30 protein-coding genes and 1 riboswitch (2 of these 31 only partly in view) are annotated in these 57,671 nt (G+C 54.7%); of the genes, 6 read left to right on the top strand and 24 right to left on the bottom strand.

Annotation, left to right across the window (positions count from 1 at the left end):
• The 7 genes from AC58P5_RS17850 to ectB all read right to left on the bottom strand — a co-directional run.
• A protein-coding gene (locus AC58P5_RS17850) for an amino acid adenylation domain-containing protein (RefSeq protein WP_497388795.1) crosses the window boundary here: on the bottom strand, window positions 1-1,084 show its start. 7,028 nt of this gene lie to the left of the window's left edge; the window shows 1,084 of its 8,112 coding nt (coding positions 1-1,084); it begins with the start codon at window positions 1,082-1,084; its stop codon lies beyond the left edge, outside the window.
• 41 nt (window positions 1,085-1,125) lie between these two features.
• Window positions 1,126-7,692 (bottom strand): amino acid adenylation domain-containing protein, encoded by a 6,567-nt coding sequence (locus tag AC58P5_RS17845; RefSeq protein WP_497388793.1) that lies wholly within the window; start codon window positions 7,690-7,692, stop codon window positions 1,126-1,128.
• A 95-nt stretch (window positions 7,693-7,787) separates the two neighbouring features.
• Entirely contained in the window at window positions 7,788-15,746 is a 7,959-nt protein-coding gene (locus AC58P5_RS17840) for an amino acid adenylation domain-containing protein (RefSeq protein WP_497388791.1), read from the bottom strand.
• Window positions 15,747-15,770: 24 nt separating this feature from the next.
• Window positions 15,771-28,499 carry an amino acid adenylation domain-containing protein gene (locus AC58P5_RS17835; RefSeq protein ID WP_497388789.1) on the bottom strand — a complete coding sequence of 4,243 codons (12,729 nt, stop codon included), beginning with the start codon at window positions 28,497-28,499 and terminating at the stop codon, window positions 15,771-15,773.
• Window positions 28,500-28,515: 16 nt separating this feature from the next.
• On the bottom strand, window positions 28,516-29,745 hold the full coding sequence (gene fabD / locus AC58P5_RS17830; RefSeq protein WP_497388787.1) for an ACP S-malonyltransferase: 1,230 nt from the start codon (window positions 29,743-29,745) through the stop codon (window positions 28,516-28,518).
• Window positions 29,746-29,759: 14 nt separating this feature from the next.
• The gene (locus tag AC58P5_RS17825; protein ID WP_497388785.1) at window positions 29,760-30,482 is read right to left on the bottom strand and encodes a thioesterase II family protein; all 723 of its coding nucleotides are present in this window, start codon (window positions 30,480-30,482) and stop codon (window positions 29,760-29,762) included.
• A gap of 59 nt (window positions 30,483-30,541) precedes the next feature.
• Window positions 30,542-31,843 carry a diaminobutyrate--2-oxoglutarate transaminase gene (gene ectB, locus AC58P5_RS17820; RefSeq protein ID WP_497389111.1) on the bottom strand — a complete coding sequence of 434 codons (1,302 nt, stop codon included), beginning with the start codon at window positions 31,841-31,843 and terminating at the stop codon, window positions 30,542-30,544.
• Between the two features lie 498 nt (window positions 31,844-32,341).
• Between ectB and AC58P5_RS17815 the strand changes: the two genes are divergently transcribed.
• The 3 genes from AC58P5_RS17815 to AC58P5_RS17805 all read left to right on the top strand — a co-directional run bounded on the left by AC58P5_RS17815 (window position 32,342) and on the right by AC58P5_RS17805 (window position 35,187).
• On the top strand, window positions 32,342-33,193 hold the full coding sequence (locus tag AC58P5_RS17815) for an ABC transporter ATP-binding protein (protein ID WP_497388783.1): 852 nt from the start codon (window positions 32,342-32,344) through the stop codon (window positions 33,191-33,193).
• Between the two features lie 16 nt (window positions 33,194-33,209).
• Entirely contained in the window at window positions 33,210-34,850 is a 1,641-nt protein-coding gene (locus AC58P5_RS17810) for a Tat pathway signal protein (RefSeq protein WP_497388781.1), read from the top strand.
• Between the two features lie 97 nt (window positions 34,851-34,947).
• A complete protein-coding gene (locus tag AC58P5_RS17805) occupies window positions 34,948-35,187 on the top strand; it encodes a hypothetical protein (protein ID WP_377591045.1) in 240 nt (79 codons plus the stop codon).
• 65 nt (window positions 35,188-35,252) lie between these two features.
• On the opposite strand, the gene AC58P5_RS17800 is transcribed toward AC58P5_RS17805, so the two are convergent.
• The 3 genes from AC58P5_RS17800 to AC58P5_RS17790 all read right to left on the bottom strand — a co-directional run bounded on the left by AC58P5_RS17800 (window position 35,253) and on the right by AC58P5_RS17790 (window position 38,978).
• Window positions 35,253-36,899, bottom strand: coding sequence for an alpha/beta hydrolase family protein (locus AC58P5_RS17800; RefSeq protein ID WP_497388779.1), 1,647 nt, complete (start codon window positions 36,897-36,899; stop codon window positions 35,253-35,255).
• A 178-nt stretch (window positions 36,900-37,077) separates the two neighbouring features.
• Complete coding sequence (locus AC58P5_RS17795) at window positions 37,078-38,055, bottom strand: GNAT family N-acetyltransferase (RefSeq protein WP_497388777.1); 978 nt, start codon at window positions 38,053-38,055, stop codon at window positions 37,078-37,080.
• Window positions 38,056-38,225: 170 nt separating this feature from the next.
• Window positions 38,226-38,978 carry an SDR family NAD(P)-dependent oxidoreductase gene (locus AC58P5_RS17790; RefSeq protein ID WP_497388775.1) on the bottom strand — a complete coding sequence of 251 codons (753 nt, stop codon included), beginning with the start codon at window positions 38,976-38,978 and terminating at the stop codon, window positions 38,226-38,228.
• 162 nt (window positions 38,979-39,140) lie between these two features.
• Between AC58P5_RS17790 and AC58P5_RS17785 the strand changes: the two genes are divergently transcribed.
• Entirely contained in the window at window positions 39,141-40,037 is an 897-nt protein-coding gene (locus tag AC58P5_RS17785; RefSeq protein WP_497388773.1) for a LysR family transcriptional regulator, read from the top strand.
• A gap of 143 nt (window positions 40,038-40,180) precedes the next feature.
• On the opposite strand, the gene AC58P5_RS17780 is transcribed toward AC58P5_RS17785, so the two are convergent.
• The 13 genes from AC58P5_RS17780 to pyk all read right to left on the bottom strand — a co-directional run bounded on the left by AC58P5_RS17780 (window position 40,181) and on the right by pyk (window position 55,738).
• A complete protein-coding gene (locus AC58P5_RS17780; RefSeq protein ID WP_497388771.1) occupies window positions 40,181-41,422 on the bottom strand; it encodes an MFS transporter in 1,242 nt (413 codons plus the stop codon).
• A 314-nt stretch (window positions 41,423-41,736) separates the two neighbouring features.
• The gene (locus tag AC58P5_RS17775; protein WP_497388769.1) at window positions 41,737-42,048 is read right to left on the bottom strand and encodes a KGG domain-containing protein; all 312 of its coding nucleotides are present in this window, start codon (window positions 42,046-42,048) and stop codon (window positions 41,737-41,739) included.
• Between the two features lie 149 nt (window positions 42,049-42,197).
• Window positions 42,198-42,884 carry a response regulator transcription factor gene (locus tag AC58P5_RS17770; protein ID WP_497388767.1) on the bottom strand — a complete coding sequence of 229 codons (687 nt, stop codon included), beginning with the start codon at window positions 42,882-42,884 and terminating at the stop codon, window positions 42,198-42,200.
• Window positions 42,881-44,353: a sensor histidine kinase gene (locus AC58P5_RS17765; RefSeq protein WP_497388765.1), complete on the bottom strand. Its 1,473-nt coding sequence runs from the start codon at window positions 44,351-44,353 to the stop codon at window positions 42,881-42,883. Before AC58P5_RS17765 ends, AC58P5_RS17770 begins: the two co-directional genes overlap by 4 nt.
• Before the next feature lie 14 nt (window positions 44,354-44,367).
• The gene (locus AC58P5_RS17760) at window positions 44,368-45,114 is read right to left on the bottom strand and encodes an ABC transporter permease subunit (RefSeq protein ID WP_497388763.1); all 747 of its coding nucleotides are present in this window, start codon (window positions 45,112-45,114) and stop codon (window positions 44,368-44,370) included.
• Window positions 45,107-45,844 carry an ABC transporter ATP-binding protein gene (locus AC58P5_RS17755; RefSeq protein ID WP_497388761.1) on the bottom strand — a complete coding sequence of 246 codons (738 nt, stop codon included), beginning with the start codon at window positions 45,842-45,844 and terminating at the stop codon, window positions 45,107-45,109. Before AC58P5_RS17755 ends, AC58P5_RS17760 begins: the two co-directional genes overlap by 8 nt.
• 90 nt (window positions 45,845-45,934) lie before the next feature.
• Window positions 45,935-46,849 (bottom strand): hypothetical protein, encoded by a 915-nt coding sequence (locus AC58P5_RS17750; RefSeq protein ID WP_497388759.1) that lies wholly within the window; start codon window positions 46,847-46,849, stop codon window positions 45,935-45,937.
• Between the two features lie 226 nt (window positions 46,850-47,075).
• Window positions 47,076-48,083 (bottom strand): ABC transporter substrate-binding protein, encoded by a 1,008-nt coding sequence (locus tag AC58P5_RS17745; RefSeq protein WP_497389109.1) that lies wholly within the window; start codon window positions 48,081-48,083, stop codon window positions 47,076-47,078.
• Window positions 48,084-48,106: 23 nt separating this feature from the next.
• Complete coding sequence (locus AC58P5_RS17740; protein ID WP_497388757.1) at window positions 48,107-48,895, bottom strand: ABC transporter ATP-binding protein; 789 nt, start codon at window positions 48,893-48,895, stop codon at window positions 48,107-48,109.
• Entirely contained in the window at window positions 48,892-50,073 is a 1,182-nt protein-coding gene (locus AC58P5_RS17735) for a FecCD family ABC transporter permease (protein WP_497388755.1), read from the bottom strand. Before AC58P5_RS17735 ends, AC58P5_RS17740 begins: the two co-directional genes overlap by 4 nt.
• Window positions 50,074-50,172: 99 nt before the next feature.
• Window positions 50,173-50,374, bottom strand: a riboswitch (cobalamin riboswitch).
• Between the two features lie 87 nt (window positions 50,375-50,461).
• Complete coding sequence (locus AC58P5_RS17730; RefSeq protein ID WP_497388753.1) at window positions 50,462-52,378, bottom strand: ATP-dependent DNA helicase; 1,917 nt, start codon at window positions 52,376-52,378, stop codon at window positions 50,462-50,464.
• Between the two features lie 141 nt (window positions 52,379-52,519).
• Complete coding sequence (locus AC58P5_RS17725; RefSeq protein WP_497388751.1) at window positions 52,520-54,154, bottom strand: TolB family protein; 1,635 nt, start codon at window positions 54,152-54,154, stop codon at window positions 52,520-52,522.
• A 168-nt stretch (window positions 54,155-54,322) separates the two neighbouring features.
• A complete protein-coding gene (gene pyk / locus AC58P5_RS17720) occupies window positions 54,323-55,738 on the bottom strand; it encodes a pyruvate kinase (protein ID WP_497388749.1) in 1,416 nt (471 codons plus the stop codon).
• A 113-nt stretch (window positions 55,739-55,851) separates the two neighbouring features.
• On the opposite strand from pyk, the gene AC58P5_RS17715 reads away from it, so the two are divergent.
• Window positions 55,852-56,634 carry a helix-turn-helix domain-containing protein gene (locus AC58P5_RS17715; protein ID WP_497388747.1) on the top strand — a complete coding sequence of 261 codons (783 nt, stop codon included), beginning with the start codon at window positions 55,852-55,854 and terminating at the stop codon, window positions 56,632-56,634.
• A 132-nt stretch (window positions 56,635-56,766) separates the two neighbouring features.
• Here the strand turns inward: AC58P5_RS17715 and AC58P5_RS17710 are convergent, their stop codons facing one another.
• On the bottom strand, window positions 56,767-57,216 hold the full coding sequence (locus tag AC58P5_RS17710) for a DUF6376 family protein (protein ID WP_497388745.1): 450 nt from the start codon (window positions 57,214-57,216) through the stop codon (window positions 56,767-56,769).
• Window positions 57,217-57,655: 439 nt separating this feature from the next.
• Here AC58P5_RS17710 and AC58P5_RS17705 point away from each other — a divergent pair, with 439 nt between their 5' ends.
• A protein-coding gene (locus tag AC58P5_RS17705; protein ID WP_497388743.1) for a hypothetical protein crosses the window boundary here: on the top strand, window positions 57,656-57,671 show its 5' portion. It continues 167 nt past the right edge of the window; only the first 16 of its 183 coding nucleotides appear in the window; it begins with the start codon at window positions 57,656-57,658; its stop codon lies beyond the right edge, outside the window.

Below are 57,671 nucleotides of genomic sequence, written 5' to 3'. Positions count from 1 at the left end.
TCCCTTCCTTGACTTCGTTCAAGAAAGAGAGGAATGTTTTGGATCCAGCGGGTGCCTGACGGATGGCCAACGTATTCACAAACATCCCGATAAGCGGCTGAAGCTGCGTATGAGTCCGCCCCCCGACGGGGGTTCCGATGACGATGTCTTCCTGATCGGTATATTTATGAAGCAAAACATAATAAGCCGCAAGCAGCACCATGTACAGCGTGGAACCGGTCTCCGAGGCCAGACGACGGAGTTTATCCCCAAGCCCCCGGTCGGTTACGAACTCGCAGCGTCCGCCTTCGAAGCTTTGCAGCTGAGGTCTTGGGTAATCGGCGGGCATGTTCAGAACGGGAATTTCTGCCTCAAACACGTCCAGCCAGTATTTTTCCAGTTTGAGGAACACACCGTCGCGCATTCGCTCCTGCTGCCAATACGCGTATTCTTTATAATGCACAGGCAGTTCAGGTAGGTTTTCTCCACGATATATCCGATTGAATTCCTCCGCCAAAATTTGCAGCGACAGGCCGTCCGAGACAGCGTGATGCATATCCGTCATCAACAGATGCCGCTCCGGCGTCAACCGAATCAAGGCGGCTCTGAACAGCGGTGCCCGGCTTACATCAAACGGTCGGACAAAAGAGGAAACGCATCTTTCGATGACGCTTCTCTCTTCCTCCATGCTTGAAACCGTTTCTTCCGAGTAGTCCAGCTTAAACGCGATCTCGTCCGGTTCATGGATGATCTGTTCGTACTCTCCGTCCCTTTTCCGGAAAGAGGTGCGCAGCGTTTCGTGCCTAGCAATCAAGGCACTAAAAGCTCCTTCAATCTTTCCGACTTGTACCGGCCCTGTCGCAAGCAGGACGAAAGGCATGTTGTAGGCGGCTGCCGTATCTCCGATCTCCTGAATCAGGAGCAATCTTTTCTGGCTGGCCGATACCGGATAAGCGTCCATCTTCTCCAGGGGCCGCAGCCCGGCTGGCGATCCTGCGCCGCCCCCTGCCGGGCGGGACGCGGACAACCCTTCCTGAGCGAGTCTCGCTTCCAGAAGTTTACGTTTTTCAGGCGAAAGACTGGCTATTCGCTTCGATAAATCCACTTGGCGCACTCCCCTCTCCTGGTCTGTACCGTCTGCACCGTTTATACCTGCTCCAGCGCTTCGATTTCCCGCAAAATTTCCTCCAGCCTGCGCATTTCGTCAAGTTCCTGCCGAAGATGCTCCGCAATTTCCGCGATAGTCGGCTGCCGGAACAGCTGACGAAGTTCCAGCTCGATTCCCCATTGTTCACGGACCTGGGCCACGAACAGTGACGCTTTGAGTGAATGTCCGCCGAGCTCGAAGAAATTATCGTGTACTCCCACTCTGGAAGCACCCAGAATGCCCGCCCACATGGCGACCAGTTGCTGTTCGATCTCATCTCTCGGAGCTTCGTAAACGGCTGCGGAAGTCTGCACGGCATCCATGCCGAGCAGTGCTTTGCGATCCGTTTTTCCGTTCGGCGTCAAAGGAAACTTTTCAAGCTGGGCGAAGGCGGCCGGAATCATGTAATCCGGTAGGCTTTGCCCAAGGAAGGTACGAATTTCCGCTGCCGGAATCTCCGTTTTCACCACGAGATATCCCGTTAATGTGTGTCCGCCGGAAGAATCCTCTTTGGCAAGGACGACAGCTTCTTCCACGGCTTCATGGCGGACGAGAGCACTCTCGATCTCGCCCAGCTCAATACGATACCCTCTGACCTTGACCTGGTGGTCTAAACGTCCGAGGAACTCGAGGCTGCCGTCCGGAAGCCATCGGGCAAGGTCGCCAGTCTTGTACATACGCCCTTCGCCTTTGCCGAACGGGCAAGGAACGAATTTCTCCGCCGTAAGATCCGGTCTCTTCCAGTACCCGCGCGCAAGCCCTTCGCCTGCAATGCAGAGCTCGCCCGGCACTCCGGCCGGCTGCAGCTTGCCTCCGGCGTCGACAATGTAAATCTGCGTGTTGGCGATTGGCCTGCCGATATCGATGGAACCGGCGTTCGTCAGGTTCTGCACGGCAGACCAAACCGTCGTTTCCGTCGGTCCGTACATGTTGAAAATGTTCAATTCCGGAAACTCCTGCAGCGAGCGCAGAAGCGCGTACGGCATAGCCTCACCGCCGACAAGAATATTGCGAACGTTCAGCAAACTTTGAGCACCTTCCGGACTGCCGAGCAGCATTTGAAGACGCGAAGGCGTAATCTGCAGCGTATCAATCCCCTGTCCGGAAATCAGACCGCTAAGTGCTCCCGGCTCCGTCTGGTGCAGCGTTTCCGCAAGGACGATGCTCATCCCGCAGGTAAGCGGAAGCAGTGTCTCCAGCACGAAGATATCGAAAGATACGGTAGTTAAAGCCAATATTTTCCGGCCGGGGACAAATTCGACTTTTTCCCGCATCCCGATAAAGAAGTTCGATACGGAGCGGTGCTGGAGCATGACCCCTTTCGGATTACCCGTCGAGCCTGACGTGTAGATTACGTAAGCAAGATGATGGGGTTCGCTGGCAGGCTCCAGATTGCCGGTCTCGCCGCCGTAAATTCCTTCCTCGTCAAGGGGGATAACGGTATCTACAGCCTGCAGACCTTCCGCCAGTTTTCCGTCGGTCAGAAGAACACGGGCTTCACTGTCTTCCAGCATGTAGGCAACACGTGCCGCCGGGTAATCCGGGTCGATCGGCACATAGGCACCGCCCGCTTTCAGAATGGCCAGAAGGCCGATAATCATTGACGGAGAGCGCTCCGTCAGCAGCCCGACGAGACGGTCGGGTCCGACTCCGTGACTTTGCAGCGTACGGGCCAGCGAGTTCGCTTTTTCGTTCAGCTCCCGATAAGTAAAGACCTGTTCGCCGAACAACAGAGCAGGGACGTCCGGAGTCAAGGCTGCCTGCTCTTCAAACTGGCGGTGGATCGTTTTGTCATGGGCGAATGCCACGGCCGTGTCGTTAAAAGACTCTACAAGCATGCGATGTTCTTGCTCTTCCAGCATTTCAATCGCCGACAGTTTAACGTCCGGATTGCGAACGGCCGCCTCCAATATGCGAAGATAATGACCGGCAAGCCGCTGAACCGTTTCTTTTCTGAACAAGCCAGTTGCAAATTCGATTTGGAATTCTATGCCGCCGGTCTCGTTTTCTTCCGCTTGGAGAGTGAGATCCAGCTTCGATACGGCATGTCCGAACTCATAAGACTGGAACAGTTCCCCCTGTTGGCCGATCTCTTCGATACCGAGGTTTTGAAAAATAAGCATCGTGTCAAACAATGGATTGCGGCTTAAATCCCGCTTGAGAGACAGCTTGTCCAGAATTATCTCCAGGGGTATCTCCTGGTTTTGGAATCCTCCAAGCGCGGTTTGCTTGACCTCTTCAAGCAGCTGACGGAAAGTTTTATCCCCGGCCGGAAAGCTTCTCATCGGCAGCGTATTGACGAACATCCCGATAAGCGGCTGCAAATCCGCATGCATCCTGCCGGCGACGGGTGTTCCGACAATAATGTCTTCTTGTCCCGTATAACGATGCAGCAGCGTGTTGAATGAAGCGAGCAGAACCATATATAACGTCGCGCCGGCGCGGGATGCCGTTTGCTTGAGCGCCTCTGCTTCACTTGATCCGAGTGCGAAGACATATCGGTCTCCCTCGAATCTCTGGAGCGGGGGACGCGTAAAGTCGGTCGGGAAATTCAGAACCGGCAGCTCGCCGCTCAGCTTCTCCGCCCAATAAGCTTCCTGGACGTCCAAAGCGCCACTGGCGCTTCGTTTTTGCTGCCAGACCGCGTAATCCTTGTATTGGATTTTGAGAGGGGCCAGCTCTTCTCCGGCATACAGCCGGTTAAATTCATTCGCAATGACCGCCATGGAAACACCGTCGGCTACCATATGGTGCATATCGATAAGAAGCGCCGTTCCCCCGCAGCCCAGATCCGCTGCCCCAACCCGGATGAGCGGAGCCTCCGCAAGGTTAAAGGGACGGATAAATCCTTCGATAACCCGATCAAGAGCCTCTTTCTCGGCCGGTGTAAGGAGAGCCTGTACCGTAGCCGGCTCATTCGAATGATCGCTTACTCCAGCACCATCCGTCCTTTCAAGCGTGATCTCTTCAGCGGCTTTCAAAATCTCCGATAGCCCTGAAATCGCCGGAATCTCCTCAACCCCGCTCTTCTCCTTCATTTCAGCGCTTCCGCCAAGTTCCGTTAAGAATTGTCCGTCCGTTCCCGACAAAATGAGTTCTTCTACTTCAAAAGCCACCTCCGGATGAATTCTCTGAACGACATCGGTTTCAATCCGCTCAAAGGAAGTACGGAGAGGCTCATGGCGGGCGATCAACTTTTCAAAAACGGCTTGGAGGCGTCTGCGGTCCAATGGAACCCGGCTGATCAGCACATGCGGAATATGGTATGCCGTGCTCTCTTGTTCGAGCTGATCCAGCACCATTAATCTCTTCTGAGCCGAAGTGACAGGATAAACGTCTCGTGGTTCGGCATGTTCGATAGCTTGGTGAGCCGAGTAAGCTTCTTTGCGGATCGCCTCAGCCATCGAACGGATCGTCGGGGACTCGAACACTTGACGCAGCGGTAAATCGATCTGCAACCGCTGATGTATTTTGGAAACCAGCAGCGCCGCTTTCAGGGAGTGCCCGCCCCGGTCAAAAAACGAATCGCCCGCGCCGAGGTGTTCCACCCCAAGCACTTCCTGCCAGATGGCGGCAAGCACTTCTTCCGTCTCGCCTTCGGGCGGAATATACCCGCTTTCATCCCAGGCCGTGTCCGGCGCAGGGAGTGCTTTGCGGTTCACTTTGCCATTGGATGTGAGCGGCATTTCCGGTAGGAATACGAAATAAGAAGGAATCATATACCCCGGAAGCTTAGCGGCAAGAGTCTCCCGCAGAAGCCCCGTTTCAGGAGCAGGGTCCGGACCGCAGACGAGATAGGCACACAGCACCTTCTGTCCCTGCACGTCGGTCCGGTCCATAACAAGCGCTTCCTTTACCATCGGATGCCCGAGCAAAGCCGCTTCGATCTCGCCCAGCTCGATCCGGTAGCCCCGGATTTTGACCTGGTGATCCAGCCGTCCGATATACTCGATGTTGCCGTCCGGCAGCCAGCGGGCCAGATCACCCGTTTTGTATATGCGGCCGGAAGGATCGAAATCCGCTGCCGCGAACTTTTCGGCCGTCAGCTTGGGCCGGTTCAAATACCCTCTGGCCAAACCCGTACCTGCGATACAGAGCTCGCCCGCAACTCCGATAGGCTGAAGACGGCCCGCGTTATCCGTAATGTAGAGCCGGATGTTATCGATCGGTTTGCCGATCGGCACGAGATCCAGCGGTTTTTCTCCGAAGGAGCAGTCAAAATAGGAAACATCGATGGTCGCTTCCGTCGGTCCGTAAAGATTGATAAGCCGAGAGCCGTTGGTCCTGTAAAACAGTGAATTAAACCGGTTGGTTTGCTGTGGATTGAGCGCTTCTCCGCTGGCGAATACGTAGCGCAAACTAGCCAGAGCGCCCGGCTCCATCCGACTCTCCGAATGATCGAGAAAAACGGATAGCATGGAAGGCACAAAATGCATTGTGGTCACTTTGTACCTGTCGATAGCCCTTGCGATCTGCGCCGGATCTTTTTCCGCGCCCGGTTCCAGAAACACGACTTTAGCCCCGTACGCTCCCCACCAGAACAGCTCCCAGACGGATACGTCGAAGCTGTAAGGCGTTTTCTGCAAAATGACGTCTTTTTCGTCCAACGGGTAGCGTTTCTGCATCCAGTGAAGGCGGTTGATCAGGGCGCGATGCTCGATCATGACCCCTTTCGGATTTCCTGTCGTCCCGGACGTATAAATCACATAAGCTAGCTGCTCCGGTCCCGATCCGCGAGAAAGATTACTTCCGTCACCCGTCAAAAGGTTTTCCACATCGAGCTCGACAGTCTCTGCACCGGCCGGAGCACGTTCCAACAAATCCTGCTGCGCGAGCACAAGAACAGCCCCACTGTCGGCGAGCATATAATCGATTCTCTCCTGCGGATGCCCGGGATCAATCGGCAGATAGGCGCCGCCCGCTTTTAAAATTGCCAGCAGCCCGACCATCATCTCGATAGACCGCTCGCAAAGAATACCGACCACCGTGTCCGGCTTCACGCCCTTTAAACGCAGCTGCCTGGCAAGACGGTTGGCGCGCACGTTCAGTTCACGGTACGTAAGACGCTTCTCGCCGAATACGACGGCGATTTTTTCCGGTGTCATAGCGGCCTGCAGTTCAAACCAGCCGTGCATAGTTTTTTCGGCGGGATAGGGAGCACCGGTGTCGTTAAAAGCAACCAGTTGGCTGCGTTCTTCATCCGTGAGCAGCTCTATTTCGCCCAGCGGCATTTCAGGCGTTTCCGTAACCTGCTCCAGCACCTGATGCAGATGCCCGGCGATCGCGCGGATTCCCGAATGTTCATAATTCGCCGCATTGAAGCTGAATTTGATTTCGAGCTCTCGTCCCGGTATAACCGTCAGCGTAAGCTCGTAGTTCGTCTGCTCGAAGCCGTCCACTTCCGTAATGCGGAGGCTGTTTTTTCCCGGCTCTCCGTCTGACTGTCTGCCTCCCTCAGTTTCATCACCGGTTCCGATCAGTTCTTCGGAAATCGGATAATTTTCGAACACAACGAGGTGGCGGATCAGATGGTGTTTTAACTGGGACTGCGCCTGGATATCCGCTAGGGAAAGATAGGAATACGCGTTGGATTCCATCCAGCCGCTCTGCACACGGCTCAACAATGACGCAAAACTTTCGTTATTCTCCCCGCTGACGCGGAAAGGAATGGTATTGATGAACAGCCCTACCATGTTCTCGATGCCCTTAATTTCTTCGGGTCTGCCCGAGACGACGGTGCCGAACACGACATCCGTGCTGTTGTTATATGCTTGGAGAATCACTCCCCAGGCGGTCTGAAAGACGGTGCTTACCGTAACCTGGTGCCGCTTTGCGATCTGCTCCATCTTTTGCGTAAGTACGGCGTCCAGCTTCTGCGAATGATGCTCGAGCCGGAAAGGCTTGCCCTCCGCCCGGTTGAACCCGGGAACCGTCGTTTCGTTTTCCAGTCCGTCCAGGTACTTGTTCCAATAAGCTGCGGCTTCTTCCCTGTTTTGATTTTCCAGCCACTGGATAAAACTGCTGAACGGATACACCGGCTCCAGACTGGCCCGAATTCCGTCTCGAAGCGACGTATACAAGCTGAAAAAGTCATTGGCGACGATGCCGAGGCACCAGCCGTCCATAACAATATGCGGAAAACTCCATACGAGTTTGCAGGTAGTATCGCTCCATTTGAATAAAGCCAGACGAAGGGGAACGTCCTTTTCCAGATCGAATCCGTTCGTTCTGTCGTTTCCGGTAAACTGTTCAAGCGCAGCCGTTTTGCGGGCCTCGCTCAGTCCCGAAACGTCTTCCGTATAGACGGAAGGCGCCTCTCTCTCCTGAAGCACCACCTGAAGAGGGCGCTCCGTTTCTTTATATACAAACACCGTACGAAAAATATCGTATCTCTCTATAAGCAGCTGCAGGCTTTGCTGAACAAGCTCACGATCCAATACTTCACCGACGGTAATGATATTTTGCTGAAAATAAGCTTCGGAATCCCGATCGAGCATGGAATGATACAGCATGCCTTCCTGCATGGGGGACAGCGGATAGATGTCCTTAATCTTCACTTGAGACACAATTTCACTCTCCTTTAAACTTCCGGCCGTCCCGCAGGACAGCCCGGAAGCGTATGTCCGCCTTAAGCGGTGAAACGGGAATGACCAAAGGTTTTTTAAAGCTTCAACTTGCCGGCCAACTGAGCCGCCATATTCTCGAACTGTCCGATGGACAGGTTCTGATAAGTGAAGTCGGTCGGGCTCTGCTCAGAGGTCTCTTTTTCGCAGCAGTGGCGAATCAGCTCCAGAAGGTATTTCTTGAATCCGTCGGCCAGCTTTTCGACCGTTTCGGACCGGTACTGATGACGGTTATAATTAAAGGTTAGGCGGAAGACTCCGTCGGAGACTTGCCCATTGAGATCAAATGCGAACGGTCTCTCGCTGCCGCCGCTGATTTCATTGCCCGAGGGGAAAGAAGAAGACCCGAATCTTGCGCCGCCGTCATTATCGCCGTCGAATTGTCCCAGATAATTAAAACTGATCTGAGGTTCTTCAAAAGCGAAAGGAAGTTCCTCGGGATTGATTCCTTCTGTCAAATAGCGTAGTATACCGTAGCCGATTCCTTTGTTCGGAACGCGGCGCAGGCCGTCCTTCACCAGCTTGATCTGATGCCCCAGGTCATCGGGGCTGCTCATATCAAGCACAAACGGATACATGACGGTAAACCAGCCGACGGTACGGGATACATCCACATCCTTTAGAATCTCTTCGCGCCCGTGACCCTCAATGCTGACGGCAATCCGGGATAGTCCGCTCCATTCGCGGAAGGACAGTCCTAACGCCGCAAGGAGCAGATCGTTGATTTCGGTGTTGTAGGCTTGCTGTGCGTGTTTAAGCAGCTTCTCCGTGTTCTCACGGTCGAGCTCGATTTCAATGTCCCTGCCGTCTTCGACTTTATCCGAAACTCCCTCATAATCGTACGGTAGAGCATCCGGCACCTGCGAACGGACAGCCGACCAATGGCTCAGTTCAGCTTGAACGCGGCTGCTGTTCGCATATTCCGTCAGCCGGGAAGCCCACTCGCGGTAGGAATCGGTTTTGGCCGGAAGGGACACGGCACGACCGTCCAACGCTTGTCCGTAGGCGGTTTCCAGGTCTTCCAGCAGAATTCTCCAGGAAACCCCGTCGACAACCAGATGATGAATAACGATCAGCAGATGGTCGTTTTCGGCCGTGCGGAACAGAGCGAGCTTCACAAGGGGGCCATGGGCCAGCGCGAATCCGCTTTGCAGCTTATCCGCAAGCGGCCCGATCTCTTGGCCGGGTTCCCGCGATAGAGTAAGATCGTAGGCGAGCAGCTCGTATGTCTCTCCCTCTTTCCAGTTTCGTGTTTCAGTTGCAACGCTCCCTTCTTCCGTCGAACGGAACACGGTGCGGAGCGCATCGTGATGCAGCGTCAGCTTATCCAAAGCTTGGCGGAGCACATCTTCTTTCAAACGCTCTTTGCTTTTCAGCATAACGGCCTGGTTGTAATGATGAGGGTCCGTATGGTGACGTTCGAAAAATCTCCGCTGAATCGGAGCCAGCTCCGTCTGCCCTTGGACGATCCCCTGAGGAATTGTCCTCTGCACAACCTGAATATAAGGAATCACCAGCTCGATTTGCGGATGGCGGAACAAATCCCGCAGCTCCATCTTGAGCCCTCTACCGTTCAATCGCGCGGCAATCTGCAGGGCTTTGATCGAATCGCCGCCCAGTTCGAAGAAGTTGTCGCGTACTCCCACCTTCTTGATTCCCAGCACGTCCTGCCATATTTCGGCCAGCGTGTGTTCCATCTCCGTTTCCGGCTGGACGTAATCGGCCGTCAACCTTACCGAGCCGTCCGGTTCCGGAAGGGCCCTGCGGTTGACTTTGCCGTTGCTTGTGAGCGGCATCGCTTCCAGAAACACGAACTGTGCGGGAATCATATAATCCGGCAGTCTTTCGGCGAGCCCGCTGCGAAGCTCGGAAACCGTCAGCTCCGCATCATCCGTGGAAACCAGATATGCGCACAAATATTTCTGTCCGTTTGCGTCCGTCCGGTCCAACACAATCGTTTCTTTAATTTCGTCCCGGTCCAAAAGCCTCGCTTCGATCTCACCCAATTCAATCCGGTAACCGCGGATTTTGACCTGATGATCGATCCGGCCGATATATTCCACGCTGCCGTCCAGCAGCCAGCGGGCCAGATCGCCCGTTTTGTACATCTTCGCCTCGGGGCGATGAGGAATCGGCACGAACTTTTCCGCCGTCAGCTCGGGACGGTTCAGGTAGCCTCTGGCCAAGCCCGTTCCGGCGATGCAAAGTTCCCCCGGTACGCCTACCGGCTGGATGTGATGCTTGGCATCCACGATGAACAGCTCCGTGTTGTCAATCGGTTTGCCGATTGGCACCTGCTCCAGCTGCTGCCCTGACGGGCAGTCGAAATACGTCACATCGATGGTCGCTTCGGTAGGACCGTACAGATTGGCCAGTACGGCTCCGCCTGGAGTACCGATAAGCCGGTCAAACCGGTTGGCATGCTGGGCCTGAAGCGTCTCCCCGCTGGCAAAAACATAACGGAGCGAGCCCAGGTCCTCCGCCTGCCGGTTTTGCTCGATATGATCAAGAAAGACAGACAGCATGGAAGGAACGAAATGCAGGGTGGTTACGCGGCTTCGCTTGATTTCATCCACAATAAGCTGCGGCTCTTTCTCTCCGCCGGGGGCCAGGAATACGACACGCGCGCCCTGTGTCCCCCACCAGAACAGCTCCCATACGGATACGTCGAAGCTGTAAGGCGTTTTTTGCAAAATGACATCGTCACGGCCGATCGGGTATTTTTTCTGCATCCAGTGAATTCGATTCACCAGCGCCCGGTGTTCGATCATGACGCCTTTCGGATTACCGGTCGTACCCGAGGTGTAAATGACATAAGCCAGATTTCCGGGTCCTGCCGCTCCTTCAGAAGACAGCGGGCTGAAATCTTCGTGATAAGACTTTTCCTCATCCAGCAGAACGCACTCGTATCCGCCAGGCAGCTGCTCGGCCCACTTCGATACGGTAAGCACGATACGCGCTCCGCTGTCGTCCAGCATAAAGCCGACCCGGTCACGGGGATGCGCGGGATCTACGGGCAAGTACGCGCTGCCGGCTTTTAGAATGGCAAGCAGACCGATCATCATTTCAGCCGATCTTTCGGTCAAAATGGCGATAACCCCGTCCGGCCGTGCGCCTTTGGCTCTCAGAGTACGGGCAAGCCGGTTCGCACGCTTATCCAGCTCCCCGTAGGTGAGCCGGTTCCCGCCGAAAACAACGGCAATCCTGTCCGGATCCTCCGCGGCCTGTTCCTCGATCCACCCGTGGATCGTTTTGTCCTCAGGGAACGGTGCCTGCGTAGCGTTAAACTCCCCGATAATCCGGTGTTTTTCCGTTTCCGTCAGCAGCTCGATATCGGCGAGATTCACATGCGGATCGCGGACGACGGTTTCAAGAATATTAAGGAAATGACGGCTCAGTTTCTCGACCGTTTCCCGCTTAAACAGCTTGACCGCATATTCGAACGACAAGCCGAGCCTGTCAGGGAATTCTTCGACGCTTAACGTCAAATCAAATTTTGCGATCCCCATTTCGAACTCGACCGTCCGGAACGTAATCTCGTCGAACTGGAACTGGTTCATGCCGGTGTTCTGCAGGACGAACATCACATCGAACAGCGGGTTACGGCTCACGTCACGGCGCAGCTGAAGACGCTCAACGACTTCCTCGAACGGAATATCCTGATTTTCGTAGGCATGCAGCGCCCCGTCTTTTACTTCCTTCAAAAAATGTGTAAACGTCTTATCGGCGGAAGGGAAATTCCGCATCGGCAGCGTATTGACGAACATTCCCATCATCGTCTCCAGATCCGGGTGCGGGCGGCCCGCCACAGGCGACCCTACGACAATGTCTTCCTGCCCGGTGTATCTGTGAAGCAGTGTAGTGAAAGCAGCCAGAAGGACCATGTACAAGGTCGTCCCCGTCTGAGCGCACAAGCGGTGCAGGTCAGCGGTCAGTCCGCTGTCGATTTCATAAGTTAAGCTGTCTCCTTCGAAGCTTTTAATCGCCGGCCGGATATAATCGGCGGGCATATCCAGGACAGGCACGTCTTCTCCGCCGCCGAAAAGTTCCTTCCAATACCCGGCTTGTTTCTCTGCCGCTCCTCCGGCAATTTGCCCATTTTGCCAAGCGGCAAAATCTTTATACTGAATGCGGAGCGGAGGAAGCGTCTCACCGGCGTAAAGGCGGCTGAACTCCTCGACAAACACTTCGATCGAAATACCGTCGGTAATAATGTGATGCAGGTCGGCCAGAAGCAGATGTCTTCCTTCTTCCAGCTTGATCAGCTCCGCACGGAGAAGAGGCGCTTCTTCCAGATTAAACGGGCGGATAAAAGGCCGGATAAGAGATTCCAGCAAGAAATCCGGCTGCTTTGCTCCGTCTTGGCTGCCGCCTGAAACGGACTCGGCCTCTGCCGGGAGCCCGCTTACCGATGCCGTGGCGGCTTCAGCGCGTGCTTCATGCTGCCCGTCTGAGTCCAGCTCGCGGTAGGAGACCCGGAAATCCAGCGATTGATGGATGCGCTGCACGGGTTCCCCGTCGATCACGGCAAAAGACGTGCGCAAAGACTCGTGGCGGCTGACCATCGTCCGGAACGCCTCTTCCAGCCGCTCTCTGTCCAGCGGACCTGTCATTTCCAGCGCGGCGCACATATTATATGCGCTCTCGGCGTCTCCCAGACGGTCGATAATAAGCAGTCTTTTCTGAGCCGGCGATACGGGATGGTAATCCTTCTCGCCGACCGGCTCTATGTCCGCATAGGCGCTTTCCTCCGAGCCGGCGATAAGCGGAGCCAGCCCGCGCACGGTCGGATGGGCGAAAACTTCCCGCAGCGGCACCTCGACGCTGAACTGCTTGGCAATGCGGCCGATGAGCAGGACCGCCTTGAGCGAATGCCCGCCAAGCTCGAAGAACGAATCGTCGATGCCGACGGTTTTGACGCCGAGCACTTCCTGCCACAGCTCCGCGAGCTGCGCTTCCGTTAAAGTGCGCGGTGCGGCGTAAGCCGACACCGGTGCCGGATCCCCGCTCGGCGCAGGCAGAGCCTTGCGGTCAATCTTACCGTTAGGCGTCAACGGAAGAGTGTCCAGCCGCACGATGTGGGCCGGGACCATGTAGCCCGGCAGCTCGGCGGCGAGCCGCTTCCGCAGCCAAGCCTCGTCGGCATCGCCCGCTACATAAGCGCACAAATACTTATGCCCGCTTGAATCCGTGCGATCGGTGACAACGGCCTGCGCGACTCCTTCCAGCTTAAGCAGCGCCGATTCTATCTCGCCGGGCTCGATGCGGTATCCGCGGATCTTGACCTGGTAGTCGATCCGGCCGATAAAATCGACGCTTCCGTCCGGCATCCAGCGGGCCAAATCTCCCGTCCGGTATAACCGTCCGCCTCCCGCAAACGGGCTGGGAACAAACTTCTCGGCCGTCAGCTCCGGCCGGTTGAGATATCCGCGAGCCACGGAATCTCCGCCAATGCAGAGCTCGCCCGCCACCCCGGCGGGAACCGGCCGCAGCGCGGAATCCACGATGTAGAAGCGTTGATTTCCCAGCGTCTTGCCGATTGGAACATTGCCGGATTCCGGCAGCTTGTCCGCAGCTTCCTCGTAAAAGCTGGAATCGATGGCCGCTTCCGTCACACCGTAGCTGTTCATGATCCGCATGCTTCCCGCAAAACGCGACAGCAGCGTCCGGTAATCGTGCACGCTGCAGCTGTCCGAGCTCGTGATCAGCAGCTTCATCGCGCTGATGTCCGTCCCCTGCTCGTACACGTGCTCCATAAGCGGCAAAATGAGAGCCGGCGTAGATTCGAACACCGTGATCCGGTGTTTTTCCAGATAGCTCGCCAGCGCGGAAGGATCAATCCGCACCTCCTGGGGACAAATAACCATCGTTCCCCCGTTCACGAACGTCCGTGCGAGATCGCCCGCAAATACGTCAAACGAAAAACTCGCGATCTGCAGGAGTTTTACATCAAATTCCCGCAACCGATACCCGTACCGGTATCCGAACGAAGTGTTCACATAATGCCGGTGCTCGATCATTACGCCTTTGGCATTGCCCGTCGTTCCGGACGTGTAGATCACATAAGCAAGGTCATCTGGTTTATTGACCGGCTCAAGGTTGCTTGCCGCTTCTTCCGGGTTCAACCCGGAAAGCCAGGCCAGCTCCTCGCCTAAATCCGGGGCTTTTTTCGTCCCCGCTTTCAAAGGCTTGATAAAACCTTGATTTTCCGCGCTTTCCAAAAGACCCTGCATATCGAGAACGCTTCCCGGGTAGTCGGCTCCCTGGAGCAGCCCGGTCAGATTTGCCTGGGTAAGCAGGACACGCGCACCGCTATCGCGGAGCATGTAGGCAATGCGCTCTTCCGGATAAGTCGGATCGATCGGAATATAAGCTCCGCCCGCTTTCTGAATGGCCAGAACTGCCGTCACCATATCGGCCGAACGCTCAAGCAGAACGGCGGCCGGACTGTCCGGCTTCACGCCCTGTTTCCTGAGAATACGCGCCAATACATTCGCGCGCTCATTCAGCTCCCGGTAGGTGAGCGAGGTCTCTTCATACACGACCGCCGTTTTGTCCGGAGTCTGTGACACCTGTGCCTCGAAAAGTTCATGAAACGTGCCTTCCGGATAAGAAGCCGAAGAACCGCTCCATACTTTCGTAAGCTCTTTGTGCTCCGTCTCCGGCAAAAGAGTGAATTCGGAGACTAATTTTTCCGGCTGGTTGGAGGCCTGGTCCAGAACCGTCTCCAAGTGTCCCTGAATTCTCAGAATTTCCGCTTCGCCGTATGTGTGTCCGTTATAGGATAGGGTAACGTTTAAAACATCCCCGTCCTCTACTTCGATATTGAAATCGTATGGAGTCTGCTCGGATAATGCCGCTTCCGTAATAGCGAACCCGAGCCGTTTTTCCAAATCCTCCTGACCGATCAGCTCCTGTAGCGGATAATTTTCAAAAACGACGATATGCCCGATAAGATCCTGCTTCAATGCCGACTGAGCCTGGATTTCCGCCAGTGAATAATAATCGTACACGCGTGACTGCACTGACTGTCGCTGAACTTCCTTCAACAAACCTGTAAACGTATTGTCCGACAGCAGTGAGATCCGCACGGGAACCGTATTAATGAATAAGCCTACCATCCGCTCGATGCCTTCAATCTCCGGCGGTCTGCCCGACACGACAGTGCCGAAAACAACATCCTCGCTCCGGTTATAGCGTCCGAGGATGAGCGCCCACGCAGCCAGGAACAAGCTGCTGATTGTCGAACCGCTGCGTTCCGCAATGCCGCGAAGCTGGCGGGCCGTCTCCGCCCCGACCGTAAATGTCCGCTCCGACGCCAGATAGCCTTTACCGCCGGATATCACTTTATTGCCTGGCAATCCGGACGGTTCCTCCACACCGGCCAGCAGATCCCGCCAGTAATCCGACGCAGCCGCCTGATCCTGCTTTTGCAGCCACTGCACATAACGGCTGTAGGGCCGGACTTCCGGAAGGGATGCTTGCCGGCCGTTTTTCTCGGCTTCGTAGTAACTCAGAAGCTCTTCCAGCACGATGCCAATGCACCAGCCGTCCATAATAATGTGGTGAAACGTGAAGAGCAGCGTATATTCCAGCTGGCTTGTCCGCAGTACGGTTAACCGCACCAGCAGTTCTTTGCTTATGTCAAAAGGACGATTCTTATCGGCTTGGATAACCGATTCAAGTTCGGCATTCCGCTCGCTGTCCTGTAACCCGGCCAGATCCGCAAAAATGACGGAGGCCTCCCGTTCTTTGAATACGATTTGCCGGGGTTTCGCGACATTTTTGTGATACATATTCGAACGGAGTGTTTCATGCCGCTTCACAAGAAGGCAAAAGCTTCTTTCCAGCGCCTGCACATCCAGATCTCCGCGTATGGACAGCCTCACCTGTTCCAGGTAGGCATGCGAATCGGGATTCATCAGTGCATGAAACAGCATGCCTTCCTGTAAAGGCGTCAAATGGGACATTTTCTCAATTTCCAGCCCTTTACTCATCCGTAACTCCCCCCTCTGCAACCCTTATACGCTCTCATAAAATTGTTTAATGTCCTCGAATTCGTCGAGATCCAGATCATTTGCCCCGACATCGGCCGGAGTTATCTCCCGCTCTGTTTTGGCCTCGCAGTGACGGAGCACCTCATACAAATTTTCCTCCAGACGATGAAGCAAATCCGCTGCGGTCTGTTCCGTATACGCATGGCCGTCATAGTCGAGCCGGAGTGTAAGGGCGCCCGATTCGAGTGTGCTTTTCAGATACCAGTTATACTCCCGTGCCGCCCACAAATCGTCTGTTAGTCCTTCGCCCGCGTTGAGGGAATCAAAATAAGGGGTTACGAGATCGGACGGCTCCCGATAGACGAACCCGATCCGAGGATGCTTCCGGGCTGCGGTTTCTTCTTCCTGCTGCCGTGAGGACACAAGATCGTACAAGACCCCGTATCCGATGCCTCCGTCCGGAACCTGACGCACCGATTCTTTAACCTGCTTGAGATAGCCGGCCAGATCGTCGGTAAACGAAGTGTCGAGCACCAGCGGATACTGCGTATCGAACCAGCCTACTGTCCGCGAAAAATCCAGCTTCTTGTCTGTGCACAACTTTCTGCCGTCTTCGGTCAATTCGATGAGAAGCCGTTTGAGTCCGGACCCGTTGCCGAACGTTTTGCCCAGGGCGGACAAAATCGCTTCGCGGGCATCCATCGAATAAATATCTTTCACCCCGGTAAGCAGCTGACTCGTCTTTTCCGCCGGGATAACCGTGCAAACCGAGTTTCGGAGCGGCGGAAGTCCTGGACCGGTTTCTTTATCAACCGGAACAGTCCATTCGCCCGAACCGACAGCCTGAGTCCAATATTCCCGCTGAGTCTGCACCTGATTGCTCGCCGCATATTTTTTCAAATGCTCTGCCCAAGTCCGGAAAGCATCTGTTTTGAGGGGGAGCGAGACGCTTTCTCCCGAAACAAGCTGTCCGTAAACGGTCGCCAAATCTTCCAAAATTATGGCAAAAGAAGAATCGTCGGTAATCAGACGGTGGATCGCAATCAGGAGATAGTCACCTTCGCTTGTCTTGAACAGCACGCTTCTCACAAGCGGTCCTTCTTTCAGGGAGAGACCCGATTCGATCTCTCTGCTTTGCTGCTCAACGGCGGCTCTGAGATCAGGCTTATCTCCGTTCAGACGAATGACGTTCAGTCCTGCGGTTTCTTCCTCCAAGGAGCGATGCTCCAGCCTCAATTCCCCTTCTTTCAAAACGGCACGCAGACGAAGACCGTCATGCTGTTCCAGCACTTTGTCCCAGGCCGACCGGACATGGTCTTCTTCCAGACCGGCTACCGAAAACAACAGCGCCGCAAGCGACGAAGCGGATTCATAGCCGCCTTGTTCGAAATAACGGTTCTGCACAGGGGTCAGCACCACTTCTCCTCTGACCGGCCCTTGCTCGATTTTACGGACGGACGACTGCACGTACGCGCCGAGATCCCCGATGGACGGATGCTCGAATAGCTGCTTGATGTCCAGTGCATACCCTTCCGCCCTCATGCGGGCCACGACCTGAATGCCTTTGATCGAATCTCCTCCAAGAAGGAAGAAATTGTCGTGGATACCGATGCCGGACCGGCCCAGCACTTCCTGCCACACGCCGGCCAGCGCCTCCTCCACTTCATTCCGGGGAGGGACGTATTCCGTATCCGGACGGAAAAGGTCATCCGGTTCGGGAAGCGACTTCCGGTCGGTTTTGCCGTTTGGCGTAAGCGGAAGCTTGTCCAGAAATACATAGTGCGACGGAACTGAATAGTAAGGCAGTTGTCTGGCCAACTGCTCCCTGACCTCCACCGCGCTTAAAGCGGAATCGGATCTTGGTACGACATATGCGCACAAGACGGCCTCGTGTCCGCCGCTTACATTGACCGTAACAGCCGCCTCCTGGACGAATGAGAGCTTGATCAAAGCATTTTCTATCTCCCCGAGCTCGATGCGGAAGCCCCTTACCTTCACCTGGTGATCGATCCGGCCCAGGAATTCCAAGTTCCCGTCCGGCTTCCAGCGGGCAAGATCGCCTGTTTTGTACATCTTTGTTCCGGGGACAAACGGATTGGGCACGAATTTCTCCGCCGTGAGAGCTTCGCGTTTCCAATACCCCCGTGCCAGTCCTTCTCCGGCTATGCACAGTTCGCCAGGCACTCCTACAGGCTGCAGGTTGGAACGCGCATCGACGATATACACCTGCGTATTGGCGATCGGCCGGCCGATATCAATCCGGCTTGCCTGAGTCAGCTCTCTGACCGCGGACCACACCGTCGTTTCTGTCGGTCCGTACATGTTATAGATCCTTAGCCCGTCCAGTGCTTGCAACTGCTCCAGCAACGCATGCGGAAGGGCTTCACCGCCGACCATGATTTCCTTCACTCCGTTCAGCGCTCGTTTGCCTTCATCACTGGCGAGCAGCATCTGCAGGCGGGAAGGCGTCATTTGCAGCATATCAATTTCATGGGAGCGGATGAGTTCACCCAAAGATTCGGCTTCAAGCTGATGATGCCGGTCTCCGATGACGACTGTCATTCCGGTCAGAAGCGGCACAAGAGATTCTAGAACGAATATGTCAAACGAAATGGTCGTTAGCGATAGAATCGTTTTATCCGGGCGGAAGTCAATCCGTTCTCTCATCCCGGTTACGAAGTTCATAACGGAACGATGCGGCAGCATGACGCCCTTGGGATTTCCCGTCGACCCCGACGTATAGATGACATAAGCCAGATGTCCGGAATTTGTACCGGCGGCATCCGGGTTGGTGACGTCGTTCCGGTAAATTTCGTCCTCTTCGAGGAAAAGCACGTTTCCGTCGTAGTCCAGGCCTTCGATCAGACTGCGGCTGGTCAGCAGCACCCCTGCTTCGCTGTCCTGAAGCATATAAAGAACACGCGCCGATGGGTAATCCGGATCGATGGGCACATACGCGCCTCCGGCCTTCAGCACGGCCAGCTGCCCGATGATCATTTCAGCCGAGCGCGGCACCATAAGCCCGACAAGCCGGTCGTGTCCCACGCCCAGCTCCCGCAGCGTCCGGGCAGCAGCATTGGCGCGTTCGTTCAATTCGCGGTATGTCAAGCTCCGGCCCTCGAAAACGAGCGCGGCAGCTTCCGGCGTTTTCGCGGCTTGCTCCTCAAACGCCTTATGAATCGTAACGGAAGAAGGAAACTCCGCCGCCGTGGCGTTAAACCCGGTGATCAGATCCTCTTTCTCCGAAGCTGTCAGCATTTGAATATCTCCAAGCAGAATATCTGCCGAGTCGGCAATCGTATCTAAGATGGCCGAATAATGCCCGGCCAGACGCTCCATTGTTTCACGTGCGAACAGATCCGTGGCATACTCCCAGGTAAACAGCAGCCCGTCTTTCTGCTCCGTAACATGTAAGGAGAAGTCAATTTTGGAAATACCTGTGTTAAACTCCTCGGGCTTGAACAAAAGCTTGCCCGTCTTCACGACGTCCGTCCCTACATTTTGTAGGCTGAAAATCGTATCAAAGAGTGGGTTGCGGCTTAAATCCCGCATCAGATGCAGCTTCTCGACAATTTCCTCGAACGGATATTCCTGATTCTCGAACGATGCGAGAGATTGCCGTTTCACCTCTTGCAAAAATTGTCCGAAAGCCAGTGAGGACTCGGGCTTGCTGCGAATTGCCAGCGTATTTACGAACATCCCCGCCATATTCTCCGTATCGGCGTGCCTTCTCCCCGCGGCCGGCGTACCGACAATGATGTCCTCCTGACCGGAATATTTGGCCAGCAGTACGTTGTAGGCAGCCAGAAGGACCATGTACAGCGTTGTTTCGTTGTCTTTCGCCAGGCTGTACAGCGCCTCTGTCAATTTCCCGTCCGGAAGCTGGACAAAGCTGTCCCCTTTAAAGCTTTGAGCGGCCGGCCGCGGATAATCCGTCGGCATCTGAAGGACGGGCAGCTCGCCTTCCAGCGTCTGGAGCCAATAATCTTCCTGACTGCTGAATTTTCCTTGGGCCAGCTGCTTGTTCTGCCAGATCGCATAATCTTTGTAGTGCGCATTTCGCGGAGGCAGAAGCCTGCCTTGATAAAGCTGGATAAATTCATCCAGAAGTACAGCCATGGAGTAACCGTCCGCCACAGCATGATGAACATCGATCAGCAGTACGCTGCCGCCCGTTTCAAGCTCGAACAGACCGGCACGGAATAAAGGTGCTTGCCCGAGATCGAACGGCCGAACGAACTGCATCTGCAGCGTCTCTATCTCTTCCGCCCGCACTGTCGAGACGGGAACATCGAGATCGGCTGCTTCCGCGATTTTTTGCACCACTTCCCCGTTTTCCAGCTCGAAAAAGGTCCGAAACGATTCATGACGCGCCGCCGCCTGCCGAAGTGCCGAGATAAGGCGCTCCCGGTCGATTTCTCCTTCTATAAAAAGGCGTCCCGGCACGTTGTAAGCCGTCCCTCCGCCACCCAACTGATCGAGGACGTACATTCTTTTTTGGGCCGAGGAAACCGGATAAGATTTCTCCTGCGGGACCGGCTGAATGGATTCGAATGCTTGTCCGGTACCGCCCGTGATGTACTGTTCCAGGTCCACGACCGTCTGCAGGGCGAAAAGCTCGCTTAACGGAATATGAATGCCGAATTCTTTGTTTACCCGGGAAAGAATGACGGTCGCTTTTAACGAATCTCCGCCCAGCTGGAAAAAATTATCCGTGGAATTTACATATGCGGCGCCAAGCACATCCTTCCAAATAGCGATGAGTTTATCCGTCACGCTTCCTTGCAAGTTTTGTTTGCCGGGAACCGGTAAATTGCCGCCGGAGGGCAGAGGCAGAGATGCAAAATCTATCTCTCCGTCCGGCAGCAGAGGCAGCTCCGCCATCGGAATCATATACCGGGGGACCGCATAATCCGGCATGGTTTCATGCAGCAGCGAAAATTTTTCTATTTCTTTCCATATTTTTGAAGGGTTAGCAACGACGTATGCCGTCATATAGTCAACTGCATCATTTTCAGGGTGGAAATGAGCAGTTACGGCACATGCCTCAAGGTGAAGCGTGTGCAGCAAATGCTCTTCGATCTGGTCCAAATAAACGCGGTGTCCGCGTACAAGGACAGAGCGCGACGATTTCCCGAGCCGTTTAATGGCTCCGCTGGCATAGCTGTAGGCCCATTTCCCGGTACTCGTGAAACGGTTCGACGGAGGTTCGACCTTTCCGCCCGATACCGCATAGACTTCGCCGATCGTTCCGGGTGGAGCCGGATACTTGTAGGCATCCAGAATACATTCGTAGCTCCCGTTCTCATCCGCATGAAGGGCCCATCTCGCCCACACCCGCTCACTTTCTTCCGCATTGAGGAGAGACAGCTCGGGAAGGCGTTTATCGCCCCCTTCGGCAATAGATTCGAGCAAACGAATGAAATAACGGGACCAGGTCTCAACCGTTTCGGGCTGGAAAAGGTCCGCATTATAATCGAAATCGAGCCTCAGCTCTTTGGAAATCTCCGTCACGTTCAGGAAAAGCTCGTACTTGCAGTACGCCGGATCATGAACAAGCAGCGCCGTATCCAGCTCGTGAAAAGCGAGCTTGGGCAGCGGACGGTCCATATTGAATACGGCCGTAAGGACAGGCAGATTGCGGAGCCCCCGCTCCGCCAGCGCCGCAAAGCTGTATGCCTGATAAGCGTCCAGCTCGTTCATTCTTTGCTTGATAGAACCCGCATAAACGGCGAAGCTCTGTTCGGAGGAAGCCCGGCTGAGAACAGGGAGCAGATTGACGCAGTTTCCCATCAGAAAAGGAGCTTCCATATGCGCCTGCCCGGCCGTCGGCACGCCGACCGTAATATCGCTTTGGCCTGTTAACCGGTGCAGAAAAAGATGAAATCCCGAAAGCAGCGTCACAAAAAGACTGCTTCCGAGCTTTATGCTGGTTTTTCTCAGTTCTTGTACAAGCGAGGCAGGCAGTACGGTTGTATGCCTCCCGCCCCGGGAGGTCGGAAGAATCGCCCCCCGGACGGGGGAAGGCAGCTCGACCACGGGAACCCGTTGCTCGAAAAGCTCGTTCCAATACGCGGCGGCTTGAGCGCTTTGCGGTTTCGTCAGCTGCTCGGACTGCCAGGCGGCATACCTTCTGAAAGGTGCCGGTTCCGGCAGGCGGTAATCTTCCTGACGGACAAGAGCGGAATAAATCCGCTCCAGTTCCTGGACGAACAAAGCCATGGACCATCCGTCGGCAATCAGGTGATGGAAAGTGAACACGGCCGTATGCTCGTCAGCCGATGTACGGAGAAGATGAATCCGGAACAGCGGTGTCTGCTGCTCCAAATCAAACGGCGTTTGACTCTCGCGATGGAGCCAAACCCGCATCTGGCGTTCCTGTTCCGAAGGATTCAAACCCGTTAAATCCACAAGCGGAACCGTCACATTCAAAGCATCCAGAACTTTCTGCGTTTCGCCGTCTTGACTAATCACGAGACGGAGAGCTTCATGCCTGGCGGAGATAAGCCCCACAGCCTGCTCGAACGCATCGTTCCGCAGCGGTCCACGAAACCGCAGAAGTGCGGTTTCGTGAAGCGACGGGGAATCCTTGCGGTTGGAAACGGAAGCGAACCAGAGCTGCTTCTGGTCCGGAGTCAGCGGAAACGCTTCTCCTTGGCTTCCTTCCGGCAGCCTGTCAGCGGGAAGCCGACGGCCGGAAGGATCGTCATCGTCCGGGGACGGATCACGGTCCGGAAGAAATCCGCCTTTCCGCAGTTCGCCGATGCTGTCTTTGACGGCTTGTACAATGCGTGAGATATCTTCTTCCGAGTGGGCGGTAGATAAGAAGCAGTTGCGCCCCTCCCAGATATAAATGCCTTTATCGAGCATGTGATAGTAGAAAAGCTCCAGATCGCCTTTAAGCACAAAACGGAAAAGCGAGCCGAAGTGTACCACCTTGATCGGCACGCCTTCCAGGCCGAAATACGTGTTCAGCTCTTCGGCGAACCGTGCCGTGCGCGCATTCAGTTCAGCCTGGATTTGGCCACCCGAGGCTTCCAGATGGTTCAGTACGGCAAGGGAAGCCGCCATGGCCAGCGGATGATGGCAGAACGTACCTGCTACGAACGTTCTCTGGTGCTCGTTCTGCGGGAAAGAATCGTCGCCGAATTTCCAGGTTCCTCCGTCAATGCCGTCCATATACGCCGAGGAACCGGCAACGATACCGATTGGCATGCCCCCGCCGATGACTTTGCCGTACGTGACGAGATCCGCTTTGATGCCGAACCATGCCTGGGCGCCGCCCGGATGCAGGCGGAAACCGGTAATCACTTCATCGAAGATGAAGGCCGTACGGGACTGGGTCGTGATTTGGCGGATTTCTTCCAGGAATGCTTTCGGCTGAAAATCCGGCCGGCGGCTTTGCACGGGCTCGACCACCACGGCAGCCAGCTCATGAGCGTGCGAACGGATGTATTCGAGCGAATCTTCGCTTCCGTAATTAAGCACGACCACGTCGTCGACCATATTTTGCAGAATGCCCGGAGCCAGCGGAGTCGAATGCTCCTTGTTCGTTCCCGCGCTTCCCAATGCGAGCACCCCGTCGAACGTACCGTGATAAGAACCGGCGAAAATAACGACCTTGGCGCGGCCGGTTGCCGCACGGGCAAGCCTCAGGGCAACCATAACGGCTTCCGTACCGGAATTGTACAGTGCGATGCGGTCCACACCGGTCATCCTGCAGATGGATTCGGCGACCTGGCCCGCCAGGTTGGACATCGGGCCTACGCACATGCCGTTCGCAAGCTCCCGTTCGATCTTCTCGCGTACGAACGAAGGGTTGTGTCCGAACAGATTCACGCCGAACCCCATCGTCAGATCGACATACTCGTTGCCGTCGAGATCCCACAGCTTGGAGCCCTCGGCACGTTCCGAAATGATCTGGTAGACCATTTCTTTCAAAAGCGGCCGGAATCCGGCGACGTTGCGGTTATTCGCATACACGTCACGGTACTGCTGGGTGTACGCTTTCGTACGACCCGTCCGTGCCGTGTACCGCTCAATCAGCTCGCGCACATGCTTTTCCTGTCTCTGCGACAAAGACTCGCGGGCTTTCACGTTCAAAGCTTTATAAGGGACGTAAGGCTTCGGCTCCTCGCCGTTTACCTGTTGCGGCGCCGGTCTCGTTTCGGCGGCTGCGGCGACTTCCCTCGTCGTTCCGGCATGCAGCCGGACGTCATGCTGGGCCGGAGAAGCCGCAATGACCCTCACAGCAGGTGCCGGATCGGGCACGGCGGCCGGTTGTACGGACAGCGGCGCTTGCGCTGCCGGACGGCTCCCGAGCACTTGCAGCTGCTGTGACATCAGCTGGAGCTGCTGCTCCAGGATGCGCTCGACTGCGGTAGAAGCTGCGCTTCCGGCGATACCGGCGACCGGTCCGGCCGCTGCCTGTCCCTGTCCGGCTGCCACACCGGCACGCTCGCCGTAGCTGTACGGCTCCGGAGGAACAGTCCGCTCATATACACCAGACGCCGTCTCGGCGGGAGGTGCCTGCAGGTCGGTTTCGGACCGGACAACGGACAAGGTTTCGGTCTGCGGCACCCGTTCGACGATATAAGCCGTCAACAGATCCAGGTTTGTGAGCGACTCGAAGAAATCACTCATGGGAACATCCAGTCCGAACGCGTCTTTAATACTGTGACGGACCTGGGATAAATTGATCGAATCCAGACCCAGTTCCAGGAAATGTGTCTGAGGCTGAAGCTCTTCCGTACTGAGCTGCGAGACGTTGCCGATCATCTGTATCAGCGTCTGACGTACGGAATCGGCGTGACGGGCGGAGGCTGTTTCCGCTTGTAGCTGTTCGTTCACCACACTCACCTGCTCCTTTGCGGATATATATTGTTCCGGTTGAACCGTCGGCACCGAATGCCGCGATTCCGCCGCAGATGCTGCCTGCCCGGCCTTGACGGGAACATCGATCCAGCATCTTTTCCGCTGGAACGGATACGTCGGAAGGGATACTTTTCTGAATGAGCCTTTCGCATATAGAGCCTTCCAATCTACGGATGCTCCCTGTACATACTGGCGGGCCAATTCTTGCACAGTTTCCGCGCCAAGATCGGCGAGATTTCCCGGATGCGTGTATTCGTGCACTTGGGTGCCGTCTATTTTGCCGATATAAACACCATCCGAACCCTTGCCTTCCCTGTGAAGACGCTGCAGCTTCCGTTTCAATTCGGCTCCGTCGGCTGCCGCAACCGCCAACCGGTAAGTCAGATGGCCGCGGCCCGTGCTGGCCGTATAACATACACCCTGCATATCGAGTTCATCCGTATGGGTAAACAGCTTGTCGTAATCCCGGATAAGCTCCTGCAACCCTTCCTCGGTTTTAGCCGACAGGGTGAGCAGCAGCGGGACGCTGCCTTCGGATCCGCCGTTTGCCGCAGATGCTGCGGGCAGAGCTTCGCGGGCTCCGGTGTACTCTTCCAGTACGACATGGCAATTGGTTCCGCTGAAGCCGAACGAGCTGATCCCGCATCTTCTCGGAGTGCCGTCCGTCTCCCATTCTTTTAAACGGGTATTCACATAAACCGGCGATTCCTCAAAGCTGATTTTCCGGTTCGGAACCCGGTAATGGACGGAAGGGGCAATCTGTTTGTGCTGTAGTGAAAGCACGGTCTTGATCAAGCCTGCGATGCCGGCCGCTTCATACAAGTGTCCGATATTCGATTTAACCGTGCTGATGGCACAAAATTGCTTGCGTTTCGTCCTTCTGCGGAAAGCCTTCCCGATTCCGTCGATTTCGACCGGATCGCCCAGTTTGGTTCCGGTCCCGTGAGCTTCGATATAAGTCACCGTCTCCGGATCGATTCGCGCATTGCGCCAGGCTTGAGAAATGACATCCGCCTGGGAAGAAGCGTTAGGGGCCGATATGCCCACGGTGCTTCCGTCCTGGTTAATCGCGCTCCCCTTGATCACCGCAAGGATATTGTCCTTGTCTTTGATCGCTTTGCTGAGAGGCTTCAGGAAAACGGCGCCCACGCCTTCGCCCCAGCCCGTGCCGTCTGAACTGTCGTCGAAAGCTCTGGCACGGTCGTCGGAGGACTCCATGCCGATGCCCGCCTTAAGCGGCAGCAGAATGGTTTTTACGCCGCCCGCAAGCGCCATATCACAGTCTCCGCTCAAAATCGCTTTGCAGGCCAGATGAACGGCGACCAGCGAGGAGGAGCAAGCGGTGTCCACCGTGACGGCAGGTCCTTTGAGATCAAGCAGGTACGAAATCCGGCTGGAAATGATAGAGGACAAATTGCCAATCGCGAAATTCGGCAGAGAAGCCGGAGACACCTCGGACAGAAGCCGCTCGTACTCGAAGCTCGTTTTGGAAAATCCGACGTAAACGCCTACTCGTTTGCCGGAAAGATTGGAACCGCCGTAGCCCGAATCTTCGATCGCGCTCCATACGGTTTGCAGGAAAAGCCGCTGGTTCGGGTCCATCAGCGAGGCTTCCCGTGGCGTGAGCTTAAAGAACGAATAGTCAAACGTATCGATTTCGTCCAGATATCCGCCTTCCGCCAGCAACAAATCCCGGCCCTCCGTATTCAAATGAGAAATGAACGCCTCGGCGTCCTTTTTTCTCTTCTCGCCATACGGGACGATACAGTCGCGGCCCTCGGAGATGTTCGTCCAAAACTGCTTAAGGTTATCCGCCTGCGGAAACTTTCCGGACATTCCGATAATCGCGATATCCCCGTCGGTTTCCTGTCCGGAATCCGCTAGACTTTGGCCCTGCTCGAAGTGTTCGGCCGCATCCCCCTGTGAAATAAAGGCGGCCAATTTCGAAATCGTCGGATAGGAGAAAAAGTCCGTCACGGACACTTGAACGCCGAGCTGGGCTTCAAGTTCCTCGACGATTTGCACGAGCTGGAGGGAGCTGGCTCCGATGTCGAAATAGCTCTCGTCCGTATCGACCTCGTCGACCTGCAAAATTTGCTTCACAATCGCAAGCAGCTTCTGCTCCGCTACGCTGCGCGGAATGACAGCCGCACGCGCTCGCTTCTTTTCCTGCTCCCAAATTTCCTGGAGTCCCGCAAGAGTTTCTTCGAATTTCCCTGCCGTATAGTCTTGGGCAAGCTTGTACCGCTGCACTTTTCCGCTGGTCGTTTTGGGAATGCGCCGGATGGGGAGAACCGCTTGAATGTCCCACCCTCCCCGGTAATTCAAGTGGCCCTTAAGACGTTTGGCCAGCGGGGCGAAATCTTCGATTTTTTTCGTGTGCATGACAAAAACGATAATCCGGTCCTGGCGGGTCGCCGGATCGTAAGCGCCGCAAACCGCTACTTTCCCGAGCTCAACGCCCTCCACTTCTTCCGCTACACGCTCGATGTCGTGAGGATACACGTTTTGCCCATTCGCAAAAATAATATCTTTCGCCCGGCCCGTAATAACGAGCCGGCCCTCGCGCATAAAGCCCAAATCGCCCGTTATGAGCCATCCGTCCGGAGTCATAACCTTGGCGGTCGCCTCAGGATTGTTGTAATAGCCGGCCGTTACATTCATTCCGCGGATTTGAATATTCCCGATCACATAATCATCCAGCGGCCGGTTCGCGTCGTCGCAGATACGGATATAGCTGCTCTGCAGCGGATGGCCGACATCCACAAACGTCAAGCAGCGGTTATCCGAAGCATCCGTCTGAATCACCGTTTCGCCGATATTCAGATGCTCCCGGTCCAGGTGAATTCTCCGGAAATTTTCTCCAAGAGGCGGCAGAGACATTCCTACGCTTGCCTCGGCCATGCCGTATACGGTAAACATCGCCGTACTTCTCAGTCCGTGTTTGCTCATCGCCTCCATAAAAACATCGCAAAGCTCGCTGGAAATCGGTTCCGCCCCGTTATAAATCAGACGCAGCCGGGACAAGTCCCAATCCGCCGCATTTTCCGGTTTATACTGGGCCAGGAAAAATTTATACCCGAAGTTGGGCGAGCAAGTCTGGGTGGCCTTATGCTCCGACGCTTTCTTCATCCACAAAGACGGACGCCGGATAAACAGCGCTGTCGGCATGATAAGCTGCCTGGAGTTGGCCATGACGCACGTCAGATGAAAGGCGATCAGTCCCATATCATGCGTGAGCGGCATCCAGCCGAGATAGGCATCCTTTTCGTCCATCTCCGTTTGAACGGCCATGTCCCGCGTGTTATAAATCAGATTTTCATGGGTCAGCATGACCCCTTTCGGATCCCCCGTCGAACCTGACGAAAACTGGATAAACGCCAGATCAGACGCGCTTGCCTCATGAATAACCCCCTTATCCCCAGTGGAATAATGTACTTTATCTGTAAAAAGAGACACTTCCCTGACCTTTTCGAACACCTCCTCTTTTCCGTTTTGGAGGGCGTACTTTTCCAGGTTCTCCAGTGCTTTTCCTTCGGTGATCAAGTAAGGATTATTCAAAGTATCCCATATTTTAAACAGCTTCATCTTGTGCTCGTCATTATTGCCGACCGTTACCGGTACCGGGATAATTCCTCCCAGCAGGCAGCCCCAGAACACATTCAGAAAAGACCTGTTATCGTCGATTTGCATAAGAAGCTCGTCGCCCGCTTTCATGCCCGAGCTTTGGAGATGGTGAAGGACGCCAAGCGCCTCTTCAAACAGCTCCCCATAAGTGATACTCTCTTCGTTCTGGTCGCCGTTAATAAAGGTAATCCCTCTGGAGTTCTTGTCTCCCCTATCCCGGATAACATCAATTAGTGTCTGAAATTGTTCCACCTTCATCCCTCCGCAGTTATCCCCTTGACACAAGTTTTTTTGTAAAAGAGCCCGTAAACAACAGGCGAATCGTCTCATCTTGTTCCTTCGCGGAAACCTTCTTCGTCCAAAGTACCTGCCGAACGCATTCCAGTACATCCTGCCTCAGACCGTGAGCATCCCGCACGGAACCGTTCGTTTCCGTGTAAGAACTCAGCATTTCACGCAAGCGTCTGACCGGCTCCAGCACTCCCTGCTCATACTCTTCCTCGTTCCAGTTCGCATTGGGCGCCGAAACCGCGGCAGAGAATCCTTCCTCGATAAATTGCCGGATCGGAAACAGATCCGCCAGACTCCCCGCATCCGCTTCCCGGTCGTAAGCGTAAGGCCGGATGTGCTCCGAGCTGTCCCGGGTCAAGTTTTTCAGAACCGTTCTCGGACCCAGTTCAACGGCAAGTTCGATGCCTTCTCCCGCTAAAAACCGTACCGTTTGCAGCCACTTTACCGGAGTCGTCATCTGATCGACAAGGCCCCGGCGGATAGCCGCCGCATCCGGATAAGGGAGCCCCGTGGTATTGGAAATGACCGGCCATCGGCCATCTTTGAATGTGACCTTGTTCAGCGTTTCTTCCAGACTTTCCGCCGCAGGCTGCATAAGCACACTGTGGAACGGCCCGCTGACCGCGAGCCGGGTCACTTCGATGCCCATCCGCTCCAGTTCTTCCGCGGCGCTTGCCACGGCGCTCCGGTGACCGGAGACGACCAGCTGGCTGCCGGAATTGTACCCGGCAATGGCCGCCGGCTGCCCGGCCGAAGAATTTCTGCGGCACAACTCCTCCAGCATAGGCTGATCGGACGTGCGGACAGCGATCATGGAGCCGAGGCCGGCTTCCGCCGCCGCCTCCATGAACTTGCCCCGCTGGATGACCAGCTCCAGCGCTTCCGCAAACGAGAGAACGCCGCTGCTCACCAGCGCGGAGTATTCGCCGAGGCTGTGCCCGGCCGAGTATCGGGGTTCGATCCCGATCTCATGGAGGTACACCCGGCTTGCCAGAACGCTTACCGTCAGCAGCGCAGGCTGCGTGAAAGACGTTCTGGAAAGCCGGGCGGCGCTTCCTTCGAAGCACAATGCTTTCATATCGTAACCGGCCAGATCGCTTGCTTCTTCGAACAATGCTTTTGCCCCGTCGTGACGGGCATACCAGGCAGCCCCCATACCGACATGCTGGGAACCCTGCCCGGGAAATAACCAGGCGGTATTAACCATGCCCTGCTCCTTTCTTACGCGTACAAAGATGAGTAACGGATTCCAAGGGAAGCGTGCAGGATATCCACGATTTCTTTCTGGAAGTCGTTGATGAAAAAATGCCCGCCGTCAAACGAATGAGCCGTAAAAGCACCCGTCGTATGGCGCCTCCAGTCGAGCACGTCCGTTTCCCGCATTTTATCCCGCTTGCCTGCCAAAACCGTCATCGCGCAGTCCAGCTTCTCCGCTTTCTCTGTGTAATGGTATGTTTCGACGAGCCGGAAATCCGCCCGGAGAAGAGGTAAAAATAAATTCATTAGTTCTGAATTTTCAAACAATTGCGGAGGGGTTCCCCCCAAATCCGCAATTTTCATTTTGAACGATTCCGGCTCCAGCCCGTGTAAAGGAGGCTCTGTCCTCTGTATATGCGGTGCCATCCTGGCCGCCGCGAAAAAATGGAGCGCGTTTTGTCCGTACTTCTCCCTAATGCGGTGGATAAGTTCAAAGGCAATCAGGCTGCCCATGCTGTAACCGAAAAAAGCAGCCTGTCCTTTGTCGAGATAAGGTTCCACTACGGGCAGAAGATCATTTACGGCCTCGTCCACGTTTTCGTAGAAAGACTCGTTAATGCGCCTTCCCCGGCCCGCCAGTTCCAGCGGTACCAGCTCAATGCCGGGATCCAACAGGGGCTTCCACCTTGTGTAAATCACCGACGACCCGCCCGCATAGGGCAGACAAAACAAGAAAATCTTTTTCATCCTGTCACCTGCCCCATTCGTATCCATTTTGTAAAATGCTTGCGGAAGGCGGTTAAAAGTTACGCCGGCTCAAGCGACGCTTCCTTCCGTGCGGCCAATCCCGCCTGCTCGAAATAAGCGGCAAGCGCTTCTTTCACGATCGTGCAGCCCTGTTCCAGAAGCTCGGAATCGATCGTCAGGGCCGGCATCAGTTTCACGACCGTGTCGTTTCTTCCGGACCGCTCGATAATGAGGCCCTGGTCATAGCAGCGGGACGCCACGAATTTGGCAGCCTGCTCGCCGCCTTCCAGTCCGCTCAGATCGATTCCCCAGATCAGGCCGAGTCCTCGGACCGCAATAGCCGGGTGCATGGGAACGATCTCTTTTTGCAGATAGTCGCTGACCCATGCTTCCTTCTGTTTTACCGATTCCTCCAGGTTCGAAGAAATTCTGAACTGCAGTGCCGCCGTGGCGCCGACGAAAGCGAGCTGGTTTCCGCGGAACGTTCCGTTATGCTCGCCCGGCTGCCATACGTCCAGCTCCGGCTTCAGGAGAAGAAGCGACATCGGGAGCCCGTATCCGCTGATCGATTTCGACAGCACGACGAGATCCGGCTGAATTCCCGCCCGTTCGAACGAGAAGAACGATCCCGTACGTCCGCAGCCGACCTGGATATCGTCGGCGATGAGCAGAATATCATGCTCTTTGCATAGAGCGCTCAGACGCTGCAGCCACTCTATCGGAGCCACGATTACGCCGCCTTCGGCCTGAACCGTTTCGAGAATGACGGCAGCCGGCTTCTCGATACCGCTGTTCGCGTCCGTAAGCACATTCTCCATATAGCCGATCGTGTCGAAAGACTCATTGAACCCGTACGGATATGGCATGAACGTCACGTTGTTCAGCGGAGCGCCTGCACCCCCGCGGTTGTACAAATTGCCCGTTGCGGCCAGGCTGCCGTAAGACATACCGTGAAAGCCGCCGCTGAACGAAAAGATTCCCGTCCGTTTCTTCGCTTTTCTTGCCAGCTTCAGCGCCGCTTCGACCGCATTTGTGCCGGTAGGCCCACAGAACATCAGTTTGTAGTCCAGCCCTTTCGGCGCCAGAATCAGTTCGTTAAACGTTTCGATAAAAGTCCGCTTGGCCGTCGTGTACATATCCAGACCGTGCACAACCGCATCGGACCCGATATATTCCAGCAATTTCCCTTTGATAAAATCGGGATTATGCCCGTAATTCAAAGCCCCCGCTCCAGCGAAAAAATCGAGAAAACATTTGCCTTCTTCCGTGAACATCATAGAATTTTTAGCCGTGCGAAACACATCTCCAAACACCCTGCTGTAAGATCTTACATTTGACTCCAAAAGTTCGAACGAGTTCATCATTTCATCCTCCATCTGTATTTTTTTTGCAGGACAAAAAACCGCTGATAAGGCAGCATTTTAAAAAAATGCTCGAGGTCAGCTTCAATCCGAAGAGCTATCCAGGCAGGTCATGATGAGGGCAGAACTTGTTCTAGTAGTGTGTGCGGGATTCTTGAGATGTCCTTAGCCATAACGTCCGACTAAACGTGAGACTAACGAATCATGTGAGGGCTTCTTGGAGGTCTAAAGTAGCAAAAGAAAGTCGAAATTACCAATTCTTTCATAAATTATGATAGAGTAGGTTTACAAATGTTGTCAATGCATTTTCAAATATTAAAAAATTGAAGTTATTGTTACTTATTTTGTCTTTTAATTGTTTGGATTTTAATTATTATATTTTGGTAAATATGGTTTTTTTATATAGACATTCCCATTTTACCCGTGTATACTCTATCTTGATATCTGGTTATTTTGTTAATATTTGTTAGATATGAGGTGGCCGACATCCTACTATCCATGAGCAATATCGGTAAGCAGTACCAGGAAAATGTATGGGGGCTCCGACATGTCGATTTGCAGGTACAACCCGGCATCCTAGGACTGCTGGGTCCTAACGGAGCCGGAAAATCTACATTGATGCGGCTTCTAGCCACGATTTCGGAGCCTTCCGAGGGCACCATTACGTGGAACGGAGTCGGCATTCGTGAAAACCCCGAAGAGATTCGCCGAATTCTCGGCTATCTTCCGCAAGACTTCGGTGTCTATCCGCATCTCAGCGCCCATGAATTTTTGACCTATATGGCGGCGGTAAAGGGGATAAGCGGCAAGGCCGCGGAGAAACGCATCGACGAGCTTCTCGGACTGCTGCATCTGTACGACGTGCGCAAAAGAAGAATCGGCAGCTTTTCTGGTGGCATGAAACAGCGAATCGGTATCGCTCAGGCCCTGCTCAACGATCCCAAGCTGCTCATTATCGACGAACCCACAATCGGGCTGGATCCCGCCGAGCGCTTGTCGTTCCGCAATCTGCTGACCGACCTGTCCGGAGAACGGCTCATTATTTTCTCCACTCACATCGTATCGGACATTGAAGCGACGGCAGACAGAATCGCTATCCTCTCCAAGGGCCGGCTAATCAGCGATTCCAATCCCGGAGAGCTTCTGCGGCATGTACAGGGAAAAGTGTGGAACGTGGTCATTCCCGAAAGCCAGCTTCAGGAAGCCCGTGCCAAATGGCTGATTAGCGCAACCGTCAGGCGCGAAGACGGACTGCTTCTCCGCGTGGTGTCGGAGACTCCGCCCAATGAGCAGGCGGCAGCGGTTCATGCGGGAATTGAAGACGCCTACCTTTTTTTGAGCGCAGGATAAGGAGGCGTAAAGCGTTATGAACGCATGGAAGATTACATACCAGGTGGCCCTGGCCGATTTTCTGGAAAGAACGCGGCGGTTCAGCTTTCTCGTTACGCTCGGCTTGACGATTCTTGCGGCCTATCTGTTCGTCCCTCCCGCCGATGCCGGATACGTCACGCTATATTTCGAAGAATTCCGGGGGATCTATAACTCAGCCTGGGTAGGCGGAACAACGGCGGTTTCGACCTCCTTGTTTTTATCCTTTTTCGGCTTCTTCCTGGTCAGAAACGGCATCGAGCGTGACAAAAGGACTAGGGTGGGCCAGATCATCGAAGGCTCATCGCTGAAAAAATCCCATTATCTGCTCGGAAAAGCACTTAGCAATTTTCTGGTTTTGGCGGTGATTGCCGCCGTTGTTATTCCCGTCGCGATCTGTATGCAATGGGTCCGGGGCGAAGACTACACGCTTCACCTGGGTGCATACCTGGCCCCATACCTGTTCGTTGTGATCCCCGCCCTAGCGGTTGTTTCAGCCATGGCCGTCCTGTTCGAAACCCGGCCGGTGCTCAGGAGCCCGTTTGGCATCGTGCTCTATTTGCTTTTGTTTACCGGCGTTACGATGTCCACGCTGTATTCGGGCATGGGAAATGATGTCATCACCAAAGCGATGCGTGAAAAGCTCCTGCTCACTCACGCCGATTATGAAGGTACGTACGGACAAGGAATTCTTTTCCTGGAAAGCCCGCTTAAGCTTTTCGTCTGGGACGGCATAAGCTGGACCTGGGACGTTGTATTCAAACAAGCCGCGTTGCTCCTTATCGCGATCCTGGTCTGCCTGTTGGCCTCCCGCCTCTTCCGGGGCTTTAAGGAAAGCCCCGTCGTCGTCCAGGGCCCGGGTGCCGGCACCGCCGCCGGCCAGGCCGTTCCCGCCCGCTCCCGCGGCGGCGGAAAGCCTGCCACGGAGCAGGCGAAAAAAGCTCCGGCGGAACCCGCCGCGGCGCAAGGACCTGCCCTTACGTCGGCAGCCCAGCTTACGCCTGTCCGGGTGAACAACCGGTTTCTGCCTCTCGTAGGCGCGGAATTCCGGCTACAGTTTGCCAGTTTTCCGCCCGGCTGGTACGTTGTGGCGGTAATTCTCGTCCTTCTGTGCCTGTTCCTGCCCTATACGGCAGCACTGAGATGGATCTGGCCGCTTGCCTGGATCTGGCCGATTTCACTCTGGTCTTCGATGGGCAACCGGGAATACCAGTACGGCACGCTGTCTGTGCTCGCTTCGTCACCCGGCTATGTCAGAAGACAGCTGCCCGCGGTGTGGCTGTCCGGTTTTCTGGCCGTGCTTCTTACGGGAAGCGGGATGCTCATCCGTTTTATCGTGACGGGCGATATGACCCATCTGATCTACGCCGTCGCGGCAGCTTTATTCGTACCGAGCTTTGCTCTGGCTTTGGGTATCTGGACGGAATCCAAACGTCCCTTTGAGCTTATCTACATGCTCCTGTGGTTCCTGGGTCCTTTCAACCAGCTGTTTTATGCGGATTTTATGGGCACCGTAATCCCGCCCGGCCCCGTCCGCAACCTTACTTCCCCTTCCCTGTTTATTCTCGCCGTTCTTTTAGCGGCTTCGGTTCTGCTTGTTTTGGCGGCGTATTCAAAACGGAAATTAAAGGTTAAATAAAATTGTTAACCTCACCCATATTTTGAAGGGGTATCCTTTTGGGAGTCGTCTAAGGGTTAAGTAAGTAAAAAGAGGCAAGTGAAGGAGGCGTTTGACAATGGCCGCATATATTTTCCGGTTTTTAAAGCCGTTTGTTCTGCTGGGGGTCATTCTTGGGGTCATCGTGTTTATTCTGAACGTGCTCGGTCTGGAAATTCCGATGGTCGTCGGGAATAAAACCTACCACGGTACAGAAGCTGCTATCATGGAACTGATCGGAATTCCGGTCGCCCTCGTTTTGTTGGGTACCATCATCGGGTCAATCGCTTATATGTCCAATAACAGTCAGAAATACTAAACCGCCCGCCGTTCTAAGTTTAGGGCAAACAAAAAAGCCTGAAAACCAGGCTTTTTTTGTTTGTTTTATTTTAAGCCTACCGCGTTATCTTTGATCCATGCCGCGATATCGGAGATGACTGCGTCAGGTACATTCGCGGGAGTCTTGTAATTCTGGATGCCGTTCTCCAATTTACCTTCCGTAAACAAATGCGTCAGCTTCGGGTATTTTTTATAGGTAACAGCCTGGTTCCCCGCATATACTTCCTTCCAGCCCGTCAGGCTTGCCTGCGGCACCTGAAAATCTTCTTCTCCCTGCAGCACCAGCATGGCTGCGCTGCGGCGTCGGGCTTCATCCGCCGGTGAATAACCGCGGATATCGTGCCACCAGTAAGGATTAGGCGGCAGCTCGAAAGCGGCCGGAGGCGATTTAGGATCGAAAGAATCGGCCTTCACCAGCTCCAGTTGCTCGCGGTAATAGGCCAACTGTTCCTTCGGAATCATCCCGCCGAGTTCTTCGTGTTCGTAAGAGTCGATCTCCGTGTAACGGGGATCGGCTCCCGCCAGAACGACCGCTCCTTTGATAAGCCCCTCCGTGTCCTTTGCGAGCAGGCGCGGAATCATCCAGCCTCCACGGCTGTGGCCAGCCGCGTATATTCGGCCGAGATCGATGTCCGGATCTAACCGGGCCGCCTTGACCGCCGCCAGTGCAGGTTCCACGAATTCGTCCCCGATCGTGTAATGACCGTTAAGCTGCGCGAAATGCTCCCTGGTGGTCTTATCCATCCGGAGGGTCGCAACCTGGTGATTCGCCAATCCGACGGCGAGATCCCGGAACGGCTTTTGGGCGAATACCGTGCTGTCCCGGTCCAATTCCCCGTCGCCCTGCACGAGAATCACCAGCGGAAACGGGCCCTTACCTGCCGGAACGGTCCATGTGCCTTCCACGGCATGGTCGCCGGTTCCGATGACCATCTTGCGCTCATCATACGCGCCGGGTTTGTCATAGGAAGGCGGCTGGTATCCATCAAAAGCCATTCCGGCATAAAAATCGTCCACAAAGCCGTCTTTGTCAAACCGGATCTCCAGATCGAAATTCATCTGCGGGTTTTCACAGGTGAGGATGACAGTCCGGTGGACTCCGTTGCTTTCGATCCGCTCTTTGGTGATCGGAAGCTGTGCAAGCTGTTTAACCAGTTGGAGCGTTCCTGCCGGCAGTCCGGCTTCCTTGAATGCGCCGTTCGCTAGCGAGTCTGCGCCTACACGGTTGTTTTTTTGAAGCTGTGTTACAAAAGCGCGGGCTCTTGCGGCGAGATCACGGGTAGGGATCTCCAGCTTTCCGCCTCGCCAAGACGCTTCAATGCCGAACGCTTTAGCGGCTGTTTCCCGCTTAATATAGGCGGTGCTGTCCAGCAGGATCACTTCATCCGGCGCTAAAGGAGTGCCCTCCAGGTCGGCCGCTGGCATCCCGGGCTTTGCGAGGACTAAGCTTAGAATACGCTTGTCCTTGGCGGCCGTTACGGTCCGCTTAGCATCGTCCCAGGCAATGGGAATGCCCACCCATTCGCAAAGCGCGCGAAGCGGTATGTAGTCTTCTCCGGCGGCGAGAGCCTGTGAAGCGGGAGTCTGCATGCTTTTCCCGTCCCGAGATGCCATGGCGGCTACCGGCATGCAGCTGCCGATAATGGCGGCTGACAAGAAAATAGGTAGCATACGCGGTGAGTGTGTTTTCATCGGTGACTGTCTCCTTTACTGGTATCGTATTGCTTCCAGCATAACGGTTTCCAGAGAATGCTCCCATCGATTTCCATGACAACATGCAAGGGAGCGGCTTACAAACTTGTAAGCTTTCCCTTGTTGGCCACCAACGGGCAAAAAGCCTGCCGGATAAAGCCGGCAGGCTACGAGATGTTTATTGGAGGATTTTAAACATGCGATAATAGCCCGGGACAGGCACGTAACCGAGCTTCCGGTTAATGGCCAGCATTGGCGCGTTCTGGGAATCGTTGTTTGTCCGGATGTACCCGTAGCCCCGCTCTTTTGCCAAAGAGATAGAGGTCCGTTTGAGTGCGAGAGCGATGCCTTTTCCTCTGTACTCCCGGTCCACACATGTATAGAGATTGTAAACGCTGTTGGTTTCCTTCATTTCATACAGCTCGGCGGCTCCGACCGGTTCGTCTCCGTCCAAAGCGAGCAAAAACAGCGACGGATCGAAGCTTTCCCGTTCCAGAGTCTCTTTGCGCCACTGGCTGTACCACGTAAATTCTCCCTCGGAGCCGGGAATGTCGGGGTAGGTTTTTCGGTAGAGCTCATAGACCCGCTTCTCCATCTCTTCTCCTGAAACTTGCGCCAGCGTGGTCAGCGTGATCCCTTCCGGCGCGTCTGCCGATCCGTCATCTGCCTCCGGCGCCGGCCCGTTCAATTCGATGAGGGATTCAAACTGGTGACGGTCCCTGACAAAACCGCGTCCGGTGATGTAAGCTTGAGAATCCGGATCGTCGTCGCGGACCATACCTACGATTTTATATGCCCCGTTTGCGTCCGCATAGGCTGCCAGCTTCGAGTAAATTTCGCGTCCTATGCCGTTTTTCCGTTCCTGGGGATCGACGAGAACCTTTTGGTACAACGTACCAGGCGTCGTCCAGGGAGCCCGCCAGGAGCAGCCGTAGCCGATAATTTTACCCGACTCGTTTACGGCCACAAGACGCTGGCGGTCATGGCCGGTCAGTTTTCCATTCTCGTCACGTGACAAAGCACCCTTCTGCGGAATCGCGGCATCCTCTTCGCGCATGCGCTGTACCGTAATCGGCTCGGAATAATAGGTACTAAGCAAAACGGCCGTGCCTTCGTAGTCTTCGGGTATATGCATGTTTCGGATCGTAATAACCATACCATTTCTCCTTCATGACTATTTTCCCAAATCATACCACGGTCATCGGCAATAAAACGGGTGAAATTGATTTTACATAAAGTTTACTTGGGAGGGAAGATTTCATAAAAAAAAGCCCCTCTTCTTAGTGAAGAGAGGCTTCCCCCGATCGTAAAAGGGAATGATCAAGCTTATTTAAACGATGCGTATCCTTGATCGACCATGACTACGCTGCCGTTGATGGCGTCCGCTTCTTCCAACGACAGCAGATAGACGGAGTTTGCTACCGTTTCCGGCTTTGTCAGCTCGCCGCCCATCACTTTGGCTTTCATGCTTTCGAGCATGCCGTTATCTTTGAAGCCTTGGATGATCGGTGTATCCACCGCGCCCGGCGCTACCGCAAGGACACGAATGCCGTGAGGAGCAAGCTCCAGTGCCGCCGATTTCGACATCATGATAACGGCGCCTTTGGTCGCATGGTAGGCGAAGGTTCCGGGAGAAGCGAGGAATCCGAACACCGAAGCGGTGTTGATGATCACCCCTTTAATGCCGAGCTCTTTCATTTTGCTGCCTGCGGCCATAATACCGTAAGCGACTCCGTGCTGGTTGACGGCGATCGTTTTGTGATACAAGTCCATGTTTTGAGTCAAAACGGGTCCGGCCCCGCCGATTCCCGCATTGTTGAACATCACGTCGATACGGCCGTACTGGGCAACCGCTTCCTCTACGAGGGCTTGTACGCTCTCCTGACTGGAAACGTCGACTTTGACGAAGATTGCCTCTCCGCCTTCTTTTTTTATTTGCTCGACGGTTTCTTTACCGCCCGCTTCATTGAAATCCGCTACGACGACACGGTCGCCTTTGCGGGCGAATTTTAAACAAGCTTGCTGGCCGATACCGCTTGCGCCGCCTGTGATTACTGCTACACGTTGAATGGTTGTCATAAAAGATACGCCTCCAAAAAAATCTCGTTTTGAATGTCTGTTGATGGTGTGCGTTTTGTCACACATTGACCTTGATTAGATCGTATCATATACTCATGATTAATTATATTTCATATTAGTTAATTAACCTTAACTAAAAGTTAACATCAAGGAGACTTGGGAATGAATCTTGAACAGCTGGAATTCATCGTGGAAGTAGCCCGGGCGGGAACGTTAACCCAGGCTGCGCAAAATAAACATATGACGGTAGCGGGAATCAGCCGCTCGATATCTATCCTGGAGAAAGAACTCGGCGTACGCATCTTCAACCGGTCACGTATAGGAGCGGTTCCGACCCCGGAAGGGCACATGATTCTCGGCAAAGCGTCGGCTATTCTAACCCAGGCTCATCAGCTGAAAGCCGAGGCGAACAGCTACGGGAAGCTGCAAAACGCAAGGCTCCGCGTGGCTACGATTCCGGGCCCCGTCTCTCTGCTAGTCGATACGCTGACGGAACTCAAAAAAGATTTTCCCGGCATCCGGCTGGAAATGATCGAAAAAGGCACCAAAGAAATTATCGAGGATGTGCGCCATAACCGCGTCGATATCGGGTTTATTTTGTTCCCGGATACGATTCTGGAAAAAAACGCATGTCTGCATGCCGAGCCGCTTGTCGAAGGGCGCATGGTCGTCGGCGTGAGCCGGTATTCCTCCCTGGCCTCGGCAAAATCGCTCACGTTGAGCCAGTTGGCCGATCATCAGCTCGTCCTTTATCATGACGAGTATATTGCCCGTTTTATCGCCACGCTCGGCGATTCCGTGAATGTGCTGTTCACGAGCAACAATATCGACGCGATCATGAAAGCGGTCCGGGAAGGAATCGCCGTTACGCTCGGAACGGATTACACGTTTTACGGGAACCCGGATTACAAAAACGGCGATATCGTGATGGTGAACGCGGAGCTTCCGGGCGAGCGGCCCTCGTACCTGTGGTGCGTTCATCCCAAAGAACAGCCCTATTCGCAAGCCGCCCATCTCTTCGTCAACCGGCTCAAAATGCAGCTTAACAGGCGGCGGTAAAATTCCGGAGGATGATCGCAAATTTCCTTTTTCAATATGACCCTTCATAATGAGAATGACTCTTCTATAAGAGGAATACCGGATAATCCGGTCAAAAAAACCTATGTCCATGGACATAGGTTTTTTCGTTTACAACGGAGCCGCTATCGTCTGCGAAGAACGCGTCCGAATACGAACAGGATGGGCAGCAGCAGGACCGCAGCGGTCGTAAGCGACGCGCGCACGGAGAGCCGGCTGCCGATCCAGCCGACGAACGGACCGCCCGCGGTCTGGCCGAGCGCATCGGATTGGCTCATCATCGAGAGCACCGTCGCCCTCGCCCGGCTCTCGATATTGAGATTGAGCCAAGTCTCGAAAAGCGGAGCGCTCAGCGTTCCGATGACCCCTACGGCGAGCAGGGACCCCAGAGCCCAGCCGAAATTCGGCGAGAAGGCGAACGACAGAACGGCCGCGATCCGCAGCGCCGTCAGCACGAACATGCTTTTGAACACCATGCGTTCATCCGTCGTATCGAGCCGCTTCTCGGCGATCCACATCGCAAGCATACTTAGCAGGATCGTCAGGACGGAGATAAGCCCGAACCAGAGGGCGGCGGATAAAGGCAGTTCGTCCGGAAACGTGATCTCCTTCAAAAGATGCGCTTCCCACAGGCGGTCATAGCCTTCGGAAGCCGCACCGGTGAATACGGTCACCGCCAGCATCATCAGCAGGACGGGCCGGGAGGAAATCTCTCTGGCACCGGTGAGCCAGGTAGACTTGAGTTCCGTCCAAGGACCGCTTCCCGGCGGCCGCTCTTGACGGACGAACTTGGTCTCTTTCATATGAAGGAAGAGGTAAACCCCCAATACCGCATATAAGAGGCCGCCTGCCAGAAACGGCAGGTTCGTAGCCAGCGTAGAAAGTCCCACGCTGATTCCGATTCCGAGCAGCGCCGCGGTCAGCGTCCATCTTTTCGCACGCATAAAGACCGGGCCCGCATGCTCTTCGCCGACTTCGTCCACGAACCACGCGGTATCCGCGCCGCTGAGAAACGTTTCTCCGAATCCGCGAATTGCTTCGGAAATAAGCACCCAGACAAACAGCGAGATAGCGGGCACGACCATCCCGGCACCTATCACGCTGCCTTCCAGGAAAAAGCTGCCGCTCATCACGAACATCCCGAGGATGACCGATTTTCTGCGGCCGTACGTATCCGCCACGACTCCTGTAATTCCTTCGAACAGGAGCACAGTCAGTTCCAATACGGTTCCGACAAGCAGGAGTTCCAGCAGTGTCAGACCCAGCGTCTGGATAAAATACACCGCATACGTTGTAAACATGACACTGTTGGCCAGTGCCAGGCCGAATTTTAATCTTAAATAAACTTGTGACGCGTGTACATTCATGAATCGGTCCGCCTTTCAGGCAGACGGCACGTCACGTTTTCTTCGAATCAACTTATCCGCTCATCGGCAAGCTTTCCGTACGTGCCGTCTTCCCCACTAGTTTAGTTGTTGTTCTTTTCTGCGCGGGGTTTTCAATTGAGCTTTGTTGCATGAACGACACCTCCTGGATAGATTGCTTTCTATTATAAAGGGCGTTTGCCAAAAAGAAAGGTTAAAGTTTGATTATAATTAAAAAAGCCCACCGGTTTCCCGGCGGACTTTTTCCATAGCTTATATTATAAGGGTCTTTACGTATCCGATTGTCTGAGGCTAGTTCATTCGCGGTCACGCTGGCGGGCTCTTGCTTCGCCGCCTTTGCGTCCGGCTTCTTCGCGGCTCATTTTACCGTCGCCGCCACTGTTGCCGCCGTTGCCGCCGTTTCCGTTATTTCCGTTGTTGCCGCGTGCTTCGCCGCCTTTTTGACCGATTTCCTGATAGAAATCTTTGTCATGATTGCGGGATGTAGCTTCGCCGCCTTTTTCGCCAATTTCCTGATAAAAGTCTTTATCATGATTTTTGGAGGTCGTTTCTCCACCTATACGTCCTGCTTCTTCACGGCTCATTCTGTTGTCATCATTACGTGCCATTTTGAATCACTCCTTACAGGTATTGAATTTTTTAGGCGTTGTGGCGTTGCCTATGTCTTATTTACCCTTGGACAATTATTTGAAACAAGCTTTCCCCGAAAAACAAAAAAGCAGGCCGCAACCGCCTCCTGCTCAATTTGCTCCGTATCCTATAAGCGGAAGCGGTAGCCCGCACCCCATACGGTTTCGATATACTCGGAGTTCGAAGAGTCCGGCTCGATTTTCTCCCGCAGCTTCCTAATATGGACGGTAACGGTCTGAGAATCGCCGAGCGAATTCATGCCCCACAATTTCTCGAAAAGATGATCCTTGCTGAACACACGGTTGGGATTCCGGGCGAGAAACCAGAGCAGATCGAATTCCTTCGTCGTCAGCGTAATTTCACTGCCGCGCAGAAAGACCCGGCGGGAACCGAATTGGATCACAAGCTCCCGGATGGACACTTCCTCCTTGTTTTTAGGCGGGCCTATGAGCCGCTCGTAACGGGACAAATGCGCTTTCACACGAGCGACGAGTTCGGCGGGCTTGAACGGCTTGGTGATGTAATCGTCGGCCCCGAGGCCCAGACCCCGGATAATGTCGATATCTTCTTTTTTGGCTGTAACCATCAGAATCGGAATGTCTCTTTTTTCCCGGATTTTTCTGCAGACCTCAAACCCGCCGATGCGGGGAATCATGAGATCCAGGAGAATCAAATCGTACTCTCCGGTTAAGCCGAGACGCAGTCCGTTCTCCCCGTCCACCGCGATTTCGACCCGGAATCCGTGAACCTCCAGGTAATCTCTCTGCAGCTCGGCTATCAGCCGCTCGTCTTCCACGATCAGGATGGATTTCATACGGAATCACTCTCTTTATTCGTCCGGATCGGAAGCACGATCGTAATGCAGCTGCCTTCGTCCGGAAGGCTGCTTGCCCGGATCGTGCCCCCGTGGCCGTCGATAATCTGCTTGGAAATGGCAAGACCGAGGCCGCTGCCTCCGGTATCGCTGTTGCGCGACGGATCGGCCCGGTAAAACCGCTCGAAGATATGCGGAAGAGATTCGGGATCGATGCCCCGGCCGTTATCGGATATTTCGATGCGGACCTCCTGCCCGTTTCCCAGGACCTTCAGCCCGATCTGTTTACCGGGCTTATTCATATATTTGACGCTGTTGTCGACGATATTCACGAAAACCCGCTTGATTTTATCGCGGTCTATAGCCAGTTCCGTATGCGGCTTCAGCCTAATATCGGCCGAATACCGGATGCCTTGTTTGCCGAGCTCGAACTCCAGCTCCGAAGATAAATCTTCGATAAACGCGTGCAGATCGACGGCCTCGAAATTGAACGGAAGCCGGTTTAAATCGAGTTTGGAGTATAAAAACAACTCGTCGATAAGGTGATCCATCTCCTCCGCTTTGGAGGTAATGATACCGATATATTTCTCCCGTTTTTCCTCGGTATCCGCAATTCCGTCCCCGAGCCCTTCCACATACCCTCGTATGGCCGTCAGCGGTGTACGAATATCGTGAGAAATATTCGAGATGAGCTCTTTGCGGTTTTCTTCATATTGAAGCTGCGTCTCGATGGATGCCTTAAGCTTCTTCCTCATCTGCTCGAAGGCCGCGCTCAGCTCGCCGATCTCATCTCTGCCCGAAGGCACGACCCGGGAATCCAGATCGCCGGCCTCTATCCGTTTCATCGCGGCTTTCAGCGTGTTCAGCGGTTTAATGATGCTCCGTGAAACGAAATAAGTCAGCAGCGTATGCGTGAGAATGAGAATGACGATTAAAGCGATAAACAAGATCGGGAAAAACTTCCGGGCGAAAGTGACGAACGGGCTTACAGTCGTCACGACGAACAGGCTGCCTTTCTGACCGTTTTCAAACTTGAAATCCGCATGAGAAACTTCGACAAGCTGCTTGCCGATCCGCTCGGGCCTGGACATGGCCACGTTCCCCGGCCTCTCATATACCGGCAGATTCTTAAGAAGCTCCGGATAAGGAAAGGAGGCCGCCGCATAGACGATCTCATCGCCTTTGCGCAAAACGAGATTGGACTGGTTCCGCTGCAGCTCCCCGTCGATTTCCTTCAGGTAAGACGTATCCGTCCAAGCCTCGGGGTTAATTTCCGTGGTACGTCTGATTTCTTTGAGCAGCCGTTCGATGCTGCGGTTCTCGAATCGGCCTTCGCCGTGCTGGTCTTTGATCGACTGCAAATCCCCGCGGAACACCACGACGAGAAGCATCGCCGTTATGAGCATCATGACGAGCGGGATAACAAGCATCGCGGCATAAGAAAGCAGCAGCTTGAAACGGATTGACATAGGCTTTTCCCCGTTCACACTTCTTTTCGATCAAATTTATAATAACCGAGAGCAAAAAACAAGAGGCTGCTGGAAAGCAGGAACAGAGAAGCCGTCATCCGTCTTCCCGCCGGGACGCCGTCGTTCAGCCAAAGCAGATGCCAATCGGTGTAGGACATGGGCGAGAACGCCGAAAACGACTGGACGAGGAATGGAGCCAGCTTGGCGGCCGCATACAAAGCAATGCCGAAGACGACGAATCCGCTGGCGCTTTTGAAAAACTGTGCGGCAAAAACAAACACGGCCGACAGGGCAAGCATTGCGGCAAAAGCGGCCAGATACGCTATGGCAGCGGCCAATCCTTCGTCTATGCCGAGGGGCGTTCCCGCGAACATATTGCACAGCAGCGTGACCACAAAGAGCAGCACCAGCAGTAGAGCAACGGCGGATCCCTGAGCGGCCACCTTCGTGCTGAATACGTGAAAGCGTGTGTTGGGACGCAGAAAAGAGAGTTTAAGCGTCCTTGAGGCGACTTCGTGAGGAAACTGGTCGCCCGTAAGCGTCAAAATAATGAGGGGAATCCACAGCGCCGTGTAGAAACCGAGCATCTGAACCGGAAAAGACTGGCTGACCGCCAGCAACCCCAGCACAGGCTGAAGCGCCTGTAACGAGACAGCAAGCAGAATCGGAAGCAGTACGGAGACCACCCCGAAGATAGCGGTTTTTTTCCGATACAGCAGCAAATAAAGCTCGTTCACGTAACCCGCTTTCCATCTATGCACCTTGAAGCTCCCCCCTGTTCTGTATTTCTTCCATGTAAAACCCTTCGAGCGTCCGGCCTCCGAGCAGCAAATCGGATACAGCCGCCTCTCTGTTCAGGCTGCCTCCGTCCAAAATCCCTGCCCGGCTGCAAAGCTGCTCGAGCTCGTGGATCATATGGCTGGAAATAAGGAACGAGGTTCCTTCTTCGGCCGACATCTTGCGGATCAGCCTGCGGAACATCACGGTACCCTCGATATCCAGACCGTTCGTAGGCTCATCCAGCAGGACAAGCTTCGGCTTCGGCAAAACGGCGGCGGCCAAGGCCAGTTTCTGTTTCATGCCTGTCGAGAAGCCTTTGATTTTCTCCTGCCGTACTTGAAGCAGTCCCACGGTATCCAGCACCTCCTCCATCCGCTGTCCTGTCACTCCCGGATAAAAACGCGCGGACTGCTGAAGATACTGCCAAGCCGTCAGAAAATCGGGAAAGTCGGCCGATTCGATCATGCAGCCGACATTCGCCATCGCCTGCTCGTGATGGAGAGTCCTGTCGGCGCCAAACAGGGTGACCGTACCGCTGTCGACCCGGATCAGACCCGTGATCAGCTTCAGGAGCGTCGTCTTTCCGGCTCCGTTCGGGCCGAGCAGCCCGTAGACATCGCCAGCCTCCAGCCGCAGGCTTACATCTCTTATTCCGCGTCCGCTTCCGCGGTAAAGCTTGGTTAAGCCGCAGGCTTCCAAAATAAGTTCCATCCTTATGACCTCTTCCCTCATCGTCCGGCAGCCGGCAGACGGCCGGTTACCCGGGTCCACCGGCTGCGAACGAAACCAGATGCGGCTGGATCAGCCGTTTTTTCCCTGCCACTTATTCCGGTGCTCGGATTGGATCGGCTGGACGTTCTTGCCGTTCAGGTCCACCGTATCCGGCGTGGTGCTATCGTACCCGGACAGATCCGCTTGAAGATGAACGACAACCTGATGAGCTTGGCCCCCGGCGTCCTTGCCGGATACGGTCAGTTCCGCCTCTTGGTGCTGAATATAGTTCGACGGACTGATCGTCGCGTTAACGGCGACTTTCTCTATGCGAATATCCTCGGTCAGCTCGGGAGCGGCGCCCTTTAGAAAATCTTTGCCGAACGGAGTTTCCGGCGCGCTTGCTTTCTTCTCCGGCCCGCCGTGTTCTTTGGACGCCTGCTTGATGGCAATCGGTGCAATCGCCTGGACGACAGCCGGCAGCTGGGCACTGTCGAGCTGTACCGATACGCGTTTGCTTCCGTCGTTCTTTACATCGACGGCCACATAATCTTTCAGATTTCCGACCAGCGCGTCGATTACGGTTTCCACCTGCTGCGGCATTTCCTTTTCTGCGGAATCTTTAAACCGCTTGTGCGTTTTGCCAGCCGCATCTTTCACATAGTACACATCGCTGCTTCCGGGTTTGAAGATGGCTTGCTCACCCTGCTTGTAAAATTGAAGCGTTTGTTTCGCGCCTCCTGCGGAAACTTCACCCGCACCGCTTGCCGAGCCGCCTTCCCGGCTCATTTTAAATGTCCCGTTTGCACTCAGAGCCGCGTTTCCGTTGTCCCGCAAAGATCCTGCCGCCTGAACGGTCACGCTTTTGACTGTTTTCGTGTTCTTCAAGGCCGACTTATAGGCGTCGTACCCCGAAGTTCCGGCCATGGCATTAATTCCCGTCGTGGCCATCATGAGACTGCTGATTCCGATTACACTTCCCAGCACAAGCCATTTCTTGTTCATATTCATCCTCCTGAACGATTCCGTATTTAACTGCCACTGTCATCATAGGCCTAAAAAATAAACCCCTTATGAAGCATCTATTAAAACTTTCTTAAATCACTTCCCCGTTATCCTTTTAGATTCAAAATATACAAAAAAAAGCCCCTTTCGCAGGGGCTCATTTCATTCCATATTCGGTCAGGGACTCTAAACGGTATTGCCCAAAGGCTGGATAGCTAGAGAAAACTTATTTTTTATGTACTTTATCCGGATATAACCCTTCCGCCAGCGTCTGCAGAGCGATCGGTGCGCGGATTCCTTCGGAAGCGGCCGACAGAGGGAGAACGAGCAGCCGCTTGTTCTTGATGGCCGGAATATCGGCCAGCTCCCTTTTACCCAGGAGAAGCTCTTTCTTCTTCTCTACCGGCGTATCGCCGTAATCCATGATGACAATCACGTCCGGATTGCGGCTGACCACCTCTTCCCAGCTGACTTCGACCCAGCTTTTCTGAATGTCGTCGAAAATATTTTTACCGCCGATCATGTTGATCAGGCTCGTAATGTACGTGTTGGCCGCCGTAAATGCTTTGTCTTCCCCGTTGTCGTAAATGAACACTTTCAGAGGAGTATCGACTGTGCCGATTTGCTCCTGAATGTCTTTCAAGCGCTGCTTCATGCCGTCCACGAGCTCATTCGCTTTAGCCTCCACCCGGAAAATGCGGCCGATATTCAAAATATCCCGGTACACATCGTCCAGAGTCGGAGCGGTCTTATTGGAAGATTCCTGCAGGTAAGTCTGAACCCCCTGCTTGGCGAGTTCTTCCCGGGTACCCAGACTTTTCTCCGTAAAGGCGCTCTTCCAGCCCGCATAGGCAAAATCCGGAGCGGCCTCCGCGAAAACTTCCTTGGACGGATATGTTTTGGCGAGCACGGGAACCCGCTTGTAAGCTTCCTGCAGCTCCGGGAGGATCTGATCGTCCAGGTAAGCGGTGCCGGCCATGTTTTTCTCCAGGCCAAGCGCAAGCATCACTTCCGTAGCGTGCTGATTTAGTGTCACGGCCCGTTTAGGCGCTTCCGTAAAATGAAGCTTCTGCCCCATATTATCCAAATCTACGGCAGCCGCCGGTGTTTCCGTTGTCTCCACAGCACCTCTCGGGACAAGTTCTTTGGTGGAGTCAGCAGCGGAGCAGGCGCTTAGAGCGGCCATGCAAACAAGAGTCAGGCATACGAATAAAGAAAGTTTAAGAGATCGCATAAGGTTCAAAAGAATTCCTCCGTCTATTTTATTCCGGCGTTAAAAAGAGATTCCGGCAAATACGTAATGACCGGCTTGCCCGTCAGGGCGTGCAGATTCACCTCGGCGTGAACGCCGAATATGTCCCGGAGAACAGCAGGGACGAGAAGATCGGCGGGCGTTCCTTCCGCCGCAATCTTTCCCTCGCTGATGATGTAGAGACGGTCGCAATAGTATGCGGCCATGTTCAGATCGTGAAGGGCGGCCAGCGTCGTCATGCCCAGGGAGCGGACAAGCTCCATGATCTGCAGCTGGTAGCGGATATCCAGGTGGTTCGTCGGCTCGTCCAGAATCAAGAACTTCGCCTGCTGCGCCAGTGCCCGGGCGATAAGCACCCGCTGCTTCTCGCCACCGGACAAGGTCGCAAAGCTGCGTTCTCCGAATGGACCGAGTCCCACTGTCTCCAAGGCGCGAAAGCAAATTTCCCGGTCCGCCTCCGTATCGCTTTCGTACCATTTCTTGTGGGGATATCTTCCCATCAGAACCATGTCGGCGACGCTGAAGTCGAATTCGACAGAAGATTCTTGGCTGACGACGGCCATCAGTTCGGCCGCTTTTTTGTAAGGCATGTTCAGCAGTTCCCGCTCATCCAGAAGCACCTGTCCCGCGTCCGGCTTAAGCTCACGGTAGAGCGTTTTGAGCAGGGTCGATTTCCCGCTCCCGTTCGGGCCGATCAGGCCGATAAACTCGCCTTCGCGGACGGCAAGGTTTACGGAGTCGAGAATTTTCCTGGCACTTATGCTCAAGGAAAGATGATTTGCTTCCAGGTTCATTTTGAAGTTCCTCCGAATGCGTATGAGCTTCTGCGGAGCAGCCAGATGAAGAACGGGCCTCCGCAAATCGCCGTAACGATGCCGATCGGCAGTTCTTCCGGCGCAAGCACGAGCCTGGCCAGAACGTCGGCCCATATGACGTAGACGGCCCCGAAAAGGACGCTGACCGGAAGCACCTTGCGGTGGTCGGAGCCGATCATCAGCCGGACGATATGGGGGATCATCAGGCCGACAAAACCGATCGAGCCGCTGACGGACACGATCGTTCCCGTAATCAGCGCGGTCACGATCACAAGACAGGTCCGGAACGCCGGCACATTGACCCCCATCGTTCCCGCCGCGCCTTCGCCCACGAGAAGAGCGTTTAAGGACCGATGCTGAAAGAGCAGGAAAAGGATACCGGACACTACGATCAGAGCCGGTGCGGTGAGGTATTCCCACTTGGCGCCGGCCAAGCTGCCCATCAGCCAGTACACGACGGAGCGGATGCCCTGGGCGTTCGGCGCCATCGTGACGATGAAGCTCGTAAACGCCGACATCATGCTCGCAACGGCGGTTCCCGCAAGCAGCAGCCGGGTAGTCGAAATGCGGCCCCCGACCCTCGCGAAGGTAAAGACAAGCGCCATGGCGATGAGGGAGCCGATAAAGGCCGATACCGGCAGTGCGTAAGCGCCCAGAAACGAGAATCCTCCGAACAGCAGAACAAGGGTAGCCGCAACCGACGAACCGGACGATACCCCGAGTATGTAAGGGTCGCCGAGCGAATTGCGGATTAGCGCCTGGATCGTCACCCCGACTGCGGACAGGCCCGCCCCTACCACGAGACCGAGCAGAACGCGGGGAAAGCGGATGTTCCAAATAATTTGCTCCTGCGCTTTCGTCCAATCGTGTTCGATCAGGCTTCCGAATCCCGGCATATGCGAAAAAGCGATTTTCCAGACCGTGACGGGCTCGATCCGTACGGAACCGAGCATGACGGCAGCCGTCACGGAGATCAGAAGGAAAAGCGACAAGCCGCCCAGCAGGAGCGGAAAGGCCGTTTGCCCGCGTGCCGTTCCGTATTTTTTGGCGGATGAGCCCTGAGAGCCCCCGGCCTCCCCCGACTCCCGTACCGTTTCTTTATTGCAAACCGATTGCAAATTCTCACCTCGACCGTTGATATATTTAGGGCTGCCCATGCAAAAAGGCGCCCCCCCCCTTCGTTGGCAGACAAAGGGAAAGACGCCCGTGATTTCGGTACAGAACGCATCTAACACCTCCCTATCTCCCGTAGGTTGATCGTGTTACGGATACAGGCAGGTCTCCTGGCTATCAGCGTCATCATCGGCAGCAGTCTTCCCGGTACGGATACCAGTGACACTCGTTGCTGCGACTCTTCTGTTACAGTGGCGGGACCGCGCCGGTATTGCACCGGACTTCCCTATTAAGCTGTACCGCGTTAAAATTCCAGCGGCAAGCACCTGTACCGAATTATTCAATTCATCATCGTCCGGCCGGAATACGAACCGGAAGTATCTTGTCTATCATAGCGGATAAGCCCGAAATCGGCAACAATTACCATCCCGATCAATCCGGCAGAAGCCCCCGGATCTGTTCTCTGACAGCGGGATTATCCAGATCGCGACCGAGAACGGATACCATGCCCCGGTCATCGCGTGAGCGGATCAACCGCCCGATGCCCTGCCTCAGACGGAGCAGCATGTACGGCATGTCTACGTCTTCGTACGGCTGAGCCGAATCTTTCCGCTTGGCCGCGAAGACGGGATCGTCCGGAGGAAACGGAAGCTCCCAGACGATCACATGGGACAAGGATGGTCCCGGTATATCAAGCCCTTCCCACAACGTTACCGCGCAGAGGACACTTTCCTCATCGTTTTGGAACGACGAAATGAGGTGGCTGATTTCCGCCGAGCCTTCAAACAAAAACCGGTAAGCGGCAGACTCGGGATACAGCGCCAAGCTCCGTCTGAAGGTTCCCAGCGCCTCGCGGGACGGGAACAAGATAAGCGCCCGGCCGTCGGATTCCTGGAGCAGTTCCAGAACCCGACCGGTTTTGTCCTCTTCCGGCTTATCGGGATACAGGCTCGCCTTCATTTGAGCGCTGTAATCGTAAGGTGAAGGGACGGAGAACGATAGGAAGCTTTCGATGCCCAGACTGCCCGCCATATAGTCGAAAGAGCCGTTGACGGACAAGGTCGCGGAAGAAAACACGACCGGCATTTTTTTCGAGAACACGCGGTCTCTTAAAATTTCCTTGACCATTTTCGGCATAATGACAAGGGTAATGCCGTCGGAATCCTCGGTAACCCATGAAATGAGCTGACCCGGCTTATCGAACAAACTCAAAGCAAGCTGAATCATTTCCAGGTGCTCCTCGACGATTTTGAGCTGGTAATCATCCAGCGTGGACAGTCCGCTCTCGAATACGAGTTCTTCCTCGATCACGTCGATCAACTGCCGGAACCGGCTTACTTCCCGCTTCAACTCCTCGCTCCAGGCGAATTCCTTCCGATCCGAGGCCGGGACGGAATAACTGCCGGTTTCCAGCACACGGAACAGCGTTTCACTCTGGACGATGGCTTCCTCGATGGCCAGCGCGAGCGTTTCTCTAACCTCGCCTTCCAGCAGCCGGATGACGATGCTTTCGAATACCGAATGCTTCAATTTGTAGGTGAGCGCGTTCTGCGCGGCCGTTTCAAGCAGATGCCCTTCATCGAAAACGACGGAGCTGTGCTCCGGCAGAAGAGGCAGCTGGCCTTCCCGTTTTCTGGCCTCGTAGGTCCAGACATGCTCCATGTAGAAGTCATGGGAACAAATAATCAGGTCGGCGGACTTGCGGTAATGCTCGCGCGACAACGTCTGGCCGCAGCGGTGGCGCTGGCTGCAGACGAGGCAGTCCTGGAACACGTCCCAGCCGATCCGGCCCCACTGCTCGTCCGTCAACTCCGGGTACTCCTTACGGTTGCCGTACGGAAAGAAGGACTGAAGCGTATCCGGATAGTGGACGAACGCGGGAAGGCCGTGATAAATCTCGCTGAAGACTTCCTCATCGTCGGAGCCGCCGCCCCGGGTATCGTCCAGTTTATTCAGGCAGATGTACTGGTGCTGCGACTTGCCCATCCGGGCGTCAATCGTCAGATCGAGATGCCGGGCAAGCTTGGCGATATCCCCTTCGGGTTTGACCAGCTGCTCGATCAGCGACTCGTCCGCACACGCGATAATCGCGGGCTTCCTCGTGTAGCGGGCATAAGTAAGAGCGTAGAGCAGGTACACCAGCGTTTTCCCGGTTCCCACTCCCGCTTCCGCAAAGATGGTCTGTTTCTCCTGGTAAGCCCTCTCCAGCTGAAACGCCATATAGATTTGTTCATCTCTCACTTCAAAACCGGCTTCCGGCAGAAGCTCGTAAAACACGTCGGCAATCCAGTCGCTTGCCTGCTGAACGAAAGGTTTTGTCGGATCAAATGCAAATGGATAATTTCTCAATCTGGCCGTGCCTCCACATCATCGTTACGTACATCTGTCCATTATACCGCAAAAGACCCCCGAGCGAATCCTCCTTTTCTTAGAAGCGCAAAATAAAATCCGCCCGCAGGCGGATTTTATGGTTCAAACTTGCTGGCTCAGTCAACGAAGTTTGAGGTAGCCAAGCTCGGAATCGATAACATATTCCTTACCGGCCGCTTGCAGGTCTCCCGCCGACAGATCTTTCGTTTCGATTGTCCGGGCCCTTTTCGACGCAATGTCATACGCGGTTATCGTCACGTTGTCTTTAACGTAGTCGGTTTGCGCCCAGAGCAGCCGCTTCGGGTCCGATGACAGGAGCAGCTTCACCGTCCGCTGCGAATCCGTCTCGTCGCCGATAATCGTATAGCGGGCGCTCCCGGCATCCACCAGCATCAGCGCGCCGGATTCTCCCAGGACGGCCTGCGGATTATGCAAATCGGCAAGCTGCGCCTCGCTTAACTTCGTCAGCTTCCCGGTTGCGGGCTGTACGAGATGGTAGACCGAGTCCGTTTTCCTCGGCTCGCGGTCTTCCGCTCGCTCCACGGTGTAGCTGCGCAGCACGGCCGCGTCGAGGCTTCCTGCGCTTGCGGCGCCGCTGCTTCCCTCGTGGTTACCGGCACTTGCGGTGCTTACGACGCTGCTGAGGCTTTCGCCGCTGCCGCCGATCCAGCCGCGAAGTTCCAGCCGGTCCCCGTGCTTCAACTCGCGCGCATCGGTACTCCACGCCGGTTTTCCGTCCCGGCCGAAAATCTTGATACCTTGCGGAGCGATGACCTTGTAATCTTCTCCGCCTATCACGTTCTCTTCGCTGTTCGTGAACGTATACTCGTAAGCGGCGTAGCGGCTGTCCGGGCTCCATTTGAACGCCGGGTTCGAATGCAAGCCGGTATCCGCCGGCAGTTCGGCCAGCTTGACGCCTTTGCCGTCATACAGCCGGTATCCGTCCTTCTCATACCAGAAGCGCTCCCCGTCCGGCGATTTGAACAAGCGGAACACCGGCCACGAGTGGCTGAAAGTGCCGTCGAGTGCTTTAACTCCTCCGCGCGCAAGGTCTGCGATCCACAGCTTGCCCCCGCGGTAGCTGTTCAAGTACAGCTTGCTTCCGTCCGCGTTTAACCAGCCGGATGCCAGAAAATCGGGAGACAGATCGGGAGGGACGTTGGCCGCCAGCTCACGAAGCCGTCCGCTTCCAACGTCCAGCGAAACGATCCGGTAGCCGATTCCTGCTCCGCCCGCTTTCCCGACAGGCTGGATCATAACGAGATGTGAGTCGTCCCGGAAACCGTACATCATGGCCAGCGAATCGGTTGAGTAGGTGTCGCTCATCCGCAGATCGGCAAACGGAAACACCTTGAACGTCTTCTTCGCAGGCTGCACGGCTACGAGATCGAGCCGGTACCGGGTTCCTCCTTCGGCCGGAGCTGTTCTCCGGACGAGGTGCAGGACGGTTTTTCCGTCATCGGGGGAAATGAGAGACTGCATCACGGTTGCCGTCGTGTTCTCCTCTTCGGCCAGTTTCAGCCGGAAGCCGCTTTTTGTCTCTTCCAGGCTCACGTTCAGAGAGCTCGGAACTGTGATAGTTCCCGAAGCTGGCACGCCGGGTTCCTGAGAAGACGGCTGAGGGAGCAATCCCGCTTCCACCTGCCGAATTTCCCGTTTCTCCGTGTTGGCGTTCATTCCCGAAGCCGATTCCGGAACGGAAGTGGAGATCGTATTGACTGCAAGAAGGAAAGCCAGCAGAAATGCCGTTTTCATGAGTGCGTTTTCCACCTTTCAAAAGTTCTACCCTCTAGACTCCATTTTTTGGAAAAAGTTGCATGGCGAAAACGGATAAATTGTCATTATCACGACCATAAATGGAAAGCAGGATGTAGGACGCCCGCGTTTGCAAAAAAACCTCCCGTCGCCGGGAGGCTTTTCCTTCTACACTTGTATGATTTTAATCAGATTCGTCGTTCCCGTTTTGCCGATCGGCACGCCTGCCGTGATGACGGTGTAATCGCCGCTTTGCAGCAGCCCCTGCGCGGTGCCGCTGGATACTGCGGCCTGGAACATGTCGTCGGTGGTCTGCACAAACTCGCCTCTCACGGGCAGCACGCCCCACAGAAGGCACAATTTGTTCAAAACCTCGTCGCTCGGCGCAATGGCGATGATCGGCGCCTTCGGTCTGTGCTTGGACACCATCCGGGGGGTGTACCCGCTCATCGTCGGCGTCAGAATCGCTTTCGCTCCGATCGCCTCCGAAGCGCTGACGGCCGCCTGACTGATAATCTCCGTCACGTTGACCTGAGCGGGAACGCCCGCTTGCCGGCGGCTCGCCTCCGCCATGTAAAGTCCCTCGGCTTTCTTGGCGATCGTAGTCATCATGCGCACCGACTCGACCGGATATTTGCCGGCGGCCGTCTCCCCCGAAAGCATGATCGCGTCGGAGCCCTGCAGAACGGCGTTCGCGACGTCGCTGACTTCAGCCCGGGTCGGGCGCGGGTTGACCTGCATCGAATCCAGCATCTGGGTGGCGACAATAACCGGCTTGCCCGCCCGGTTGCAGGATTCGATCATGACCTTCTGGATGACCGGAACATCTTCGACCGGAATTTCAACCCCCAAGTCGCCCCGTGCCACCATGATTCCGTCCGACGCCTCCACGATGGCTTCCAGCTCGTCTACGCCTTCCTGGTTTTCGATCTTGGAAATGATCTGGATATGACCGCAGCCTTGTTCCTCCAGCAGCTGACGGACCGTGAGCACGTCTTCCGCTTTGCGCACGAAGGACATGGCGATAATTTCAATCTTCTCGCGGATGCCGAATTCGATATGGCGGATGTCCCGCTCCGTGACACCGGGCAGCGTCGTATGCACCCCCGGCAGGTTAACCCCTTTACGCGGCTTGATGACGCCCCCGTTGATCACTTCGCACGACACTTCCGTTCCCGCTGCCGTAACGACGCTTAGCTCGATCAGCCCGTCGTCGATTAAAATTCTGTCCCCGGCCTTCACCACTTGCGGCAGTTCCGCATAATTGACCGAAATACGTCTGCTGTCTCCCGCGATTTCTTCGCTTGTCAGCGTGAGGCAATCCCCCGCCTTCACTTCGCACGACGCTTCCTTGAGCAGGCCGATCCGTACTTCCGGTCCTTTGATGTCCATCAGTACAGGTACGATGGCGCCCATTTCTTTTGCCGCCTGGCGTATCCGGTTGATCTGCAGGCTGTGGTCCTCCAGCTCTCCGTGAGCCATGTTAATTCTCGCCACGTTCATTCCGGCTGCGATCAATTCCTTCAATACCTCGACGGAGCGGCATGAAGGCCCCATGGTGCAAACAATTTTCGTCTTCCGCATATGATCGGTCCTTCCTCTTCTTTGGTTGTCCCTATTGTAATTCGTTTCCGTTCAGGAGAAAATGAACTATAGTATTGCAATTGTACTATAGTACGTTTTATAGAGAGGGAACTATGCTCAAATTGACAAATATCCGGCACGATCGGCTGGCGGAATGGTACGAAGAAAGCGGACCCGGCGGTAGTGCGACCGCTTCGTTCATCATGCTGAGCTACGGCCGCTGCCTGTACTGGATAGAAAACGACAAAATTATGCTGGAGAAAGGCGACTTACTCCTGATCAAAGAGGGCGTTTCCTATTACGGCAAAAGCATTCCGACCTTTCTGCACAACAAATATGTCGCAAGCTTCCATCTTACGGATACCGTTCACGAGCTGCCGCTGCTGAGTAAACCATGGGTAAAAATCCGCTCCGGCATGGCTGAATTTTTGCTCGAACGGACCCGCAAATGCTACTCCGACTGGAAGGAGAACGAGCCGTACGCCCGTATCCGCGGACAAGCCATTCTCCTGGAAATGCTCGCACTGCTGAGCCGTGAAGCGGATCAAGCGGCGGTTTCGTCCGAAACGGGAAAACATGCGGAACGGATGAAGCAGTATATCCGGGACCACTACCGCGAGAAAGTGACGAAAGACGAGCTCGGCGAATTCATCTCGAAAAGCCCTAACTACGCCGCCGCTCTTTTTAAAAAAGTAACCGGGCAAACCATCAGCGAGTATGTCCATGCCGTACGAGTGAAAAAAGCCGTCTATATGCTGATGGATTCACTGCTGACGATCGGCGAAATCGCCGAATTTGTCGGGTACGAGGATGTATCGTATTTTCAGCGGATATTTAAAAAAATGACCGGCCGCACCCCTTCCTCTTATATGAAAGAAAGGCCACCGAGGAATTGACCCGCGTGCCGCAGCGGTGATCCATACAGCCTGCCGGCCGTATCGTTCCAACAAAAAAAGCCCTCACGGGCTTGGATATTCATCGTTCCGGCCGCTTCTTTTCCTGGTAGAAGACCGTATTATCCGCCTGGTCTACTGACCTAGGTTCTGAATCTTCTCGGTAAGCTGCTTCATTTCGTTGACCTGCTGAATCACCGGGGACTGGAGAAGCGATTTATAATCAAGCACCTGGCTGTTAAGCTGCTCCAGATGTCCGTTAATCGTGCCCAGCATCGTTTCGTTGTACCCGACGATCTGCTTATGCAGGTCTTCGGCGAAGCCCGGCGCGTCCAGACCGTTAAAACTGGAAATGTTCTCTCTCATCGCTTCCAGTTCTTTTTTCACTTTCTCTCCCGCCTGGGGATCGGTTACGGCTTCCTGGGCGGCGGCAGGCAGGGTTTCGGCGAAAGCCGCCGCTTCCTGGAGATACGTTTTCGCTTCTTCCCCATAGTTTAAGGTGCTGCTCACGCCGTCCAAAAGCGAACAGCCCGACAGCATCAAAACGGTCAAAACCGCAAGGACGAGTCTGAGTCTGATTTTCATGAATCGAAGGCCTCCTTTGTTTCCGTTTATACGGTATATGAAGTTACAGCCGACCTGCATGTAGGTCACACCCTACACATTTATTTAAGTTGTGTACGTTCCCCCCTCTCAATTGCTTCTGGAATTTCAAACCTATATATCAAATATTCCTTAGAACCCTATGCAATGTCTAGCAATCACAACCCTATAGGCTAATCCTCTTATCCCTCTCGATACTCTTGCTGCAGATATCCTCGACCCCTATACAACAAGAAATTTAACCCTGAAATTTGAAATAAATGTATATTTGGTTTATTTTTTAGATAGGATCTCCTCTTAGTTTACACATTACTGGATTAATGACGTATAACAAACAATCTGTCTGTCTAACAAACATTTAAAGGCTTGGATTGAAGATTGGGACTCCTACTAATCACTTCGTATATCTAAGGAGACTGCTATGAAAAATAGAAAAT

The sequence above is a fragment of the Paenibacillus sp. JT31N7 genome, from assembly GCF_059692095.1.
The sequence above is the reverse complement of the archived record's forward strand: the minus strand, read 5'-3'. Positions and strand labels throughout refer to the sequence as shown.

What these genes read in the sequence shown, in the direction of transcription:
- AC58P5_RS17840 (WP_497388791.1), bottom strand. Translation starts at nt 15,746, where the DNA reads ATGAGTAAAGGGCTGGAAATTGAGAAAATGTCCCATTTGACGCCTTTA.
- fabD (WP_497388787.1), bottom strand. Translation starts at nt 29,745, where the DNA reads ATGGTTAATACCGCCTGGTTATTTCCCGGGCAGGGTTCCCAGCATGTC.
- AC58P5_RS17825 (WP_497388785.1), bottom strand. Translation starts at nt 30,482, where the DNA reads ATGAAAAAGATTTTCTTGTTTTGTCTGCCCTATGCGGGCGGGTCGTCG.
- ectB (WP_497389111.1), bottom strand. Translation starts at nt 31,843, where the DNA reads ATGAACTCGTTCGAACTTTTGGAGTCAAATGTAAGATCTTACAGCAGG.
- AC58P5_RS17815 (WP_497388783.1), top strand. Translation starts at nt 32,342, where the DNA reads ATGAGCAATATCGGTAAGCAGTACCAGGAAAATGTATGGGGGCTCCGA.
- AC58P5_RS17810 (WP_497388781.1), top strand. Translation starts at nt 33,210, where the DNA reads ATGAACGCATGGAAGATTACATACCAGGTGGCCCTGGCCGATTTTCTG.
- AC58P5_RS17805 (WP_377591045.1), top strand. Translation starts at nt 34,948, where the DNA reads ATGGCCGCATATATTTTCCGGTTTTTAAAGCCGTTTGTTCTGCTGGGG.
- AC58P5_RS17800 (WP_497388779.1), bottom strand. Translation starts at nt 36,899, where the DNA reads ATGAAAACACACTCACCGCGTATGCTACCTATTTTCTTGTCAGCCGCC.
- AC58P5_RS17795 (WP_497388777.1), bottom strand. Translation starts at nt 38,055, where the DNA reads ATGGTTATTACGATCCGAAACATGCATATACCCGAAGACTACGAAGGC.
- AC58P5_RS17790 (WP_497388775.1), bottom strand. Translation starts at nt 38,978, where the DNA reads ATGACAACCATTCAACGTGTAGCAGTAATCACAGGCGGCGCAAGCGGT.
- AC58P5_RS17785 (WP_497388773.1), top strand. Translation starts at nt 39,141, where the DNA reads ATGAATCTTGAACAGCTGGAATTCATCGTGGAAGTAGCCCGGGCGGGA.
- AC58P5_RS17780 (WP_497388771.1), bottom strand. Translation starts at nt 41,422, where the DNA reads ATGAATGTACACGCGTCACAAGTTTATTTAAGATTAAAATTCGGCCTG.
- AC58P5_RS17775 (WP_497388769.1), bottom strand. Translation starts at nt 42,048, where the DNA reads ATGGCACGTAATGATGACAACAGAATGAGCCGTGAAGAAGCAGGACGT.
- AC58P5_RS17770 (WP_497388767.1), bottom strand. Translation starts at nt 42,884, where the DNA reads ATGAAATCCATCCTGATCGTGGAAGACGAGCGGCTGATAGCCGAGCTG.
- AC58P5_RS17765 (WP_497388765.1), bottom strand. Translation starts at nt 44,353, where the DNA reads ATGTCAATCCGTTTCAAGCTGCTGCTTTCTTATGCCGCGATGCTTGTT.
- AC58P5_RS17755 (WP_497388761.1), bottom strand. Translation starts at nt 45,844, where the DNA reads ATGGAACTTATTTTGGAAGCCTGCGGCTTAACCAAGCTTTACCGCGGA.
- AC58P5_RS17750 (WP_497388759.1), bottom strand. Translation starts at nt 46,849, where the DNA reads ATGAACAAGAAATGGCTTGTGCTGGGAAGTGTAATCGGAATCAGCAGT.
- AC58P5_RS17745 (WP_497389109.1), bottom strand. Translation starts at nt 48,083, where the DNA reads ATGCGATCTCTTAAACTTTCTTTATTCGTATGCCTGACTCTTGTTTGC.
- AC58P5_RS17740 (WP_497388757.1), bottom strand. Translation starts at nt 48,895, where the DNA reads ATGAACCTGGAAGCAAATCATCTTTCCTTGAGCATAAGTGCCAGGAAA.
- AC58P5_RS17735 (WP_497388755.1), bottom strand. Translation starts at nt 50,073, where the DNA reads ATGGGCAGCCCTAAATATATCAACGGTCGAGGTGAGAATTTGCAATCG.
- AC58P5_RS17725 (WP_497388751.1), bottom strand. Translation starts at nt 54,154, where the DNA reads ATGAAAACGGCATTTCTGCTGGCTTTCCTTCTTGCAGTCAATACGATC.
- pyk (WP_497388749.1), bottom strand. Translation starts at nt 55,738, where the DNA reads ATGCGGAAGACGAAAATTGTTTGCACCATGGGGCCTTCATGCCGCTCC.
- AC58P5_RS17715 (WP_497388747.1), top strand. Translation starts at nt 55,852, where the DNA reads ATGCTCAAATTGACAAATATCCGGCACGATCGGCTGGCGGAATGGTAC.
- AC58P5_RS17710 (WP_497388745.1), bottom strand. Translation starts at nt 57,216, where the DNA reads ATGAAAATCAGACTCAGACTCGTCCTTGCGGTTTTGACCGTTTTGATG.